The following is a 57671-nucleotide window of genomic DNA, read 5'->3' as shown; positions in this document are numbered from 1 at the left end:
GGGTGGCCGGATCTCGGCGGGGCAGCGGCAGTTGGTCGCGTTCGCACGGGCTCTGCTGGCGGACCCGGCGGTCCTGATCCTGGACGAGGCGACGAGCTCGCTGGACATTCCGGGTGAGCGTGCCGTGCAGCGGGCGATGGACACCGTCCTGCACGGGCGCACGGCGGTGGTGATCGCCCACCGTCTCTCCACGGTGGAGATCGCAGACCGGGTGCTGGTAATGGAGTCGGGCCGGGTCGTGGAGGACGGGCCGCCCGCCGAACTGATCGACGGACGGGGCAGGTTCGCCGGACTGCACCGGGCGTGGCGCGAGAGCCTGGTCTGAGGGGCGGGCGCGGGGCCGGCCTGTCCCGCTGCTTCCACGGGCCGGCCCCGGCTCACACCGGTTCCGCCGCCACGCGGATTCCGGGGACGCCGGGGAAGCGGACGAGCGCGCGCCGCGCAGCAGCCACAGGGACAGGACCGCCGCGGCCGCCATCGTCGGGGCCGCGCCCCCCGCGGCGAAGGTCAGGCCACGCGTGAACGCCTCGCGGGCGGCGGTCAGCAGGGCGTCGTCCCCCCGGACCGTGGCGAGCGCCCCTGCCAGGGTCTCGCGGGCGGCGGCGGGCGCCGCGTCCGGCATGGCGTGACCGTAGACCGCCGCGCCGATGGAACCCAGCACGGCCATGCCCAGGGCGCCACCGAGTTCCTGGCCGGATTCGAGGACGGCGGCGGCCGATCCGGCGCGCTCGGGCGGGGCCGTGCCGAGGGCGAGTTCATTGGCGAGGGTCATCGCGGAGACGAGGCCGGCCGCGTAGACGGCGCAGGCGGTGAGCATGAACCAGAAGGGAGTTGCGGTGGTGGCCCGGGTCAGGAGGGTGAAGCCCGCCGCCGAGACGAGAAGGCCGCCGCACATCACGTACGCGGGGTCGACGCGCCCGGCGAGGGCCGCCCCGAGCGGGGCGGCGACCATCACGCCCACCGACGGCACGACGCTCCACAGGGCCGCCTCGAAGGGGCTCTGGCCCAGTACCGACTGGAGGTACTGGGTGAAGAAGACCGCGAAGCCGACGGTCGCCGCCATCGCCAGGAGGTTCACCAGGACCGCTCCCCCGTACGCCCGCTGCCGTACCAGCGCGAGGTCGACCATGGGGTGGGCCAGGCGGGCCTGGCGGCGGACGAAGAGCAGTCCGAGGACGAGGCCGGCCGCAACACCGAGGAGCGGCCGTGGCGCGAGGCCGTCCTCGGCGAGCTCCTTGATTCCGTGGATGGCACGGAACGAGTCACAGTTCGAGGCGATCGCCGCGGGGGCGGGTATCCGCTGCTCAACACCCTGTTCACACAGGACGACTTCGAGCTCGACCTCGATTCCCTCTTCGAATTCGGGCTTCGGCGAACACTGGACGGCGTCGCGGTGATGATCGCCGAAACGTCCGCTTAACGAACATCGCCTTTCGGGCACCGGACGATTTCCGGCCAAGTTTTTGACGCGGTCCTGACAGCGGGCCGTCACTGCTGCCACTCTTCCCCCGGTTCTGCGCATCACCGCTCCACGCTCCACCACTCTGTTTGCTCTCCCGGACGGCCCACCCAGCCGCCGGTACCCCCCTCGCAAAAGGAGTTCGCGTGAGATCCACGCCAAGCCGTCGCGCCACAGCGACGGGCGCTCTGATCGCCGCCGCGGCCATGCTCGCCGTCGGTGTCCAGACCGGTTCCGCCACGGCGGCCGGTGACGCCGGTACCGCCGCCCCGAAGGCCCAGGCCACCGGCCAGGCCGACCCGGGCGCGCTGCCCGCCGACCTCTCTCCCGCCCAGCGCACCGCGCTGATACGCGCGGCCGACGCCTCCAAGGCGGACACCGCCAAGAGGCTCGGCCTCGGAGCCCAGGAGAAGCTGGTCGTCCGTGACGTCGTCCAGGACCGTGACGGGACGACGCACACCCGCTACGAGCGCACTTACGCCGGACTCCCCGTACTCGGCGGTGACCTGATCGTCGAGGCCACCAAGGCCGGGAAGACCGCGAGCGTCACCAAGGCCTCCCGCGAGCGGCTGGCGAACGTGGACACCGCCGCGGCCATCGCGCCGTCCGCCGCCAAGTCGCAGGCGCTGAGCGCCGCCAAGGCGGAGGGCTCGAAGGCGGCGGACGCCAACCGCGCCCCGCGCAAGGTCGTCTGGATGGCCCAGGGCAAGCCCGTCCTCGCCTACGAGACCGTCGTCGGCGGACTCCAGCACGACGGCACCCCCAACGAGCTGCACGTCGTCACCGACGCCAAGAGCGGCAAGAAGCTCTACGAGTGGCAGGGCGTCGAGACCGGCACCGGCAACACCATGTACAGCGGCCAGGTGACCCTCGGCACCGCGCCCTCGTACACGCTGACCGACACCGGCCGCGGCAACCACAAGACGTACAACCTCAACGGCGGCTCCTCCGGCACCGGAACGCTCTTCTCCGGCGCGGACGACATCTGGGGCGACGGCACGCCGCAGAACAAGGAGACGGCCGGCGCCGACGCGCACTACGGTGCCGCGCTCACCTGGGACTACTACAAGAACGTGCACGGCCGCACCGGCATCAAGGGCGACGGCGTCGGCGCGTACTCGCGGGTCCACTACGGCAACGCGTACGTCAACGCCTTCTGGCAGGACAGCTGCTTCTGCATGACGTACGGCGACGGCTCGGGCAACACCAAGCCGCTCACCTCCATCGACGTGGCCGCGCACGAGATGACGCACGGCGTCACCTCCAACACGGCGGGCCTCCAGTACAGCGGCGAGTCCGGCGGTCTCAACGAGGCCACCTCCGACATCTTCGCGGCGGCCGTCGAGTTCTACGCCAACAACGCCCAGGACAAGGGCGACTACCTCGTCGGCGAGAAGATCGACATCCGCGGCAACGGGACCCCGCTGCGCTACATGGACAAGCCCAGCAAGGACGGCTCGTCCAAGGACGCCTGGTACTCGGGCATCGGCGGTGTCGACGTCCACTACTCCTCGGGCCCGGCGAACCACTGGTTCTACCTGCTCTCCGAGGGTAGCGGCGCCAAGACCATCAACGGCGTGAACTACGACTCCCCGACCTCGGACGGTCTGCCGGTCACCGGCATCGGCCGGGACAAGGCCGCGCTGATCTGGTTCAAGGCGCTCACCACCAAGTTCGGTACGACCACGAACTACGCGGGTGCCCGCACCGGCACGGTCGACGTGGCCAAGGCCCTCTACGGCGCCACCAGCCCCGAGGTCACGGCCGTCGAGAACGCCTGGGCCGCCATCAACGTGGGTACCCGCCCCGGCGGCGACCCCGGCACCGGCAAGGTCTTCGAGAACACCGCCGACGTCTCCATCCCGGACAACGGCGCCGCGGTCACCTCGGCGGTCAGCGTCACCGGCATCACCGGCAACGCCCCCTCGACCCTCAAGGTCGACGTGGACATCGTCCACACCTGGCGCGGTGACCTGGTCGTCGACCTGGTGGCCCCGGACGGGTCGGTCTACAACCTGAAGCCCTTCAGCTCCTCCGACTCGGCGGACAACGTGCAGGCGACCTACACGGTCAACGCCTCCTCCGAGGTGGCCAACGGCTCCTGGAAGCTCCGCGTCCAGGACAAGGCCGCGCAGGACACCGGCTACATCAACAACTTCAAGCTGACCTTCCCGTAACCGGGAGACAGCGGGAGTGACACCGGCCGCCCGGAGGGACCCGTCCCTCCGGGCGGCCGCGCGTTCAGTTGGGGTTGCCCGCGTGGGTCAGCGTCTCCCAGGCGACGAAGAGGTTGTTGGAGCCGGCCGGCCGCTGCTGCTCGGTGAGCCGCCGGGTGCGGGACATCGGGTATCCCATGCGGTGGTGCAGGGCGTTGAGGCCGACCTCGGTCACCGGGCCCGGATGGTCCTTCAGAGCGCCGCCGCAGAGCCAGGACGGCACGGGCTCGCCCAGTTCGTAGGTGGCCTGGAGGCCGAGGGCGTGCCGGAGCCGGTCGGCGATCTCGGGGTAGAGGTCCTGACCCTGGATACGGCTGGTCTCGGCGATGTGGGAGATGGCGGAGAGGCCGTACCCGGTGTGGGTGAGGTCGCGGCAGGTCTCCTGGCTCAGGCCGTCGGTGAAGGTGCTCTGGCCCTGCCAGTAACGGACGATCTCGTCGCGGGTGTCGAGTCCGCTGCCGGGAGCGGTCCTGGGCAGCGATCCGTCGGAGTTCAGGTAGATGTACGCGGGGACGCGCCCGCGGAACTTCGCCACGGCCTTGTCGTAGGCCGCCCGGTCCTCCAGGAAGACCGCGATGCCGATCGCCGCCTCCGTCATGCTCAGCTCCCAGTTGCCGTTGGAGTGGGAGCCGCCCGCGACCTCGGGCAGATAGACCGTGCGGAGCATCGTCCCGAAGCGGCCGGCGTTCGGCCAGCCGCTGTAGGTGTACCTGATGATCTCGGCGGCCCTCGGCCACGAGGAACCGGCCCAGCCCGTCTGGAGCGGGGCGTTGGAGTTGGTGTGGTCCCTGATCACGGCCGACCAGGCGTCCATGATCTCGATCGCCTTCTTCGCGTACCGGCTGTCCTGGGTGACGTACCAGGCCAGGGAGAGGGTGTACGCGGCCAGAGTGTCCTCGCGCTCGTCCGTGCAGCCGTGGTTGGGGTTGGAGTACGAGCCGCACTCGACGATCGCGCGGGGCCTCGGCGTACGGCTGAGCGAGGCGTACTTGCTCGCCAGCATCTGGTCGTACGCCGCCTTCCACGGCTGTGCGCCCGCCTGCACCTTCGCCCGTACGAAGTCGAGCTGCGGGCGGCTGTTCAGGACGCCCGGATGGGTGAACACCGCCGGGGCGGCGGCCGGTTCGGGTGCGGCGACCGCCATGGGGGTGAGGGTCAGGGCTGCCGCCACGGCCAGGACCAGAGCTCTGATTCCGCTACGCATAAGGGGGTGCCCTTTCGTTCAACCACATGAACAACGGGCGACACGGTGAACGCCGCGTTGAACGTGGAAACTAAGGGCACCCCATGGACACGTCAAGACTCTGGTACGGACCAACCGGTCCGGGTCATCGCATCAGTACCCCGGCCCCCTCCCCCGTCGCCTCGGTGGGCAGCGCCACCAGGCCGAGGTCCGCGCCGGTCGCGAGCAGCGGGTGCGCCGGCAGGATCCGTACCGTGCAGCCGTAGGGGCCCGTCCGGTCCAGCGCCAGCGGTCCCTCGTACAGCCAGCGGCCGTCAATGTCGGGACCGCCCCCGGCCGGTTTCAGTGAGCAGGTCCGGGCGTCGTCGATCGCGTCCTCGGTGTCGACCCGCCCGGCCACCGCCTGGACCTCCACGTCCTCCGGCTGGAGCGGGCCCAGCGCGACGCGCACCCGCAGCGCGAGGGTGGCGCCCAGCTCGACGACTCCGCACTCCTCGCCGGCCTCCACATGGCCGACCGCGACCTGCGGCCAGGCGGCCCGTACCTTCGCCTTCCAGGCGGCGAGCTCCCGCGCCCGGTCCTGGTCGAGCGCCCGGTGGGCGAGGGCGGCCGGCGCGTACAGCCGCTCCACATACTCACGCACCATCCGTCCCGCGAGCACCTTCGGGCCGAGCGTGGCCAGCGTCCTGCGGACCATCTCGGTCCACCGCTCGGGGACGCCCGAGGCGCTCCGGTCGTAGAAGCGGGGCGCGACCCGGCCCTCGATCAGCTCGTAGAGCGCGTGCGCCTCCACGTCGTCGCGGCGGTCCTCGTCCGGGGAGCCGTCGGCGGTCGGGATGGCCCAGCCGAAGTCCGGCTCGAACCACTCGTCCCACCAGCCGTCGAGCACCGAGAGGTTGAGGCAGCCGTTGAGCGCGGCCTTCATCCCGCTCGTGCCGCAGGCCTCCAGCGGCCTCAGCGGATTGTTCAGCCAGACGTCGCAGCCGGGATAGAGCTTGCGCGCCATCGCCATGCCGTAGTCGGGCAGGAAGACGATCCGGTGGCGCACCCGCGGATCGTCCGCGAACCGCACCAGCTCCTGGACCAGGCGTTTGCCGCCGTCGTCCGCGGGATGGGCCTTGCCCGCGACGACGATCTGCACCGGACGGGTCGGGTGGAGCAGCATCTCCGTCAGCCGGTCCCGGTCGCGCAGCATCAGGGTGAGCCGCTTGTACGAGGGGACCCGGCGGGCGAAGCCGATGGTGAGGACGTCGGGGTCGAGGACCCCGTCGATCCAGCCGAGCTCGGCGGTGAGGGCGCCACGCTGCCGCCAGGAGGCGCGCAGTCTCTCACGCACCTCGGTGACCAGCTGTTCGCGCAGGGTGCGGCGCAGTGCCCAGAGGTCCTGACTGCTGGGGTCGGGGCCGAGCCGGGTCACCTCGGGGGCGACCCAGGTGGGGGCGTGCACTCCGTTGGTGACGGAGGTGATGGGGACCTCCTCGGGGTCGAACCCGGGCCACAGACCGGCGAACATCTGACGGCTCACGGCGCCGTGGAGGGTGGAGACGCCGTTGGCCCGCTGGGCCAGGCGCAGTCCCATGACGGCCATGTTGAACAGGCGCGGCTCGCCGCCCGGATAGGTCTCCATGCCGAGGCCGAGGATCCGCTCGACGTCCACGCCGGGCAGTTCGCCGCCGTCGCCGAAGTGGCGGGCGATCAGGTCGCGGTCGAACCGGTCGATGCCGGCGGGAACAGGGGTGTGAGTGGTGAACACGGTCCCGGCCCGCACCGCCTCCAGGGCCGCGTCGAAATCGACCCCCTGATCGGCGAGTTCGCGGATGCGTTCGAGCCCGAGGAAGCCGGCATGGCCCTCGTTGGTGTGGAAGACCTCGGGGTCGGGCCGCCCGGTGAGCCTGCTGTGGATGCGCACGGCCCGGACGCCGCCGATGCCCAGGAGCATCTCCTGAAGCAGCCGGTGCTCGCTGCCGCCGCCGTAGAGCCGGTCGGTGACCTCGCGCTCGCCGGGCTGGTTCTCGTCGACGTCCGAGTCGAGCATCAGCAGCGGGACACGGCCGACCTGCGCGACCCAGATGTGGGCGTGCAGCGAGCGGCCGGCGGGCAGGGCGAGGGAGACCCGCGCGGGTGTCCCGTCCGCCTCCCTCAGGAGGGTCACCGGCAGCTCGTTCGGGTCCAGGACGGGGTAGTGCTCCTGTTGCCAGCCCTCGCGGGAGAGCGACTGGCGGAAATAGCCGTGGCGGTAGAGCAGACCGACCCCGGTGAGCGGTACACCGAGGTCGCTGGCGGCCTTGAGGTGGTCCCCGGCGAGGATGCCGAGGCCGCCGGAGTACTGCGGAAGAGCGGCGGTGACGCCGAATTCGGGCGAGAAGTAGGCGATGCCGGCCGGGAGCTCGCCGAGCTGCTCCTGGTACCAGCGGGGGCGGTGCAGATAGTCGTCGAGGTCGGCGGAGGCGGCGGCCAGCTTCGCCAGGAAGTCCTGGTCCGCCGCCAGCTCTGCCAGCCGTGCGGCGGGCACGGAGCCGAGCAGCCGGACGGGATCGCCGTCGGCGGCCCGCCAGCCGTCGGGGTCGACGGAGTGGAAGAGCTCACGGGTCTCGGCATGCCAGGACCAGCGCAGATTGCGGGCCAGGTCGCTGAGTGGTCGAAGGGTGTCGGGGAGGACGGGGCGCACAGTGAATCGACGGATTGCCTTCACGTGTTCCACCTTCGCAGGGGAGGTACGGATCGGGGCGGACACACCACGCTGTGCGTCCGACCGTGTCCCCGAAGACCGTAGGGCACCCGGCCCCGCGCGACCACGGCGCACGGGGGCGGGGCGGCGCAGTCAGGAAAGCGCCCCCACCGGCACGTCGTAGGGCGAACCCTCGTTGACGGCGGCCGGGTCGAACGCGCCGGCCGCCGCGTACCGGGCGGCGATCTCCTCCAGTTCCCGCCGCGGAATCACCTCGTGGATGTCGGTGAACCCCTTCGGTGCCCGCTGATGCGCCAGATTGATGACGACCTCGGGGCCGAGCCGCCGGTTTGCGCGCTGGAGCGCGGTCATGGCGGGCCTGCGGTCCGCCTCGTACGCCGCGAGGGCCGCCGCCGGGTCGCGGTGCACGGCCAGGGCGTGGGCGAGGGCGCGGCCGTCGACGATGGACTGGGTGGCGCCGTTGGAGCCGATGGGATACATGGCGTGGGCCGCGTCACCGATCAGGGTCGCACGGCCGTGGGTCCAGCGGTCGAGGGGTTCACGGTCGACCATCGGGTACTCGAACGCTCCGTCGGCTGCCCTCAGGGTGTCGGGGACGCTGACGCCGCCGAACTCCCAGCCCTCGTAGTGGTGCAGGAACCGCTCCACCGGCACCGGCCGGTTCCAGTCGCCCCGCGAGAGCCGGGCGAGCCGCGACGCGTCGTCCACCGATTCCGACGGCATCGCCAGGGCCCAGTTGACCAGCACCTCCCCGTGGGCGCCGGCCGGCTCCGTCATCGGGTAGACGACGGCCTTCTGGCGGTCGTCCCCCGCGATGATCATGGCTGAGCCGGCGCTGCCGGCCGACATCCGGGAGGTGCCGCGCCACACCAGCATGCCGTTCCACGGCGGGGCGCCCTCGCCGGGGTTGAGGGCGGCGCGGACCGCCGAGCGGATGCCGTCGGCCCCGATCAGGAGGTCCGGTTCGAGAGAGGCGCGGCCGCGCAGCTCGCCGTCGCGGTGCTCCAGCTGGATGCGGGGGCGGCCGTCGGGGAGTATCTCCAGGCCGATGACCCGGACGCCGGTGACCAGGGCGCCGGGGCCGAGCCGTTCGCGTACGGCATCGGCCAGGACCTCCTGGAGACGGCCGCGGTGGATCGAGAGCTGGGGCCAGCGGTAGCCGGCGCCGAGCCCGCGCGGTTCACCGGTGATGAGCGCGCCGGAGCGGTGGTAGTAGCGCAGCTCGCGGGTGCGCACGGCGCGGCTCTCCAGACGGGGGAGCACACCGAGTGCGTCCAGTTCGCGGACGGCGTTGGGCATGATGTTGAGCCCGGCGCCGACCGGCTGGATCTCTCGGGCCGCCTCGACGACGGTGACGCGGTCGAAGCCCGCGGTGTGGAGGGCGAGCGCGGCGGTGAGCCCGGCGATGCCGCCGCCCGCGATGACGATGTGCCCGGGCCGGTGTGCGGCATGGGGGGGCATGGTCTCCTCCTCAGGCGGCCGTGGGGCCGGCGCCGGACCGGGGCGTGGAGCGGCGCACCAGCGTCTCGTTGTCCCGGGTCAGGTCGAGTATCGAACGCAGCAGGACCACGGGGGCGCCGCCGCTGCCCTCGTCGTAGAGGCGTATGTCGTCGCTGTAGGCCTTGCGGGCGATGCCGATGTGACGGGCCCGGAAGGTCTTGAGGATGCGCAGCACCCGGGCCAGCGACGCGGCGGAAGCGGCCAGTTGCGGGGGCAGCCGGTGGACGGTCTCCCAGCTGATCGCGGCGGAGAGCTTGGAGACGGCGGAGGTTCCGCCCGCGTGCCGGGCGTGGAAGGCGCGCCAGCTCGGCAGGCTGTACTGGACCGATTCGGCGAGGAACGCGTCGTAGGCCGGGTTGGAGCGGTCGGACTGCCACAGCGTCAGATCGACGAGCCAGAGCGGCACCTGCGCGGCGGCCGGGCCGAGGTAGTCGCGCCCCGCGACGTCTATCTCCTCGAAGTAGGAGCGCAGGGTCTGCGCGAAGTACACCGGGGAGACATGGGCGACGGTGAAGTCGATCGAGTCGACCATCGAGTGGACGTGGTGGGCGGTGCGGTCCAGGGCGAGGGCGAAGCCCGGGTCGTACGGTTCCAGCCTGGCGAGCTCACCGCAGGTGTCGAGGGCGGCGACCAGACCGGGGAAGACCATCCGGACCGCCTCCTGGAGGTCGGCCTCCATGGGGTGGCCGGTGTACATCCGCTGGCGCCGGCCGGGCGGGTTCCAGGTGGTGTAGTGGTGCACGGTGTCGCGGGGCACCATGTCGGTGCGGCGGGCCAGTTCCTCCAGGACCGGCAGGACTTCGGGGACGGCGGCGACAGGCTGGGTGCCGTGCCGTTTGAGCGAGCCGAGCAGCATGCCGAGGTCGCGCATGGCGGCGAGCGCGTCGACGACGCTCCACTCGGCGACACGGTCGAGGTCGGGCACGAGCGCGCGCAGGGCGACGGTGAGCGCCGCGACGTCGGCGTCACGGTTCATCCCGGGCAGCGCGGCGAGCAGGGCGTCGGCGCCGAGCGGGTCGGCCGCGCGGATCTCGGCGATGCGGTAGCGCGGGTCGCCGTGTGTATCGAGACCGGGCGCGACAAGGTCGTACAGGGTCAAAGGAATGTCCCCCTCGGGCGAGGTTGGGCAGCGGGTGGATGCGGTCCGCTCAGCGGTTACCGCGGGTCGCCCACCCGGTCCGGGCGCGGTGGCGCCGTCGCGGGCCGGGGCAGGCGAAGCCGTACGGAGAGTAGGGCGGCCGCCCCGGCGAAGGCGGCGCCGACCAGCAGCGCCGTCCTGTAGCCGGTGGTCTCGGCGACCGCTCCGGCGGTCTCGGTACGGGAGGTGGCTACGGCCACCAGAACGGCCAGGCCGAGCACCGAGCCGAACTGCTGGCTGGTGTTGACGAGTCCGGAGGCGAGTCCGGTCTCCTCGGCGGTGGCTTCCGCCGTGGCGGCCACATTGGTGGTGACCATGACCAACGGCAGGGCGGCGCCCAGCACGAGGCTGGGTGCGAGGACTGTGGTGAAGAAGGTGCCGTCGGCGCGGAGGGCGAGGGCCAGCCAGAGGGTGCCGGCGAAGAGCAGCCCGAAACCGAGGGTCATGGTCCGGGTGAGACCGAGCCGGTGGATGATCCGGCCCGTCTGGGGCGCGACGGCGACGACGACCAGGGACAGCGGAAGCAGGCCGAGGCCGCCGGCCAGCGGGGAGTGGCCGAGCACGCTCTGCAGATAGAGGCTGACCAGGAAGAACATCGGGAACAGCGCCATCTGGGCGAGCGCGCTGAGGACATTGGCCAGGCGCAGCGCGGGCCGCTTGAGGACCTCGGGCGGCACCAGGGGCCGGGCGGTCCTGGTCTCCACCACGGCGAAGACGGCGAGCAGGACGAGTCCGGCGGCGCCCGTGGCGAGCGTCCGGGTGCCGGTCCAGCCGGACTCGCCCGCGCCGACCAGGGCGTAGGCGACCGACCCGAGGCCCGCGGTGGCGGTGAGCGCCCCGGCGAGGTCGAAGCCGGGCTCCGTGGAGCGCGTCCCCCCGTCGAGTACGCGCAGCGCCAGGGCGGCGAGGAGCAGCCCGACCAGCACATTGAGCCAGAAGGTGGAACGCCAGCCGAGGACGTCGGTGAGGATGCCGCCGAGGACGGTGCCGACGACACCGCCGAGTCCGCCCATGGCGGCGAACGCGCCGAGTGCCTTGTGCCGGGCGGGGCCGTCGGGGAAGAGCCTCAGCAGCAGCGCGAAGGCGGCGGCGCCGGCCAGTGCCGCTCCGACGCCCTGTACGGCGCGGGCGGCGACCAGCACACCGGCGCCGGTCGCGAGGCCGCCGGCGGCGGACGCGGCGCCGAGCAGCGTGAGTCCGGCGACGAACAGCCGCCGGTGGCCCAGCAGATCGGCGGTGCGCCCGCCGAGGAGCAGCAGCCCGCCGAAGGTGATCAGGTAGGCGTTGGCCACCCAGGACAGTCCCGCCGAACCCGAGCCGAGGTCGTCGCCGATCGAGGGCAGCGCGACATTGATGATCGCGGTGTCCATGATCAGCAAAAGCTGGGTGGAGGCGAGCAGCCCGAGGGCCGCGCGCGGGGAGACCGTGGTCACCGGCCCGGCCCCAGGCTGTAACCGTCGAGGCACGCCTGGGCGAGGCTCTCGCAGTGCGCGCCCTCCCCCTCCCAGGCCTGCTGCATCAGATAGATGTGCGGGGCTCCGTGGTAGAAGCGCTCGTACTGCTCGTGGCGGCCCGCGAACTCCGAACCGAGCGCGTCCCAGGCCAGCTTGAGGAGCTTGACGCGGTTCTCGGCCGGGGTCCCGGGCGAGCGGATGTACTTCCTGATCAGCGGGCCGAGCTCGGGGTGGAGCAGGTCGTCGCCGGACGCGGGCAGCTGGATGACGCCGCCGCCGGCCAGGAGCTTGATCTCCTGGACGGCCTGCGGGTAGATCTCGCCGGCCATGATGCGCTGGGCGAAGGAGATGTCCTTGCCGGGCATGACGCCGCCGTGTCCGCCGTCGACCTGCCGGCAGGACGCCTCGGCCGCCAGGACGAAGGCCTTGGCCTGGGCGACCTTGCCGAGGAGACGGCCGATGGCCTGGGTGACGGGCGGCAGTTGGTAGGTGTTGTTCGCCTTGGTCAGCAGGATCGCTATGCCGGTGAGGAATTCGAGCTTGGTCCAGAAGCGGGTGGCCGCCTGGTGCACGAAGTTCAGATAGGCGGGCGTCTGCCACCACATCCGGAAGGACACGTCGACATTGCGGTAGGCGAGGACGTTCTCCCAGGGGACGAAGACGTCGTCGCAGACGAGCAGCGCGTCGTTCTCGTCGAAACGCGAGGAGAGCGGGTTGTCGAAGACGCTGCGGGCCTGCGCCTCGTACGACGTCCGGGAGATGAGCTTCAGCCCCGGGGTGTCGATCGGCAGCGAGAAGCAGACCGCGTGCTCGATGTCCTGCGGGGCGAGCGGTTCGATGGTGCCGACGATCACCTCGTTGCCGAAGACGGCGGCGGTGCCGATCATCTTGGCGCCGCGCACCACGATCCCGCCGTCCTTCTCGGCGACCACCCGGACGATCAGATCGTCCTCCTCCTGCTCGGAGGCCGATTTGGTCCGGTCGATCTGCGGGTTGGTGATGGTGAACGTCGGGTACAGATCGCCCTCGGCGAGCCGCCGGTGGTAGGCGAGGGCGTTGCCGGCGCCGTCGAACGCGTCGGTGGTGAAGACCTGGGGCACCGCGGCGAAGCCGGCCGCCGCGCCCGCCATGTAGTCGGGGGTGCGTCCCAGGAAGCCGAAACTGGCCTCCGCCCACACCTTGTAGGCGGCCCTGCGGGAGACCAGGTCCTGGTACGAGCGCGGAACGGCGAACGCGCGGTGGACCCCTCCCTGGGTCAGCACCGGTGTGTGCTCGGAGTCGTGCGCCAGGTCGTACAGATGGGCGATCGACGCGGCGGTGTTGCGGAACGCGGGGTGCCGTGTGACGTCCTTGATCCGCTCCCCGTCGAGCCATACCTCCCGCCCGTCGCGCAGCGACTCCAGATAATCCCGACCGGACCTCGTCACCAGTTCTCCTCATCCGTACGGCCACGCCCCGAGCCGAGCCTCTCCTCCCGTACCCACCTGCGGCAATGAACGTCCGTCCACTGGTCCTTAAGAACCGGCCAGTCCAGGTCAAGACGGCGCGCCGGGGCATATTCCGTTTCGCCGGATCAGGCTGCGCTGGCGACGCTCGTGCGGTACTCGCCCGGTGTCTTGCCGAACCATTTGCGGAACGCGAGATGGAAACCGACCGAGCTCTGGTAGCCGACGCGCTGCGGCACCGCCGACTGGGGCAGCGAGGTCTCCCCCAGCAGCCGCGCCGCCTCCTGCATCCGGCGGCCGGTCAGATGGCGGGCCGGCGCCTCGCCGACGAGTTCCCGGAAAGCGGCGGTGAAGGCGGAGCGGGACATCCCGACCTCCTTGGCGAGCGAGTCGATGGTCCACGGCTCGGCGAACCGGGTCGCGATCATCACCAGCGCCCGGCTGATCCCCGGGTGCCGCAGGACGGGCAGCGAGGCCGGGTTGTCGGTGAACTCCCGCAGCAGCGGCCGCAGGGCGAGCACCAGCGCCATCTCGAAGGCGCGCAGCGTGATGAGCCGGTCCCCGGGCCCGATCGGCCGGTCCGGCGACGCCAGCAGGCGCAGTGTGTCGCGCAGCAGCGGCTCACGGTCGACCTGGGAGCCGTCCAGGACGAGCGCCCAGGGCAGCGCCTGGTAGAGACCTGTGGCGGCGCTGGCGTCGTAGTGCAGGCCGGCGCAGAGCAGCCGGCTCTGCGGGCCGGTGCCCTCGATCCGGATCTCGCCGGAGGTGCCGGGCTGACGCTCCGGCAGCACGGCCTTCAGGGGTACGCCCTGGCGGTCGGGGCGGTCGGAAAGCCGGTGCGCGGTGCCGGTGGGAAAGACGATCAGGTCGCCGGCCCGCAGTTCGAGCGGGGTCTGCTCCTCTCCTGTGATCCAGCAGCCGCCCTCGACGATGTAGTGGAGGACGGCGCAGCTCTGTTCGGCGTCTCCCTCGATGGCCCAGGGGGCGCTGACGTGCCAACGGCTGTCGAAGACTCCGGTGAGTCGGAGCGGCTTCAGCAGCTCACTGAGGAGGTCGTCGCTTTCGGTACCCACGGTGTCCATGGACGATCCTTCAACTTCCGCCCCGGTTTGTTAATTGATCGGCCAAAGCCGCCGCCGCCAATCTGAGAAAGCCGTTGACGGCAGCAGTCACACCCTATCGAAGGGCACTTCAGACACATGTCCGATCACATTCCGATGCGCGTGGCGGTCGTGGGAGCGACCGGTTTCCAGGGCGGGGCCGTGGCCCGTCTGCTGGCCGAGCGGCACCACCGGATCCGTACGCTGACCCGGCGGCCGGACGGTGACCGGCCGCCGCTGCCGGGCGTCTCCTTCGTCGCGGGTGACCTGACCGACGCGGCGGACGTCCGGCGGCTCTTCGAGGGCGCGACGCACGCCATGGTGACGATGCCGCTGGTGTACGACCCCGAGCGGGTGCGCCGGTACGCCCGGAACATCGCGCGGGCGGCGGCCGACGCGGGGATCCTGCGGCTCGTGTACAACGCCAACACCCGGATCCCGCAGGAGCGGACCCGGATCACCGCGTTCGAGACGCGGCGGATCGCCGAGGAGGTCCTCCGGGAGAGCGGCGTTCCGCTCGTGGTGGTGCGGCCGCCGGTCTACCTGGACAACCTCTTCAGCCCGTGGAACGGTCCCGCCCTGGTCAACGAGGGCGTCCTCGCCTATCCGCTGCCGGCGAGCGCCCCGACGGCCTGGCTCTCCCACCGCGACCTGGCGGAGGCGGTGTACGCGGCGCTGACGGGTGACGGTCTCGACGGCCGTACGTTCGACATCGGAGGCGCGCGCTCCCTGACCGGGACGGACCTCGCGGAGGCGTTCTCCCGGGGGCTGGGCCGGGAGGTGCGGTATCTCCCGCTGGCACCGGAGGCGTTCGAAAAGGGGCTGGCCCAACTGCTCGGCGCGGAGGCCGCGGCCGGCGTCGCGGGGATCTACCACTACATGGCGACGGGCGCGGACCCGCTGCTGCTGGCGGGTGACGACGGCGTCTCGGCGGGCGTCCTGTCGGTGCGGCCCGCGCCCGTGGAGGAATGGGTGACGCGGCAGCCGTGGCAGGTGTGGGGCAGCGACACGGAGGAGAGGGACGCGCAACCGCAAGGCTGAATTCGGTCCACCGTCGTCCGGCCCCGCCACACTCAAGCGGGGCCGGACTTTTGTTCGGAGCGATTTCCGGACGCCCCGCCGAAAACCCGCCGCCCGCGGTCCGATCGTCTTGTGCGCTCCCCTACGCCCTAGTAGTTAACACAGCACCGGATTGCCCACCCGAAAACTGTGGGAAGGCTCACCCGGTACGCACACCCGAGTGCACGCCGTAGACCCGCTATCCGAGTGAACGCGGACAGGAGCGGCCATGCCCGCAGCCCGCCATACGTCGACGGAGCAGCTACAAAGAGCGCACCCGCACCCCTTTGAGCAACCCCAGGTGATGCCGTGAAGTCGCTGATTGGTCGCATTCCCGTGCTCGACGTCCGCCCCCTGGTGGACTGCGGGCGAAGGCCCGCCAAGGCGGTGGCCGGAGAAACGTTCCAGGTCACCGCCACCGTTTTCCGTGAGGGCCATGACGCGGTCGCCGCCAATGTCGTCCTGTGCGATCCCTCGGGCCGCCCCGGGCCCTGGACACCCATGCGGGAACTGGCCCCCGGCACCGACCGCTGGGGTGCCGACGTCACCCCGGACGCCCCCGGCCACTGGACGTACACGGTCGAGGCCTGGAGCGATCCGGTGGCCACTTGGCGCCATCACGCCGGGATCAAGATCCCGGCCGGGATCGACTCCGAGCTGGTGCTCGCCGAGGGCGCCGAACTCCATGAGCGCGCCGCCGCGGGGGTCCCGAAGAAGGACGGCCGCGAGGCCGTCCTGGCCGCCGTGGACGCGCTGCGCGACGAGCGGCGGCCGGCCGCCGCGAGGCTCGCGGCCGCCCTCGCGCCGCAGGTCACCGAGGCCCTGACGCGTCATCCGCTGCGCGAACTGGTCAGTTCGAGCCCTTCTCTGCCGCTGCTCGTGGAACGGGAGCGGGCGCTGTTCGGTTCCTGGTACGAGTTCTTCCCCCGCTCCGAGGGCGCCCGGCTGCGCAAGCGGGGCGGCCCGGTCTCGGGGACTTTCCGTACGGCCGCCGAGCGGTTGCCGGCCATTGCCGCGATGGGCTTCGACGTCGTCTATCTCCCACCCATTCACCCCATTGGCACCACCCACCGCAAGGGACCCAACAATTCACTGAAGCCCGGACGGCATGATGTCGGCGTGCCGTGGGCCATCGGCTCGCCCGAGGGCGGCCACGACGCGATCCACCCGGCCCTCGGCACCATCGAGGACTTCGACGCCTTCGTGGCCAGGGCCCGCGAACTGCGGCTGGAGATCGCCCTGGACTTCGCGCTCCAGTGCTCGCCCGATCACCCGTGGGTGGAGAAGCACCCGGAGTGGTTCCACCATCGCGCCGACGGCAGCATCGCCTACGCCGAGAATCCACCGAAGAAGTACCAGGACATCTATCCGATCGCCTTCGACAAGGATCTGGCCGGAATCGTTCATGAGACCGTACGCATTCTGCGGTACTGGATGGACCACGGGGTACGCATCTTCCGTGTGGACAATCCCCACACGAAACCGGTCGTCTTCTGGGAGAAGGTGCTCGGGGAGATCAACCGGACCGACCCCGACGTGATTTTCCTGGCCGAGGCATTCACCCGGCCGGCGATGATGCATACCCTCGGCGCGGTCGGGTTCCAGCAGTCGTACACCTACTTCACCTGGCGCACCACCAAGCACGAGCTGACCGAGTACCTCACCGAACTGTCCGGGGACGCCGCCGCCTACATGCGGCCCAACTTCTTCGTGAACACGCCCGACATCCTGCACGCCTACCTCCAGCACGGCGGCCGGCCCGCCTTCGAGGTGCGGTCGGTGCTCGCCGCGACCCTCTCCCCGACCTGGGGCGTGTACGCGGGCTTCGAGCTCTGTGAGAACACCCCTGTGCGGGAGGGCAGCGAGGAGTACCTGAACTCGGAGAAGTACGAACTGCGCCCGCGGGACTGGGAGTCCGCCGAGCGCGAGGGCCGCACGATCACGCCGCTGATCACCGCGCTCAACCGGATCAGGCGCCGCCACCCCGCCCTGCGGACCCTGCGGACCCTCCGTTTCCACCACGTGGACAACGACGCGGTGATCGCCTACAGCAAGCGGTCGGGTTCGAACACCGTTCTGGTGGTCGTCAACCTCGACCCGCACCACACCCAGGAGGCCACGGTCTCGTTGGACATGCCGGAACTCGGCCTGGAAGGACTTCAGGGGCACGAGACCGTTCCGGTGCGCGACGAGCTCACCGGCGAGACCTATCACTGGGGCAGGGCCAACTATGTGCGCCTGGAGCCGGGCGTCACGCCCGCGCACATCCTCGTCATCCGGGGGTCCGGAAGCCGTGCGGCGGAAGCCGCGGACGTCGCGGCACCGGACGAGTACAGCGCCCTGCGACCGTCCCCGCCGATCGGAGGGTCACCCACATCATGATCGTCAACGAACCCGTCCCCGACACTTTCGAGGACACCCCCGCCAAGGACCGCGACCCGGACTGGTTCAAACGAGCCGTCTTCTACGAGGTCCTGGTCCGGTCCTTCCAGGACAGTAATGGCGACGGGGTGGGCGACCTCAAGGGCATCACCGCCAAGCTGGACTATCTCCAGTGGCTGGGCGTGGACTGCCTCTGGCTGCCGCCGTTCTTCAAGTCCCCTCTGCGAGACGGCGGTTACGACGTCTCCGACTACACCGCCGTGCTGCCCGAGTTCGGCGATCTCGCCGACTTCGTGGAGTTCGTGGACGCGGCGCACCAGCGCGGTATGCGGGTGATCATCGACTTCGTGATGAACCACACCAGCGACCAGCACCCGTGGTTCCAGGAGTCCCGGGCCAACCCGGACGGGCCCTACGGCGACTACTACGTCTGGGCCGACGACGACAAGCAGTACGCGGACGCCCGGATCATCTTCGTCGACACGGAGACGTCCAACTGGACCTTCGACCCGATCCGCAAGCAGTACTTCTGGCACCGGTTCTTCTCGCACCAGCCCGACCTGAACTACGAGAACCCGGCGGTCCAGGAGGAGATCCTCTCCGCGCTGCGCTTCTGGCTGGACCTGGGCATCGACGGCTTCCGGCTGGACGCGGTGCCGTACCTCTACCAGGAGGAGGGGACGAACTGCGAGAACCTCCCCGCCGCGCACGCCTTCCTGAAGCGGGTCCGCAAGGAGATCGACGCCCACTACCCGGACACCGTGCTGCTGGCCGAGGCGAACCAGTGGCCGGAGGACGTGGTCGACTACTTCGGCGACTTCGCCTCCGGCGGCGACGAGTGCCACATGGCGTTCCACTTCCCGGTGATGCCACGGATCTTCATGGCCGTCCGGCGTGAATCCCGCTACCCGGTCTCGGAGATCCTGGCGAAGACCCCGGAGATTCCGGCCAACTGTCAGTGGGGCATCTTCCTGCGCAACCACGACGAGCTGACGCTCGAGATGGTCACGGACGAAGAACGCGACTACATGTACGCGGAGTACGCCAAGGACCCGAGGATGCGGGCCAACATCGGCATCCGGCGGCGACTCGCCTCGCTGCTCGACAACGACCGCAACCAGATGGAGCTGTTCACCGCCCTCCTGCTGTCGCTGCCCGGCTCGCCGGTGCTCTACTACGGCGACGAGATCGGCATGGGCGACAACATCTGGCTCGGTGACCGGGACGCGGTACGGACGCCGATGCAGTGGACACCCGACCGGAACGCGGGCTTCTCCTCGTGCGATCCGGGCCGGCTGTACCTGCCGACCATCATGGACCCGGTCTACGGCTACCAGGTCACCAATGTCGAGGCGTCGATGGCCTCCCCGTCGTCGCTGCTGCACTGGTCCCGGCAGATGATCCAGATCCGCAAGCAGAACAAGGCCTTCGGTCTGGGCTCGTACACGGAACTCCCGTCGTCGAATCCGGCCGTGCTCGCGTTCCTCCGGGAGTACGGCGACGACCTGGTGCTGTGCGTGAACAACTTCTCGCGGTTCGCGCAGCCGACCGAACTGGATCTGCGGGCCTTCAACGGACTGCACCCGGTGGAACTGCTCGGCGGAGTGCGGTTTCCCGCCATCGGCGAGTGGCCCTATCTGCTGACCCTTGCCGGTCACGGCTTCTACTGGTTCCGTCTCCGCCGGGAGACAAAGCCGAGTTGACCATGAATGCCCGGGGTGGGGCGGTTTCCACCGCCTCTCCCTGGGCAGGGTCACCAGCACACCGCATCTGGTCCATACGGACCGTCTTGTCGGGCCCATACGGACCTTCCCCGCCCGACACGTCCCGCACAGCCGGACAGTCAAGCCGCAATCCGGGACACTCTGCGCATTCCGAGCTGCGCCCGGGGAAAGGACGCGACGCCATGCCGGAGACCGCTTCCACCACCCGGGCCCCGGCCGCCCTCCTCCCGTCACTCGCGCCGCTGCTGCATGAATGGCTGCCCCGGCAGCGCTGGTTCGCGGGCAAGGGGCGGCCGGTGAACGGCTTCTCCCTCGTCTCGGCCACCGAGCTGCTGCCAGTGGACGGCGCGGGGCCGGGGCTGCTGCATCTGCTCGTCCGGGTCCAGCAGCCGGGGCCGCCCTCGCGAGCCGGGGCCGACTGCTACCAACTCCTCCTGGGCGTACGCACCGCGCTGCCGCCCAGGCTGGCGCCCGCGTTGATCGGCCGGGTCCACGAGGGCCCGCTGAGCGGCCGCACGATCTACGAAGGGCTGCGCGACCCGCGCCTCGCCGCGCTGCTCCTGGAGCGGCTGCGCACACCGGGCGCACTCGGACCGCTGCGGTTCGCCCGCACCACCGAGCTCCCCGAGGGACTCACGCCACGGGTGCTGGACGCGGAGCAGTCCAACACCTCGCTGGTGTACGGCGATGCGTTCATCCTCAAGATCTTCCGCCGGGTGGGGCCGGGCGCCAACCCCGACCTCGAACTGCCGCTCGCGCTGGCCCGCGCGGGCTGCGGCCGGGTGCCGGCGCCCGTCGCCTGGTTCGAGGCTGCAGAGGGGCCCGAGCCGACCACCCTGGGTGTGCTCCAGCCGTATCTGCAAGATTCCCGGGACGGATGGCGGCTCGCTCTCGACGCGCTCACCGCCGGGCGGGAATTCACCGCGGAGGCGCACGCGCTGGGGCGGGCCACCGCCGAGGTGCACACCGCGCTGGCCGAGGCGCTGCCCACCGAAAGTCTCACCGAGGCCGGCACCGAGCAGCTGGTGGCGGCGATGGGCGAGCGTCTGGACGCGGCCGCGCAGGCCGTGCCCGCGCTCACGCCGTACGTCCCCGGACTGCGGGCGGTGTTCGCCGCGGTCACCGCCAAGTCCGGGCCCGGGTTCGTCCAGCGGGTGCACGGCGATCTGCACCTCGGCCAGACCCTGTGCGCCACCGACGGCAGCTGGTCCGTCATCGACTTCGAGGGCGAACCGGCCAAGCCTGTGGCCGAGCGGCGCCGGCCCCACCCGCCGGTCCGCGACGTCGCCGGAATGCTGCGTTCCTTCGACTACGCGGCCCGCACGCACCACCCGTGGAACCCCGAGTGGGCGGCGCGCTGCCGGGAGGCCTACTGCGCCGGATACGCCGAGGCGTCCGGCACCGACCCCCGGGACGAACCGGCGCTGCTGCGCGCCTACGAGACCGACAAGGCGGTGTACGAGGTCGTGTACGAGGCACGGCACCGCCCCGACTGGCTGCCGGTGCCGATGGCGGCGATCCACCGCCTCGCCGGCCGCTCCTGAGACCGCCGCGCGCTCCGCGCATCCCCCTCTCTCCGATCACCTCTCCAAGGAGGCCATCCCCCGTGACCGCCCGCCACCCGTCCCGCGAACCTGCCCGCCAGGTGTCGGACGAGCAGCCCTCCGCGCCCGTCCTGCCGCCTCCCGCGACGTCGCCGGAACCTGCACCGGCACCGGAACCGGAACCGGCCAAGAGGAAGCGAGCCGCCAAGGCGCCGGCCAAGACGTCGGCCAAGGCCCCGGCGAAGGCGCCCGCTCCCCGGAAGGGAGGTGGGCGGGGCGCCCGGCTCGCGCCACCCATCGAGTTCGGGGACCGGGCGCGGCTGCTCGCCGGTGAGCACTACGACCCGCACGCCGTGCTGGGCGCGCACTCGGTGCGCGGCGGGGTGGTGTTCCGGACGCTGCGGCCGTACGCCAAGGCGGTCACGGTGGTGGGCAAGGGGCTGCGGGCCGAGCTGTTCGACGAGGGCGACGGGTTCTTCGCCGCGCTGCTTCCGCTGCGCAAGGTCCCCCAGTACACGCTGCTGGTGCGTTACGAAAAGGACGAGATCGAGGTCGGCGACCCGTACCGCTTCCTGCCCGCGCTCGGGGAGCTCGATCTGCATCTGATCGGCGAGGGCCGGCACGAGGAGCTGTGGACGGCGCTGGGCGCACGGCCGATGGCCCACGAGGGTGTGAGCGGGACCCGGTTCACCGTCTGGGCGCCCAACGCGCGCGGCGTGCGGGTCAGCGGCGACTTCAACTGCTGGGACGGCACCTCGCTGCCGATGCGGTCGCTGGGCGCGACCGGGGTGTGGGAGCTGTTCGTGCCGGGCGTGGGCGACGGCGCGCTCTACAAGTACGACATCACCCGGCCGGACGGCTCGCACACGCTGCGCGCCGACCCGATGGCCCGGCGCGCCGAGGTGCCGCCGGCCACCGCGTCGATCGTCACGGACTCGCACCACGAGTGGGAGGACGGCCAGTGGATGGCACGCCGCGGCGCGCGTCCCCACCACGAGTCGCCGATCTCCGTCTACGAGGTGCATCTGCCGTCGTGGCGCCCGGGCCAGACCTACCGCCAGCTGGCGCAGCAGCTTCCCTCGTACGTACGGGACCTGGGCTTCACCCATGTCGAGCTGATGCCGATCACCGAGCACCCGTTCGGCGGCTCGTGGGGTTACCAGGTCACCGGCTTCTACGCGCCGACGTCCCGGATGGGCACCCCGGACGACTTCAAGTACCTCATCGACGCGCTGCACAGGGCCGGTATCGGGGTCCTGATGGACTGGGTGCCGGCGCACTTCCCGCGTGACGACTGGGCGCTCGCGGAGTTCGACGGACGCCCGCTGTACGAGCACTCGGATCCGCAGCGGGCCGCGCACCCGGACTGGGGCACCCTCGAATTCGACTACGGCCGCAAGGAGGTCCGGAACTTCCTCGTCGCCAACGCGGTGTACTGGTGCGAGGAGTTCCACATCGACGGCCTGCGGGTGGACGCGGTCGCCTCGATGCTCTACCTCGACTACTCGCGCGAGGAGGGCGATTGGTCGCCGAACGAGCACGGCGGCCGGGAGAACCTGGACGCGGTCGCCTTCCTCCAGGAGATGAACGCCACGGTCTACCGTCGCTGCCCGGGGGTCGTCACGATCGCCGAGGAGTCCACGGCCTGGGACGGCGTGACCCGCCCCACCGACCAGGTCGGTTCCGGTGGCTTCGGCGGGCTCGGCTTCGGCATGAAGTGGAACATGGGCTGGATGCACGACTCGCTCGGCTATGTCTCCAAGGAGCCGGTGCACCGCAAGTACCACCACCACGAGATGACCTTCTCGATGGTGTACGCGTACAGCGAGAACTACGTTCTGCCGATCTCGCACGACGAGGTCGTGCACGGCAAGCGGTCGCTGGTGTCCAAGATGCCCGGTGACTGGTGGCAGCAGCGCGCCAACCACCGTGCGTACCTGGGCTTCATGTGGGCGCATCCCGGCAAGCAACTCCTCTTCATGGGACAGGAGTTCGCCCAGGGGGCGGAGTGGTCGGAGGGTCACGGCCCGGACTGGTGGCTGCTCGACCCGTCGTACGCGGCGGAGGCGGACCACCGGGGCGTGCGGGACCTGGTGCGCGACCTGAACACCGTGTACACGAAGACCCCCGCGCTCTGGCAGCGGGACACCGTCCCCGAGGGGTTCGCCTGGGTGGCCGGTGACGCCGTGGAGGACAACGTCTTCGCCTTCCTCCGCTTCGACATGGAGGGGGCTCCCCTGCTGGCGGTGAGCAACTTCTCGCCGGTGGTGCGCCACCACTACCGTCTGGGCGTGCCGGACGGAGTGGAGGCCTGGTCGGAGGTGCTCAACACGGACGCGGCCCGCTACGGCGGCGGCGACGTGGTGTCCCCGGACCCGCTGAAGGCGGAGTCGGTGGCCTCGCACGGGCGGTCGTCGAGCATCGAGCTGACGCTGCCGCCGCTGGCGACGGTGTGGCTGCGGCCGGCGTGACGGTTTCCTGACATGAGTGGCCCCGCGCACCGGCCGGTGCGCGGGGCCACTCTCCGTCATCACTGCCGCGCTAGCGGGCGGCGGCTTCGGCCGGGGCGACGCGGACGATTCCGAGGTGCTGGGTGGCCCGGGTCAGTGCCACATAGAGGTCGTTGACGGGCATCCGGTCCGGTTCGACGACGAGCACGGTGTCGAATTCCAGGCCCTTGGCCTCACGCGGGTCGAGCAGTACGACGGGCCGGGAGAGGTCCAACGGCCCGTCGGACGCCAGGTCCGCGAGCCCGGCGTGCAGATCGCGCGGGGCGATCACGGCGAGCCGGCCCTCCTTCGGTGCCTCCTCGAGGGCGAGTGCCGGTACCTCGCCGAGCGGGAGGGTCCGCTCCCACGGCCGGGCGCCCGTCGAGCGGATGGAACGCGGCGGCTCGAACCCCGGATCATGGGCGCGGCGCCGCTCGGCGGCGTACTCCATGATCTCCGCGGGCGTGCGGTAGTTGACGCCGAGCCGGGTGAGTTCCCAGCGGTCCTCGACGTACGGGCGGAGGATCTGCTCCCACGAGCCGCACCCCGCCTCGTCCCCGGTCTGGGCCGGATCGCCGACCAGGGTCATCGAACGGGTGGGGATGCGGCGCATCAGCAGCCGCCACGCCATCGGCGACAACTCCTGCGCCTCGTCGACGATGATGTGCCCAAAGGCCCAGGTCCGGTCCGCGGCGGCGCGCTCGGCGGCGGTGCGGTGGTCGCTCTCCTCATGACGGTCGGCGAACCGTTCGGCGTCGATGACGTCGTGCGCGGCGAGAACCTCCGAGGCGTCCTTGTCGAGCTCCTCCTTGTCCTCGAACTCGTAGGTGCGGGAGGCGTACGACACGTCGAGGACGCCCTGGGCGTAGGCGATCCGCTGCTGGCGTTCGGCCTCCTGGGCGGCGCGGACGGCGGAGTCGTCCTCGCCGAGGAGCTCGGCGGCCTCGTCCAGCAGGGGAACGTCCGAGACGGTCCACGGGCCGCCGGTGCGGCGGATGGCCGCGGCGTCCTCGTCCGGCAGATGGGACGGTTCCTCGAGGAAGTCGGCGACGAAGTCCTCGGGGGTCAGCGCCGGCCACAGCGAGTCGATCGCCGCGTGCACCTCGGCGCTGGCGGCGACGCCCTTGGCGAGCTGGGCGATGTCGTCGGGACCGAGGAAGTTGGGGCCGCCGTAGGGGTCGGCGCCGATCCGGTCGGACAGCTGCTCGGCCAGTGCGTCGATGATCCGGAAGGCGAAGTACGGGCGGGCGAGATTGTGCGGGAGCCCCGTCTCGCGCGCCTTGTGCCGGGCCTCCAGGGCCATGTCCCAGTCCAGGACCAGATCACCGTCGTCGTGCGGGATCACCAGCGGGGAGCCCCGCTCGGGCACCTGCTGCCGGTCACGTACGGCGTCGGCGAGGGTCGACGCCATGTCCGCGCGGCCCTTGACGGCGGCGGCGCGGGGGCTGTCGGTGGCGGTGGCGTGCACGCCGGGGAACAGTTCGCCGACCGTGGAGAGGAGCACCCCGGTCTCGCCGAGCGAGGGCAGCACCTCGCCGATGTAGCCGAGGAAAGCGGGGTTGGGCCCGACGACGAGGACGGCACGGCGGGCCAGCAGCTCGCGCTGCGCGTACAGCAGATAGGCGGCGCGGTGCAGGGCGACGGCGGTCTTCCCCGTTCCCGGTCCGCCCTCGACGACCAGGACACCCTGGTGCGGGGCGCGGATGACGCGGTCCTGCTCGGCCTGGATGGTGCGCACGATGTCGCCCATGCGACCGGTCCGGGCGGTGCTCAGCGCGGCGAGCAGGACCTCGTCCGCGTCCCGGGACTCGTATCCGGTGCGGGTCGTGTCGTCGAGGTCCATGATCTCGTCGTGCAGCGCGGTGACGGTGCGGCCCTGGGTGGTGATGTGGCGCCTTCTGCGCAGCCCCATCGGCTCGAATCCGGTGGCGAGGTAGAAAGGCCGCGCGACGGGCGCACGCCAGTCGATGAGCAGGGGTGTCCGCTCGGCGTCGTCCCGCCGGATTCCAATTCGGCCGATGTGATGGGTGACGCCGTCTCGACGGTCGATGCGCCCGAAACAGAGTCCGGAATCGTTGGTGTTCAGCGCGGCGAGCGTGGCGGAGTGCTCGATGACGGCGACATCCCGCTCCACGCGGGCCTGAAGACCGTTCCCGACCTGCTGGATCGACGTCCGGACGGCGGATTCGGCCTCGTCCCTGAGCGCGTCGAGACGCGCGTGGACGAGGGAGACGAATTGCTGTTCCCGCCGCAATTCCTCGCTTGACAATTCAGCTCCTGACGCGATACAGTGCCATTAGTTGATTCCGCCCTGCGCCTTTGTGCGCGCATAGATGGAAACAACTAATATACGCAGAGAAATACCCCGACCGTCAATTCGGATCCGGGGATTTTTTATGCGCACGGCCCTGGGCGCGGCCCCGTGGGGCCGCGCCACGCCCGGTCAGGCCCGGTCGGCGAGCACGTCCTCCAGCTCCTGGAGCAGCCGCCGCTTGGGGCGGGCGCCGACCATGGACTTCACGGGCTCGCCCGTGCGGAAGACCATGAGCGTCGGCATCGACAGCACGCCGTAGCGCGCCATGATCTCCGGGTTGGTGTCGACGTCGAGCTGCACCACCTTCAGCCGGTCCCGCTCCTCGTGCGCGACCGCGCTGAGGACCGGGGCGAGCTGACGGCACGGTCCGCACCAGTCCGCGGTGAATTCCACCAGGACCGGGAGGTCCGCGCCCAGCACCTCCGCGTCGAAGTCCGCGTCCGTCACCGCGTCGACGCCCTTTGTTCGGATCATCCGTTCACCCTCCGAGTTCACACTTGGGTTCGGGGCCGGCGGGCAGCTCCGCCTCGGCCCTGAGGAGTTCCGCGCCGACCTGCGCGCGCACCGCCTGCAGCTGGTCGATGAGCCCGTCCAGCTCGGCGAGCTTGCGCCGGTACACCGCGAGCGAGGCGGGGCACGCGTCCCCGGCCGGGTGGCCGGCGCGCAGACACTCGACGAACGGCCGGGTCTCCTCCAGCTCGAACCCGAAGTCCTGCAGGGTCCGGATCTGCTGGAGCAGCCGCAGGTCGTCCTCGTCGTACGTGCGGTAGCCGTTGACCGTCCGCCGGGCGGGCAGGAGACCACGGGACTCGTAGTACCGCAGAGTCCGCGTGGTGGTTCCGGCCCGCTCGGCAAGCTCGCCGATTCGCATGTCCCCGACCGTAATCCTTGACGTCGGGGTCAAGGCAACGCTCCGAGCGCCGGAGGGGGCCCCGCACTCACCGCAGCAGCGGGATCACCTGCTCCTCCTCATGGGCGAAATGGGTCTCCAGCTCGGCCTGGAGCCGGTCGAACTCCGCCCGGAGCGCCGACGGTTCCACCTCGTCCAGTGGCGACAGCAGCGCCTGGAGCTCGTCCAGGATGCGGGCGACCGTGCGGTGCTCCCGTCGCAGCCGCTCGAAGACATCCGCCTTGTGGGGGTGGGTACGGGCCAGATACGGGAAGAGGCCCGCGTCCTCGCCCCCGTGGTGGACCGCCATCGCCGAGCAGAACGTCAGGCAGTGCCTGCGCAGTTCGACGGTGAGACCCTCGGCGCCGGGGCCGCCCCGGGCGCCGATGCCCGCGCGCAGCTCCGCGAGTTCGCCGCGCAGCCAGTCGTGGATCCCGACCAGCTCGTCGGCGAGCGCGTCGAGCCGGTCCGGCGGGGTGTAGTCGCTCTCCGGGATCCGGTAGAGCGCGACCACCGGGATGGTCCGGGCGGTCGCCCGCTGGTAGTCCGCGTAACCGGGCGCCTCGGCCACCACCCGCGCGAACAGCTCGTCGCGCTCCGCGCCGCTCGCGGCGACGGCGGTGGCCTGCCAGGTGTCGGTGCCGGTCTCCACGGTGACCCGCGGGTTCACCAGGATGTTGCGGTACCAGTCGGGGTCACGGTCGGAGCCGCCGGCCGAACCGACGACAAGCAGCCGGTCGCCGTCCTCGACGAAGCCGAGCGGAACGGTGTGCGCCCCGCCCGACCGGGCGCCGGTGGTGGTAAGAAGAAGAAGCACCCATCCCTCGAAGGGGCCGCCGAGTACGCCGGCGTTGGTGCGGAATTCCGTGATGACGTGGGTATTGAAGTCGACGTTTCCGTCGGAGTTGAGAGGCAAGAGCCGTCCCTACTGCCCTCGAGCCTCCATGCCTCCGCTTTCGAGCGCGGACCGGCACGCGACGCGAGCCCGGACATGGAAACCGGGGACGGGACCGGCTGTCAAGACCCGTTCCTCACGACCTCGACGATGCTCGCCCAGTCGTCGGCGGCGTGCCCTCGGGCGATCGCCCGGTCGGCGACGGACTTCACGGCCTCCAGGTGGGACACGTCCAGACCGCGCTCCCGGGAGGCGTGGAGGATGTGCGCGACACCCTCCGCCATCATCCCCAGATTCGCCGCGTGGCCGGGGTACTCGCCCGCGTCGACGGCCTCGGCCCAGCCCTGTGCGAGGGGCGGCAGGATGTCCACGATGGTCTGCATGTACGGGACGAGCGCGCTCGCCGGCACCTTGTCGGCGGCGCCCAGCGCGAAGGCGTGGATGAGCCCGGTGATGGAGCCGTAGAAGAAGTCCAGCAGGGACAGGTCGTAGAGCGCGGCCAGCCCGTGGTCCTCGCCGACGAACGCGGCCCGGCCGCCGAGTGCCTTGAGGGTGGACTCGTACGCCTCGAAGGAGGCGCGCGAACCCGCGTAGAAGAGCAGCGCCTCCGGGGTGCCGACGGCCGGGGTCGGCACCATGACGGCACCGTCCAGATAGCCGATGGAGTGGGCGGCGGCCCAGGCGGCGGCGGTGCGTGCCCGCTCGGGCGTGTCCGAGGTGAGGTTCACCAGGACACGGCCCGCGAGGGCGTCGACCAGCGGGTCGACGATGGCCTGGGAGGCCGTGTAATCGACGACGCAGACGACGACGACCTCGCTCGCGCGGACGGCCGCCTCGGCGTCGGCGGCGAGGACCGCGCCCCGGGCGACGAGGTCGTCGGCCCTGCCCGGCGAACGGTTCCAGACGGTGGTGGGGTGGCCGGCCGCGAGGAAGGCTCCGGCGAGGGCGCTGCCCATGGCGCCGAGACCGAGGACGGTCACGGGGGCCTTGGCTTCCATGGTGGATTCCGTGGTGAGTTGTGTGGTGGATCGTGTGGTGGACATGGCCGCCATGCTTCTTCGACGCACCGTCACGCCACAAGTACCGACTAAAAAGTCAGGTACTCACCAGGAGGTAACCATCCAGGTCAGCGCGGTGCCGGCAGCAGGGGCTTCCGCTCGACGGGGGACGACAGCACGATCGAGGTGGTCGTCCGGCCGAGGGCGGAGGTCTGTTCCAGGATCTCTTCGAGGTGGAGGGTGTCGGTCACGGCGACCTTGAGGATCCAGCAGTCCTCCCCCACCACGTGGTGGGCCTCGGTGACCTCGGGACGGCCGGTCAGTTCCAGCGTCCGGGGGTGCTTGAGCGTGTAACCGCCGTGCGGATCGACGCGGATGAAGGCCTGGATGCCGTAACCGAGCCGGGCCGGGGAGACATGCGCGCCGTAGCCGGTGATGGCTCCGCACGCCTCCAGACGGCGGACGCGCTCGGTGACGGCCGCGGGGCTCAGCCGGACCCGCCGGCCCAGCTCGCTCAGTTTGATGCGGCCGTCGCTCTGGACGAGCTCCAGGATCTGCCGGTCGACGGGGTCGAAAGCGGGCGCCGATGTTTCTTCGGTGGCGGCGCGCAGATGCCGTGGTTCTTTTGGCGTGACGTCCGTGACTCCCATGTTTCCCCCTTCAGAACGCGGTGCGTCACCGTAACACTTGTCCTACCGCGAGAGGGAGTTGGGGAAATGGGCAGGGCATTGGACATCTGCGTCATCGGCGGAAGCCGTTATTTCGGAAAGCGGTTGATCAACCTTCTGCTGAAGTCCGGGCATTCGGTCACCGTCATCAACCGGGGTTCTTCGGCGCCGCCGGAGGGGGTGACGCGTCTGGTCGCCGACCGCGACGACGAGGCGGCCCTGGAGGCCGCGCTCGGTGCGCGCACCTTCGACGCCGTCATCGACCAGGTCTGCTACACCCCCGTGCAGGCGGAGATCGCGCGCCGGGTCTTCGGTCCGCGCGCCCGGCGCTATGTGATGACGTCCACGGTCGAGGTGTACGAGTACGAGGACTCCGCGTCGCCGGTGCGGGAGGAGGCGGTCGATCCCCGCGGGGTTCCGGTGGACACCGGCCTGCCGTGGGACGACGCCGCCTTCCTCGACGCGCACTACGGAGAGGGGAAGCGGCAGGCGGAGGCCGTCTTCGCGGCGGACCCGGTGTTCCCTTACGTGGCCGTGCGGGTGGCTCATGTGCTGGGCGGCGAGGACGACTTCACCGGACGGGTCGGCCATTACGCGCGGCGTGTCCGCGAGGCCGAGCCGATCGCGGTCCCGGTCGTGAACCACCCCGCCACCTATGTGTACGTCGAGGAGATCGCGGAATTCCTCGCATGGGCGGCGGAACAGGAATTCACCGGGCCGGTGAACGCGCATTCCCACGGCCCGCTGACGACGGCCGACATCTGCGCGGTGATCGAGGAACTCGTCGGCGGACGGACCGTGTTCCGGCAGGTGGAGGTGGGAGACGTCTCCCCCTTCTCCTTCGCCCGCTCGTACGCAATGGACAACTCCCGCGCCACGGCACTCGGATTCGCCTTCCGGCACTCCTCCGAGTGGCTGCGCGAGGCGATCGCGCAGACCGTCGCCCTTCCCGGAGAGGCCCGCTGATGCGCTCACGGACGATCGGCGGCGTACAGGTCGGCGCGGTGGGGCTCGGCACCATGCCGCTGTCGATCGAGGGCCGTCCGGACACCGCCCGGGCCCTCGCCACCGTGCACGCGGCCCTGGACGCGGGCGTGACCCTGCTCGACACGGCCGACTCGTACCACCCTCCGGGCGGCGAGCCGGGTGCCGGGGAGCTGCTGGTGGCCAGGGCGCTCGCGACGTACGGCGGTGGTACGGACGCGGTGCTGGTCGCCACCAAGGGCGGGCGCGGGCGGACGGACGACGGCGGCTGGAGCGTGAACGGCCACCCCCGTCATCTGCGGCGGGCCGCGGAGGCTTCCCTCTCGCGCCTGGGTGTCGAGGCGATCGGGCTCTACCAGCTCCACAAGCCGGACCCGGACGTGCCGTACGCCGACTCGCTGGGGGCGGTCCGCGACCTCCTGGACGCCGGTACGGTCCGGCTCGCCGGGATATCCAACGCGGATGTGACGCAGATCCGGCTGGCCAGGGAGATCCTCGGCGACCGGCTGGTCTCCGTGCAGAACCGCTACTCACCCGCAGTCCGGACGGGCGAGGCGCAGCTGCGGCTGTGCGAGGAGCTGGGGCTGGCGTTCCTGCCGTGGAGTCCGCTCGGCGGAATCTCGCGCAGCTCGCTGGACGGCGCGTCGGGCCAGGACGCGGACCCGGCGTTCGCCGGGTTCCACGCGGTGGCGCGGGAGCGGGGAGTGAGTCCGCAGCGGGTGGCGCTGGCGTGGCTGCTGGCCCGGTCACCGGCGGTGATCCCGATCCCGGGGGCGAGCAGGCCGCAGACCGTACGGGATTCGGCGGCGGCCGCCGATCTGGCGCTGGACGAGCGGGAGTTGGCGCTGCTGGAGTTCGAGGAGCCGACGCCTTCGTGAGCCCGGGCCGGCATCGGGGACGTACACCTTCCTGAGTCCTGGCCGGCATCGGGGACGTACGCCCTGATCTGACCGGCCGACCGGCCGGCCCGCCGGCGTGCGGACGCTGTCCGTCCGTACGCCGGCGGGCCGGCACGCGCCGCGGGAAGCCTCAGACCACCGCGGGGGTCTTCTCGTCGCCCCGCTGCTCCGGCACGTCCGCCGGGACCTCGGCGTGATCGTCGACCAGGGTCTTCTCGTCGAACGGCACACGGCCGGCGAGGACTTCGGCGGCCCGTTCCTTGTCGATCTCCTTCGTCCAGGTGCCGACCAGCACGGTCGCGACCGCGTTGCCCGCGAAGTTGGTCAGGGCGCGGGCCTCGCTCATGAAGCGGTCGATGCCGACGATCAGACCGACGCCGTCGACCAGTTCGGGCCGGTGCGACTGGAGGCCGCCCGCGAGGGTGGCCAGGCCCGCGCCGGTGACGCCCGCAGCGCCCTTGGAGGCGATGATCATGAAGACCAGGAGCGAGATCTGCTCGCCGACCGACAGCGGGTTGCCCATGGCCTCGGCGACGAAGAGCGAGGCCATCGTCAGGTAGATCGCCGTGCCGTCGAGGTTGAAGGAGTAGCCGGTCGGGACGGTGATGCCGACGACGGGCTTGCTCACCCCGAGGTGCTCCATCTTCGCGATCAGCCGCGGCAGCGCCGACTCCGACGACGAGGTGGAGAGGATCAGCAGGAACTCCCGGCCCAGGTACTTCAGCAGCGTGAAGATATTGATGCCGGCGACCAGCCGCAGCAGGGTGCCGAGCACCAGGAAGACGAAGAGGGCGCAGGTCGTATAGAAGCCGATCATGATGACCGCGAGGGACTTGAGGGCGTCGACGCCCGTCTCTCCGACCACGGCGGCGATGGCTCCGAAGGCGCCCACGGGGGCAGCCCACATGATCATGGCGAGGATGCGGAAGACCAGGCGCTGGATGTGGCCGATGCCGCGCAGGACGGGCTCGCCGGCCTTGCCCATGGCCTGCAGCGCGAAGCCGGCGAGCAGCGCGACCAGCAGCGTCTGGAGGACCTCACCCTCGGTGAAGGCGGACACCAGGGTCTTGGGGATGATGCCGAGGAGGAAGTCCGCGGTGCTCTCACCGCCGCCCGCGGCCTGCTTCTCGCCCGCGGCCGCCACCTCCTTGGTGAGGTGCAGCCCGGAGCCCGGGTCCAGCAGGTTGCCGACGAGCAGGCCGATGGCGAGGGCGACGGAGGACATGACCATGAAGTAGCCGAGGGCGAGGCCGCCGACCGCGCCCACCTTCGCGGCCTTGCGGACCGAGCCGACCCCCAGCACGATCGTGCAGAAGATGATCGGCGAGATCATCATCTTGATCAGATTCACGAAGCCGGTGCCGAGCGGTTTGAGCTCGACGGCGACACCGGGGGCGGCGAAGCCGACGGCGATGCCGAGTACGACGGCACCGATGACTGCCAGATACAGATAGTGGGTACGGTCCCGTCGTGCGGCCACGGGGTCCTCCTCGTCCAGATGGGTGTCCCCGTCCCGGGGGATGCGGCGACTATCCATCACCCTGTGAGCCCGGTCACCCTTGCGTGCGTTTCGTTCATCGATCCGCCGACACGATTGAGTCACGCGATTCCGCCATGCAATTCCGGCCAGGCAGACTGAGTGCATGCGCATACCCCGCCCCCGGCCCCGAAGCCTCGCCGGGCAGCTCTTCGCGATGCAGGTCGTGCTGGTGGCCGCGATCGTGGCCGGGTGCGCGGTCTTCGCATATGTGACGGACCGCTCGCAGGCCGAGGAGACCGCGCGCCGGCAGTCCACGGCGACCGCGACGGCCGTCGCCGCCTCCCCGTCGGTGGTGGAGGCGGCCCGCTCCCCGCACCCGACCACGCTGCTCCAGCCGTACGCCGAGGCGCTGCGCAAGGAAGCGGGCGTCACCTTCGTGGTGATCATGGCCCCGGACGGGACGCGCTGGACGCACCCCGAGCCGGCCCAGATCGGCCGGACCTATCTCGGGCACATCGAGCCCGCCGTACAGGGCCGGACCTTCTCCGAGACCCACCTGGGGGTACTCGGCCCCTCCGTCCGCACGGTCGCGCCGGTCGTCGACGACGGCAAGGTCGTCGCCCTGGTCAGCGCGGGCATCACCATCGAGCGGATCAGCGCGCAGATGCGGGAGCAGGTGACCGCGCTCCTGGTGATGGCGGGCGCGGCGCTGGCGCTCGGCGGCGCGGGGACGTACGTCATCAACGCGCGGCTGCGGCGGCACACCCACGGCATGAACGCCGCCGAGCTGAGCCGGATGCACGACTACCACGAGGCCGCGCTGCACGCGGTGCGCGAGGGTCTGGTGATGCTGGACGGACAGCGCCGGATCGCCCTGATCAATGACGGCGCGCGGGAGCTGCTCGGCCTGGACGCCGACGCGGTGGGGGCGCCGGTCGCCGAGCTGGGGCTCCCGAAGTCGCTGACCGGGGCCCTGTTGTCGAGTGAACCCCGGGTCGACGAGCTGCACCTGACGGCCGACCGGGTGCTGGTGGTGTCCACCCGTCCGGTGGTCGGCGGGGAGCGGCGCGGTACGGTCGTGACGCTCCGGGACCACACCGAACTGCAGTCGCTCTCCGGTGAGTTGGACTCCGAGCGGGGCTTCACGCAGGCGCTGCGCTCACAGGCTCACGAGGCGGCGAACCGGTTGCACACCGTCGTCTCGCTGATCGAGCTGGGCCGCTCCCAGGAGGCGGTCGACTTCGCGACGGCCGAACTGGAGCTGGCCCAGGCCCTGACCGACCGGGTCGTCGACGCGGTCGGTGAGCCGGTCCTCGCGGCCCTGCTGCTGGGCAAGGCGGCCCAGGCCAATGAGCGGGGCGTCGAACTGGTCCTCACCGCGGACAGCCGCATCGACGACGGCCTGCTTCCGCCGGCGCTCCCGGCCCGCGACCTCGTGACCATCCTGGGCAACCTGATCGACAACGCCGTCGAGGCGGCGACGGACGACGAGGAGCGGCCGGCCGACGGCGGGGAACGGGACGAGGAGCGGCCGGCCGACGGCGGGGAACGGAGTGACCCGGCGACACCGCCGGGGACGGGCGCCGGCCCGGGGAGGCCGCGCGTCACGGTCACCGCACGCGCCGACGAGGACGAGCTGCTGCTGCGGGTGGGCGACAGCGGGCCCGGAGTGCGGTGCGAGGACAGGGCCGTCGTGTTCGAGCGCGGCTGGTCGACCCGGGGCACCGGGCGGGGGCTCGGCCTGGCCCTCGTACAGCAGGCGGCGCACCGGGCGCGCGGAGCGGTCGAGCTTGCCCAAGGGCCGGAGGGCGGCGCCGAGTTCACCGTACGACTGCCGCTGCGACGCGCGGAGGTCCCGGCATGATCAAGGTTCTGGTGGTCGAGGACGACCCGGTCGCGGCCGACGCGCACGCGCTGTACGCGGGACGCGTCCCGGGCTTCACCGTCGTCGCGGTGGCGCACTCCCGCGCGGCCGCGGTACGCGCCCTGGACCGTATGCCCGTCGATCTGATCCTGTTGGACCTGTACCTGCCCGACGGGCACGGCCTTCAGCTGCTCCGCGCGCTGCGCGCCGCCGGTCACGCGGCGGACGTCATCGCCGTCACATCCGCGCGGGACCTGGGCATCGTCCGTGAGGGCGTGTCCCTGGGGGTCGTCCAGTACGTCCTGAAGCCCTTCACATTCGCGACGTTGCGCGACCGGCTGACCCGCTACGCCGAGTTCCGCGCCTCCGCGGGTGAGGCGTCCGGCCAGGAGGAGGTGGACCGGGCGCTCGCCACGCTGCGCACCCCGCAGCCCGCCGCGCTGCCCAAGGGCCTCAGCGCGCCCACTCTGGCGGCGGTGACGCGGACGCTGCGCGAGTCGCCGGGCGGGCTCACCGCGAGCGAGGCCGGGACCGCCGTCGGCATTTCCCGGATCACCGCACGCCGCTATCTGGAGCACCTGGTCACCGACGGCCGGGCGGCGCGCAGTCCTCAGTACGGCCAGGTCGGACGCCCGGAGCTGCAGTACCGCTGGACCGCCTCCGCCCGCTGAAAAACAAGATCCGCACGCCCTCTTCCGTGTTACCAGCCAGTTCGATACGGTGGGCCGAGCCACGCCTGCGTCCGGCCCCAGGCTTCCAGAGAGGGTCTCTCAGAGGTTCCTACGAGTTATGGCGTTGGGTGAACGCACCGTAGCCAATTGTGACCGGATGCTTCTACCGTGTCGGCGTGCAACCCTCCCCTCCCTTCAACGCCCCAGCAGCACGTCGGCTGCGCGAAGCCCTCGGCATGGCCCCCGGCCATGTCGCCTACGGACTGCGCGCCCAGTACGGCCTGCCGATATCCCCCGACACCGTCATCGCCTGGGAACGCGGGCACCTCGCCCCCAGCTCCCAGGAGCTCACCGCGCTCGCCGGAGTGCTCTGGTGCGCCCCGGCCGAGCTGCTCGCCGCCGCCACGACGCTCCGCGAACACCGGATGGCGCGCGGCCTGGCCCTCGACGACCTGGCCCGCCGGGTCGGGCTGGACGTGAACGCCTACCGGCGGATGGAGGAGTCCGGCCGCTGGCGCGGCAATGAGCGCCAGACCACCGCCCTCGCCGAGGTCCTCGTCCTGTCGCCCCGCGCCCTCGTCTCGGCCACCGGCCGCGACGACGAGCTGGCCGAACTGCTGCAGAGCGCGTCGACGACCCGCTGGCAGGCGTATGTGAAGCCGGTCGGCAAGCTCCTGCCGATACCCAGGCACGTGCTCGAGCGGGTCCTCCAGCAGCTGCACACCGAGTACCACTCCCGGATGGCGGCCACCAGCAGCTGGGGCGCCTCCGGCGGCAGCGGCGACTCCGGGCGGGAGTTCCTTGACCGGATCGTCCCGCACTTCTGGGAACTGACGGGCGACTGAGCCACCCGCCCGGCCCGTCCGCCCGACCGCTCCCTCATCCCTCCCGCGCACCCCTCGCGCACCCTCCGTGCGGCGCCTTCGCGCGCTACGCGGCCGGCTTCTTCGCCGGATCGGCGGCCTTCGGGTCGAAGCTGAACAGCTGTCCCGCTCCGTCCTTCGCGCACGGCGCCTGTTCCAGCCGCGCCCACTGCGCCTTCAGGTCGCCGCCCACCACCGCCACACACAGCCCGGTGTGCGTGGGCCTGAGCCGGTAACCCCTCACCGGCGTACCGAGGGGCTCGATGCGGAACGCCTCCGCGTCACCCCGCTGACCGCACTCGCTGTCCTGCAGCGGACCGCCCGGCAACCGGGCCTCCGCCGGAATCCCCGAGCAGCCCGGGCCGAACTCCGGATGGTGCGACACGATCCGCCACCGGCCGCCGTCGAGCCGTTCGAGGGCGTACTGCGGCACGACCGCTCCCTCGCAGCGCACCTGGTAGACCTGCCCCTCCCTCGATCTCGGGCGTTCGTTCAGGCACAGGCCGGAGTGGACCGCGCGGATCGCCACGAAACCGGACGCCGGCGCGACGGGCGGCCGGGGGCGCCCGCGGTCCCTCCGCCACCCGCGCCGCCGCCCTTGGCGGGGGGCTCCTCGCGGACGTACGCGACCACGCTCACCACGGCGATGACCAGCGCCGCGACGGCGATCAGGGCGACCAGCAGGCGCGGCGTGCCGGACCGGCCGCGACCGGAACGGGGCCCGGGCGCCGGGGTCGTCGGCCGGTGTGGGACGGCGCCCGCTTCACCGGCACCTTCGCTCCCGGGGCCTTCCGTACCGGCCTCCCCGGCGCCCGGCGTCCCTTCCGCCCACTCGGCCCCGCTCCTGTCCGGGCCCGCCGTCCCGCCCTCGGCCGGGCCCCCGGCGGGCTCCCCGGCCGCCTCCTTGGCGTATGCCGCCTCGAAGCGACCCCGTACGGCCAGCTCCTTGCGGACCACCAGCCAGCTCTCCAGCGCCTCCGGCCCCGCGCCGCACGCCCGCACGAAGGCGGTCAGCAGCTCCTCGCGGGGGACCGTCGTACGGGACAGCATGTTCGCCACGGTCGAGCGGGGCAGTACCTCCCCGACCGCCTCCGCACGCGCGGACAGCTCGCGGTAGGTCAGCCCGGACCGGTCCTTGAGAGCGGCCAGCAGCGCGATGAACTCGGCGGGGCTCCGCGCCTCCCGTGGATCGGGAGTTCTCTCCCCCTCGGCCATGCGTGCCTCTCCCCCATTCCCCCGCCCGGGTGCCGAACCGCCTCCGGACAGAGTTGGGACATGTCCGGGACATGCCTAAGCCTTGATGATCCGCCGTCCCAACTCAAGAGTGGAATCCGGCAATTCCGGTGGGGCCGGGATGCCGCGGGGGACACGAACGGCCCTGATCGTCCACGGGGGAGACGATCAGGGCCGCTCGACGGGTGACTCGGCGAGGTGTGTCCCGGACAGCGCCCGGACGCAACTCACCCGGGCGGGCGTGGCGTCAGAAGACCGACTCGGCCTCGAACACGCGGTTCTCGGGGACCGTCTTGAGGCGGGTCACGGCCTCACGCAGCGGCACCATGGTGACCTCCGAGCCCCGCAGCGAGGTCATCCTCCCGTACTCGCCCCGGTGCACCGCCTCCACGGCGTGCCAGCCGAACCGGGTCGCGAGCACCCGGTCGTACGCGGTCGGCGTGCCGCCGCGCTGGACGTGCCCCAGGATGACCGGCCGCGCCTCTTTACCCATGCGCCGCTCCAGCTCGACGGCCAGCCGGTTGCCGATGCCCAGGAAGCGCTCGTGGCCGTACTGGTCGATCTCGCCCTTCTGGTACTCCATGGAGCCCTCGGCCGGGTGCGCGCCCTCGGCGACGCAGATGACCGCGAACTTCTTGCCGCGCGCGAAGCGTTCCTCGACCATCTTCACCAGGTCGTCCACCTGGAAGGGGCGTTCGGGCAGGCAGATCCCGTGGGCGCCGCCGGCCATGCCGGACTCCAGGGCGATCCAGCCCGCGTGCCGGCCCATGACCTCGACGACCATGACCCGCTGGTGGGACTCGGCCGTGGTCTTGAGCCGGTCGATGGCCTCGGTGGCCACCATGACGGCGGTGTCGAAGCCGAACGTGCGGTCCGTGGAGGAGATGTCGTTGTCGATGGTCTTCGGCACGCCGACGACGGGCATACCGGCGTCGGACAGCAGCCGGGCGGCGGTCAGTGTGCCCTCGCCGCCGATGGGGATGAGGGCGTCGATGCCGTAGCGCTTCTGCAACTCCGCGCAGTTCTCGGCCGCTTCGCTCAGCCGGGCGCGCTCCATGCGGGCCGATCCCAGGATGGTGCCGCCGCGGGCCAGGATGCCGCTGACGGCGTTGAGGTCGAGGTGGCGGTAGTGCCCGTCGAGGAGACCCTTGAATCCGTCCTCGAAGCCGATGACTTCGTCTCCGTACCCGGTGAGCGCGCGGTGGACGACCGACCGGATCACAGCGTTCAGACCGGGACAGTCGCCGCCTGCGGTGAGAACTCCGATGCGCATCGTGCCGTGTCTCCTGCTCCGTAGTGGTACATGTGAGCTTTACCGATTCTCCCACTTCGAGGGCTCGGTCCGCCTCCGGGGCACCGTGAGTGCCCCACGGGCGCTTTATCCATGCCCAGAGGTATTGTCAAGAGGGCAATGCCACCCTATCGGGGATTTCCCACCGCACTCGCTTGACAGGAGACGACGGCGTGACGCGCAGCGTGTACGTGACCGGGATCGACCGCGGAGACGGCCGGCAGGTCGTGGAGCTGGGGGTCATGGAGCTCCTGACCCGCCAGGTGGACCGGGTGGGCGTGTTCCGGCCGCTTGTGCACGACGGGCCGGACCGGCTCTTCGAACTGCTGCGGACGCGCTACCGCCTCTCCCAGGATCCGTCCTCGGTGTACGGCATGGACTACTACGAGGCGTCGGCGCTCCAGGCCGAGCGGGGTACCGACGAGCTGGTGTCCCGGCTCGTCGAGCGCTTCCACCGGGTGGCGCGGGACTACGAGGTCGTGCTCGTCCTCGGCACCGACTACGCCGGCACCCAGCTCCCCGACGAGCTGGCGCTCAACGCCCGGCTGGCCAACGAGTTCGGCGCCTCGGTGATCCCGGTCGTCGGCGGCAGGAAGCAGGAGGCCGAGGCCGTCCGGGCCGAGGCGCGCAACGCCTTCCGGGCGTACGAAGGGCTCGGCTGCGACGTTCTCGCGATGGTGGTGAACCGGGTCGCCGCGGCGGACCGCGAGGCCATCGCCGACCGGCTGACCGCCCGCCTCCCGGTCCCCTGCTACGTCCTGCCCGACGAGCCGGCCCTGGCGGCGCCCACGGTCGCCCAGATCACCCACGCCCTGGGGGGCACGGTGGTGCTCGGCGACGACGCGGGGCTCGCACGGGACGCCCTGGATTTCGTCTTCGGCGGTGCGATGCTGCCGAACTTCCTCAACGCGCTGACCCCCGGGTGCCTGGTCGTCACCCCCGGCGACCGGGCCGACCTGGTGGTGGGCGCGCTCGCCGCGCACTCCGCCGGGACGCCGCCGATAGCGGGTGTCCTGCTCACCCTGAACGAGCGGCCGAGTGAGGAGATCCTCACCCTGGCGGCCAGGCTGGCGCCCGGCACCCCGGTGATCTCGGTCGCCGGCAACAGTTTTCCCACCGCCGCCGAACTCTTCGGCCTCGAAGGCAAGTTGAGCGCGGCGACACCCCGCAAGGCGGAGACCGCGCTCGGTCTCTTCGAGCGGCACGTGACCACCGCCGATCTGCTGAAGCGGATCTCGGTGGCGCGCAGTGGCCGGGTCACGCCGATGATGTTCGAACACGACCTGCTGGAGCAGGCGCGGGCCGACCGGCGCCGGGTGGTTCTTCCGGAGGGCACCGAGGAGCGGGTGCTGCGGGCGGCCGACGTTCTGGTGCGGCGCGACGTCTGCGACCTGACACTGCTCGGTGACGTCGAGATCATCCGCAAGAAGGCCGCCGATCTCGGGATCGATCTGAGCGCCACGCAGCTGATCGACCCGCAGACCTCCGAGCTGCGCCCGCGCTTCGCCGAGCAGTACGCGCGGCTGCGCGCCCACAAGGGCGTGACCGTGGAGCTGGCGTACGACGTGGTGGCGGACGTGAACTACTTCGGCACGCTCATGGTCGAGGAGGGCCTGGCCGACGGCATGGTCTCCGGCTCGGTGCACTCCACGGCCGCCACGATCCGCCCGGCCTTCGAGATCATCAAGACGAAGCCGGACGCGGGGATCGTCTCCTCGGTCTTCTTCATGTGCCTCGCCGACAAGGTGCTGGTCTACGGCGACTGCGCGGTCAACCCGGACCCGAACGCCGAGCAGCTCGCCGACATCGCCGTCCAGTCGGCCGCGACGGCCGCCCGGTTCGGGGTGGAGCCGCGGATCGCGATGCTCTCGTACTCCACCGGCACCTCGGGCTCCGGCGCGGACGTGGACAAGGTGCGGGAGGCGACGAAGCTGGTCCGTGAGTCGCGCCCGGATCTGAGCATCGAGGGCCCCATCCAGTACGACGCGGCCGTCGAGCCGTCCGTCGCCGCGACGAAGCTGCCGGACTCGGAGGTGGCGGGCCAGGCGAGCGTGCTGATCTTCCCGGACCTCAACACCGGCAACAACACCTACAAGGCCGTGCAGCGTTCGGCCGGCGCCGTCGCGGTCGGTCCGGTGCTGCAGGGTCTGCGCAAGCCCGTGAACGACCTCTCGCGCGGCGCGCTGGTCAGCGACATCGTCAACACGGTCGCCATCACGGCGATCCAGTCCCAGGGTCAGGAGATCTCCGCATGACGGCCACGCAGGCCAGGACGGCCACGCGCGTCCTCGTTCTCAACTCCGGCTCGTCGTCGGTGAAGTACCAACTGCTCGACATGCGGGACAGCTCGCGGCTGGCCGTGGGCCTGGTCGAGCGGATCGGCGAGGAGACGTCCCGGCTGGTCCACACCCCGCTGAGCACGGGGGCCGACCGGCGTGAGCGTACGGGCCCGATCGCCGACCACGCGGCGGCGCTGAAGGCCGTCGCCGAGGAGCTGGCGCGCGACGGAATGGGCCTGGACTCCTCGGACTTGGCCGCGATCGGCCACCGAGTGGTGCACGGCGGGCTGAAGTTCAGCGCGCCGACGGTGATCACCGAGGAGGTCATGGCGGAGATCGAGCGGCTGGTCCCGGTCGCGCCCCTGCACAACCCGGCGAACATCACCGGCATCCGGACCGCGCAGGCGCTGCGCCCCGATCTGCCCCAAGTGGCGGTGTTCGACACCGCGTTCCACACGACCATGCCGGAGTACGCCGCCCGGTACGCGATCGACGTGGAGACCGCGGACGCGCACCGCATCCGGCGCTACGGCTTCCACGGCACCTCGCACGCCTATGTGTCGCGGCAGACGGCGAAGCTGCTCGGGAAGGCGCCGGAGGACGTCAATGTGATCGTGCTGCACCTGGGCAACGGCGCGTCGGCGTCGGCGGTCGCGGGTGGTCGCTGTGTCGACACCTCGATGGGGCTGACGCCGCTGGAGGGTCTGGTGATGGGCACCCGCTCCGGTGACATCGACGCGGCCGTGACCTTCCACCTCATGCGGGTCGCCGGGATGAGCGCGGACGACATCGACGCACTGCTGAACAAGAAGAGCGGCCTGGTGGGGCTCTGCGGCGACAACGACATGCGGGAGATCCGCCGGCGGATCGACGAGGGCGACGAGCGGGCCCGGCTCGCGTTCGACATCTACGTCCACCGGCTGAAGAAGTACATCGGCGCGTACTACGCGGTACTCGGCCGGGTGGACGCGGTGGCGTTCACGGCGGGTGTCGGGGAGAACGCCGCCCCGGTGCGGGAAGCTGCGGTCACGGGCCTGGAGGAGCTGGGCCTGGCGGTGGACGCGGAACTCAATGGCGTACGTTCCGACGAGCCACGGCTCATCTCGCCGGAATACGCGCGAGTGGCGGTGGCAGTAGTGCCGACGGACGAGGAGCTCGAAATCGCGCGTCAGACGTTCGATCTTGTGAACGCCTGAGCGGGCCCCCGCCCATTTGTACTTTCCACCAGACGGAATATTCCGCAGGGAAACAAACCGATAGGATCCGCCTTATGCGCCGTTCCAAAATCGTCTGCACACTGGGCCCCGCCGTCGACTCCTACGAGCAGCTGAAAGCGCTCATCGAGGCCGGTATGAACGTGGCCCGCTTCAACTTCAGCCACGGGACCCACGCCGACCACGAGGAGCGGTACCACCGCGTCCGACAGGCCTCGCAGGACACCGGCCGCGCCGTGGGCGTGCTCGCCGACCTCCAGGGCCCGAAGATCCGCCTGGAGACCTTCGCCGAGGGACCGGTCGAACTGGTCCGGGGCGACGAGTTCACCATCACCACCGAGGACGTCCCCGGTGACAAGTCCATCTGCGGCACCACGTACAAGGGGCTGCCCGGAGACGTCTCCAAGGGCGACCAGATCCTGATCAACGACGGCAACGTCGAGCTGCGCGTCATCGAGGTCGACGGCACCCGGGTCAAGACCATCGTCGTCGAGGGCGGCGTGATCTCGGACCACAAGGGCATCAACCTGCCCGGCGCCGCGGTCAACGTCCCGGCCCTGTCCGAGAAGGACGTCGACGACCTGCGCTTCGCGCTCCGGATGGGCTGCGACATGGTCGCGCTCTCCTTCGTGCGGGACGCCAACGACGTCAAGGACGTCCACAAGGTGATGGACGAGGAGGGCCGCCGGGTCCCCGTCATCGCCAAGGTCGAGAAGCCGCAGGCCGTCGACAACATGGTGGACGTCGTGGCGGCCTTCGACGCGGTGATGGTCGCCCGCGGCGACCTGGCGGTCGAATACCCGCTGGAGAAGGTCCCGATGGTGCAGAAGCGCCTCGTGGAGCTCTGTCGCCGCAACGCCAAGCCGGTCATCGTCGCCACCCAGATGATGGAGTCGATGATCACCAACTCGCGCCCCACGCGCGCCGAGGCCTCCGACGTGGCCAACGCGATCCTGGACGGCGCGGACGCGGTCATGCTGTCGGCGGAGTCCTCCGTCGGCGCGTACCCGATCGAGACCGTGAAGACGATGTCGAAGATCGTCACCGCGGCCGAGGAGGAGCTCCTCTCCAAGGGTCTGCAGCCGCTCGTGCCGGGCAAGAAGCCGCGTACGCAGGGCGGCTCGGTCGCCCGCGCGGCCTGCGAGATCGCGGACTTCCTGGGCGCCAAGTCGCTGGTCGCCTTCACCCAGTCCGGCGACACTGCCCGCCGTCTCTCCCGCTACCGCGTGGCCCAGCCCATCCTGGCCTTCACCACCGACGAGGGCACCCGCAACCAGCTCGCCCTGAGCTGGGGCGTCGAGTCCTTCGTCGTCCCGTACGTGGACAACACCGATGCGATGGTCGACCTGGTCGACGCGGAGCTGCTGAAGCTCCAGCGGTACAACGCGGGTGACACCATGATCATCACCGCCGGTTCGCCCCCCGGCGTCCCCGGCACCACGAACATGGTCCGAGTCCACCACCTGGGCGGCGAGGCCGCCGCCGAGTAGTCACGGCGCCGACCGCGAGAAAAGCGGTGAGCCCCCGTCCGGTGCGGACGGGGGCTCACCGCTTTTCGCGGCTCCCGGAAAAGTCTGGGGTGGATCAGCTGGGCTCGATCGTGTTCCGCAGGCCCGGCACCTTGAGCGTGCCGCCGAACTGGCCGGCCTGCTTGACGTGCACCTTGGTGAAGAAGGCGAAGGGAACATTCAGCGGGGGCGGGGTCTCCGGGCTGAACGTGATCGGAATGAGGCCGAAGAGGTTGCCCTTCAGCTCCTCCGTGTACATCGTCACCGTGCCGTTGGTGATCGTGGACGTCGAGCCCGCGTTGGACCTGACGTGGCCGGTCAGACCCTCGGAGTGCACCGTGAGCTGGTGCAGGTCCTTGATCTCGACCTCGCTCGCGGTGAACTTCAGCACCTTCTTGATCTTGCCGCTGCCGGTCTTCACCTCGACGATGCCGTGGTAGTCGAGGCCCTTGAGCGTGAGCTTGCTGCTCTCCAGCAGCCACGGCTCGTCCGGGAGCAGCGGGATGCCCGGCTCCATCTTCGCGTCCGCGAGTGCCTGGGGATCGGGCGTCGGGCAGGGGAAGGGCTGCTTGGCGCCCTCGGGTATGTCCTCGTCCTTCTTGGGGTCGAGGCCCTTGGCCTTCTCCGGCAGCTCTTCGACCGTGGCGCCGGCCTTGTCGGCGGCGTCCTTGATCGCGTCCTTGGTCCTGTCGGTGACCTCGCCGGTCTTCGTGCCGCCCGCCTCCGCGGACGGCTCGGTGCTCGGCTCGGCGCTCGGCTCGGTGCTCGGCTGCGTCGAGGGCTTGGTGGACGGGGCGTCCGGCGCGCTCGGGGCAGTGGTCGACGGGGTGGCCGTCGGCTGCTCGTCGGGGCCGTCGAAGATGTCCTTGATCTTGTCGCCGAGACCCAGCGGGTCGAGCGGATTGACCGTCTTCGTCGGGGTCGGGGCCGGGGCGGGCGCCTGGGCGGCCGTGTCCTTCGGCAGGGTCTGCGTGCCGCTGGTGCTCGCGGAGGGGCTGGCGCCGGGAGTCGGCGTCTTGCCGTCCGCCGTGTCCGTCTCGTCCTTGGACCCGTCGTCCTTGCCCGCCGACTCGCTCGCGCTCGGCTTCGCCGACGGCTCGGTGGACTCCTCCGGGCTCTTCGACGCGGTGGGCTTCTCCGACTCCGACGGCTCGTCGGAGCGCGTCACGCACGGGCCGGGCGCGAAGGGGATGTCCTTCTCGTCGGCGAGTGCGAGCTTCGGGGTCAGGCCAAGACCGATGAAGACGGCGGTCGGCATCGCCGCCAGGGCCATCGCCTTGCCGGCGGGGGCCTGGATCTTGCTCAGCAGCGACTTCCGGGGGGCCGCGTGCCGCGGCCCGCTTCTTGCCAGAGTGGCGTCGCCCCCAGCCGTCGCCGACTGTGTTTCGTCACCCCGCACTGTTCCTCCCGCCGTTGGCGTCGAACGCCGTTTCATGGGCGCTCGCGTTCGAGTACGACTCCTCGCCGGCACGCTGCTCGGGGAGGACAGAGGCGCCGTCGGTGCCCGAAGGCCCCGCGGTCCCGTCGTGCTGCGCCTGCTCGGCCCGCACCGCGTCGCTCTCCTCCACCGGCACTCCCGGGGCCCACGCCGCGGAGAGCGCGCCGCCGACCAGCGAGAGGAGGAAGCCGATGAGGAAGCCGCCGATGTTGGCCACCGGAAGGGACACCAGGGCCAGCACGATGGCGGCGACGCCCGCGAAGACCCGGACGGCGGCCTGGAACCACATCGTCAGACCGAGGGTGACGAGCAGGACGCCGATGATCAGCGATCCTGCGCCCGCCGTGGTGGACATGGCGATCGTCATGTTGCCCAGCCGCATGTCGGCGTAGGGCAGGTAGGCGATCGGTACGCCGCCCAGCATGGTGAACAGCCCGCCCCAGAACGGCCGGTTGCCACGCCACGCCCGGAAACGCAGCCACCAGTAGGGGAATCCGTGGGAACCAGTGGACTCGGCGCTCATGGAAAACAGCTCCCTGGAAGCGGTGTTGCTGAGAAAGGTGGTGAAAAGTAATGAAGGGGACCGGAACGGGCGGGGCCACTACCGCGGCCCACGCCCGTCGGGAGCTTCTTACTCGGAGAAGCACTCCTTGGTGCCCTTGTGCAGCTTCAGGCTCAGGTTGGGGAGCTTGAAGGTGCCGGCGGTGGTCGCCCAGGCCTTCTGCTCCACGCCCGTGAGCTTGGCCGACTTGGCGCGCTGCGAGAAGCCGTACGGGTTGGCCTGGGTGCCCGGCTGAATGCCCGGGTCCTTCAGCGAGCCCGCGGCCACACCGATGTCGATGTTGCCGAACTCGGCGTCGGCCTTCAGCGACGAGACATCGAGGTAGATGTCCTTCGCGTAGACCGGCTTGTTCTCCTCGGTGCCGGCCCGCAGCTCCAGGCTGACGTTGCCGATGAACGGCACGTCGGGCGTGACGACCGACTGGCACATGTTGGTGATCCAGGCCTCGCTGAAGCCCGAAACGGCGACCGGCTCGGCGAACGGCTTGCCCTTGAGGTCCTTGCCGCTGGCGACGCTTCCGTACTGGACGAAGTCGTTGCCCTTGAGGCTGTCAGCCTTAACCTTGAACTCTTGGCCGGAGATGCTGAACGACGCGGCGAGCGCGCCCTGCGCCAGGCCGACACCGATCGCGGCCGTAGCGACCACGCTCGGCACCATGACAACGGCGAACCGCTTCCATCTGGTACCGCCACGAACCTGGGACTTCATGAGAATTCCTCCTTCTCGGACGTACATCTCCGGATGGGCCCAGGGCCCGTCCTGGGATGGGAGAAGTGCTACGTCCTCGGGAAGGAGAGCGCCGTACTCCAGGCGCGAGGTGCGTCCGAATCACCGGCGATCACCCCCGAGCGACAACCACTGGCTGTGCTTCACGCGTCCACACAGCCTGTTTGGACAGGCCCTGCCGGATCAGCAGGAACCCCCCTGTCCACAGCCGGCGACACTGTCGCCGACTCGCTCGGTGGGGACCCTCGCCGCTCACCCGGCAGGATGCCGGGCTGGTGCGGTGGAGGACCGAGCGTCGCCGATCGTGGTCCATTCCGAGCCGGGGCACAAGGGGGTTCGTTACTGACTAGTAACGGGTGGATAACCACGCCACGACGGGGTGATGTCGACCGGCCACACAGGGTGCCACCCGGGTGCACGACATAGAGGAAGATTGCCGGTGAAAACCGGACAGAAATACGGGTTTGATTTACTACGAGTAACAGCGGCCGCGATTACCAAGTTTTGGTAAAACGCGGCCGCGTTTTGTCACTGGGTCGCCAAATCGGTGGCGTACGGGGTGTTCAGGGGGTCAGAACAGCACCCGCGCCAACGCCGACCGGGCGGCGGTCACCCGGGAGTCGTCGGAGCCGATGACCTCGAAGAGTTCGAGCAGGCGCAGACGCGCCCTGTCCCGGTCCTCACCCGCGGTGCGCCGCACGACGTCGATCAGCCGTCCGAAGGCGTCCTCGACGTGTCCGCCCACCAGGTCCAGGTCGGCCGCGGCGATCTGGGCCGCCGGGTCCGCCGGGTTCTCCGCGGCGTCCTTGCGCACCTGCGCCGGGTCCAGGTCCCGCACCCGGGCGAGCAGCTCGGCCTGGGCGAGGCCGAGCTTGGCCTCCAGGTTGCCCGGGTCGTCACCGAGGACGTTCTTGTACGCCTGGATCGCGCCGCCGAGGTCGCCGGCGTCCAGCGCCTGGACGGCCGCTTCGAGCAGCGCGTCGTACGGGCCGACGGGCACGGGGGCGGGGGCGGACGGGTCGGCCTGCGGGTCGACCACGATGCCGGTGAGTCCGAAGCGCTCCTCGCCGACCTGGATCAGCTGGTCCAGGGTCTGACGGATCTGGGCCTCCGGGGCCGCGCCCTGGAAGAGCGGCAGCGCCTGGCCGGCGACCACCGCGAAGACGGCCGGAATCCCCTGGATCCCGAACTGCTGCATCAACATCTGGTTTGCGTCGACGTCGATCTTGGCGAGCACGAAACGGCCGTTGTACTCGACGGCGAGGCGCTCGAGAAGGGGGCTCAGCTGCTTGCACGGCTCGCACCACTCGGCCCAGAAGTCGAGGACGACCGGCACCTCGGTGGAGCGCTGGAGCACCTCGCGCTCGAAGCCCGCCTCGTCGACATCGATCACCAGGGCGGAGGGAGCCACGGCCGCGGTGCCGCCGCCCTGACGGGCCGCTTCGGCGCGCGCCTGCTCCGCCTTGGCCTTGGCCTCTCCGGCCGCCTTCACCGCGGCGAGGTCGACGACGCCGCTCATGGACATGTTCCTAGGCTGCATGAGTACATCCTCCCCCTTCCGCGCGCGTAACCGGTAAGCCTCTTGCCACTCTTCGCTGTGGCGCCGGGTCCCCACCTGGCGCCTGTGGTTGTCGCTGGGGCCGCTCAAGCCTTTCGCTACGAGTCGTAGCGTAACTGGATCTTCTCGGGGCGGTGGGACAACCGGCGGGTGAACTGGCTCACACGGCGAGGACGCTGGCGCATTACCTACTCGCCGGTATGGTCGCCGTCATGTGTAGCCGCACCACTTCCCGCAGCCGTACCGGGCGCCCCCGCAGTGTCGAGGCCGATGCCGCGATCCTCGAGGCGACCCGTGACGCGCTGGTGGAACTGGGCTGGTCGAAGCTGACCATGGGCGATGTGGCGACCCGCGCCAAGGTCGCCAAGACGACGCTCTACCGGCGGTGGGCGAGCAAGAACGAGCTGGTCGTGGACGCGGTCGCGGTGCTCTTCGACGAATTGGAACTGCCCGATCTCGGCAGTCTCCAGGCCGACATCGAGAACGTGGTGCTGCAGTTCGCGGCGCTGCTGGAACGGCCCGAGACCAAGACGGCTCTGATGGCGGTGGTGGCGGAGTCCACGCGCGACGAGCCACTGCGGATGCGGATCCGGACGTCCATCGTGGACCGGCAGAAGAGGCTGGTTCTGGAGGGTCGCCAGCGCGCCCAGGAGCGGGGCGAGCTGCCCGCGGACCGGGACCCGCGCGCGATGGAGGGCACCGACGACCTGATCTTCGACGTGATCGCCGGGGCCGTGGTGCACCGGGCGCTGGTGAGCGCCGAACCCGTGGACGAGGAGTGGGTCCGGCGCTTCACCGCGCTGCTGATCGGCGGCCTGGGGGCGGCGGCCGGCGGCTGAGCGCCCCGGACCCGCGCCGCCCCGCGCCGCCGCTGCTAGAAGCCGGGCGGCTCGGTGTACGTGCCCCACTCGTCGCGCAGGGCGTCGCAGATCTCCCCGAGCGTGGCCTCGGCGCGGACGGCCTCCAGCATCGGCGCGATCATGTTCGAGCCGTCCCGGGCCGCCGCCAGCATCGCGTCCAGGGCGCCGCGCACGGCGGCGTCGTCACGGCCGGCCTTGCGGTCGGCCAGGACCCGCACCTGCTCGCGCTCCACCTCGTGGCTGACCCGCAGGATCTCCAGGTCGCCGGTGACCGAGCCGTGGTGGACGTTGACGCCGACGACCCGCTTGTCGCCCTTCTCCAGGGACTTCTGGTACTGGAAGGCCGACTCGGCGATCTCGCCGGTGAACCAGCCGTCCTCGATCCCGCGCAGGATGCCCGAGGTGATCGGTCCGATCGGGTGCCGGCCGTCGGGGTGCGCCCGGGTGCCCCGCTCCTTGATCTGGTCGAAGATCTTCTCGGCGTCGGCCTCGATGCGGTCGGTGAGCTGCTCGATGAACCACGAACCGCCCAGCGGGTCGGCCACGTTGGCGACGCCGGTCTCCTCCATCAGCACCTGCTGGGTGCGCAGGGCGATCTCGGCGGCCTGCTCGCTCGGCAGCGCGAGGGTCTCGTCCAGGGCGTTGGTGTGCAGCGAGTTGGTGCCGCCGAGCACCGCGGCGAGCGCCTCGACGGCCGTCCGTACGACGTTGTTGTACGGCTGCTGGGCGGTGAGGGAGACACCGGCGGTCTGGGTGTGGAAGCGCAGCCACTGCGCCTTGTCGGTCTTCGCGCCGTACACCTCCTTCATCCAGCGGGCCCAGATCCGGCGTGCCGCGCGGAACTTGGCGATCTCCTCGAAGAAGTCGAGGTGCGCGTCGAAGAAGAACGACAGGCCGGGCGCGAAGACGTCCACGTCCAGGCCCCGGGAGAGGCCCAGTTCGACGTAGCCGAAACCGTCGGCGAGCGTGTACGCAAGCTCCTGCGCGGCCGTCGCGCCGGCCTCGCGGATGTGGTAGCCGGAGACCGAGAGGGGCTTGTACGCGGGGATGCCCTGCGCGCAGTGCTCCATCAGGTCGCCGATCAGGCGCAGATGGGGCTCGGGCTGGAAGAGCCATTCCTTCTGCGCGATGTACTCCTTGAAGATGTCGGTCTGGAGCGTGCCGTTGAGGACCGCCGGGTCCACGCCCTGGCGCTCGGCGGCGACCAGGTACATGCAGAAGACGGGCACGGCGGGCCCGCTGATCGTCATGGAGGTGGTGACGTCACCCAGCGGGATGTCCTTGAACAGGACCTCCATGTCGGCGGCGGAGTCGATGGCGACACCGCAGTGGCCGACCTCGCCGAGCGAACGCGGGTCGTCGGAGTCGCGGCCCATCAGGGTCGGCATGTCGAAGGCGACGGAGAGCCCGCCGCCGCCGGCCGCCAGGATCATCTTGTAGCGCTCGTTGGTCTGCTCGGCGTTGCCGAAGCCGGCGAACTGCCGGATGGTCCAGGTCCGGCCGCGGTAGCCGGTGGCGTGCAGTCCCCGGGTGAAGGGGTACTCCCCCGGCCAGCCGATCCGCTCGAAGCCCTCGTAGGTGTCGCCCGGCCGGGGGCCGTAGACGGGCTCGACCGGGTCCCCGGAGAGCGTGGTGAAGTCCGCGTCGCGCTTGCGGGCTTTGTCGTACCGGGCCTGCCAGCGAAGGCGGCCTTCCTCAATCGCGTCAGCGTCCATGCCTTCAAATTTACTAGGACGTCCTAGTAAATGTCGATGGCCAACCGCCGTACGCATCCGTACGGCGGATCCGCCGGGCCGGTCCTAGGCCTTGAGGGGCGCCGGGGCCCCGTCGGTGATCAGCGGCTCGACCTCGCGGGCGACCTTGCGCTCGACGAAGAACGCGGCCGTAGGGATGGTCCCGGAGACCAGCACCCAGAGCAGCTTGCCGAACGGCCACTTCGCCTTGGAGCCCAGGTCGAAGGCGAAGATCAGGTAGATGATGTAGAGCACGCCGTGGATCTGGGAGACCACGAAGGTGAGGTCCTCACCCTTGCCGAAGCCGTACTTGAAGACCATGCAGGTGCAGAGCACCAGCAGCATGACGGCGGTCACCAGGGCCATGACCCGGTAGCGGGTCAGCACGCTCTTTTTCATGGCATCGAGCGTAACGGCACGTTCCGGGCGATCTTCGCGCGGGTCAGGACTCCTCGAAGTCGCGGGCGGCCACCCGCAGGGGCCGCAGCATCGCGAAGATCTCGGCGCACTCCTCGGCGTCGTACGCCCCGAGCCCGAAGTCCATCTCCATCAGATCGCGGGTCGCCGCCTCGACCACCTCGCGGCCCTTCTCCGTGATGGAGGCGAGGGTGCCGCGGCCGTCGTTGGGGTTGGGCCGCTTGTCGACGAGACCGGACTTCACCAGCCGGTCCACCGTGTTCGTCACCGACGTCGGGTGGACCATCAGCCGCTCGCCGATCTTGGACATCGGCAGCTCGCCGGCCTTGGAGAAGGTGAGCAGCACCAGCGCCTCGTAGCGCGCGAAGGTCAGTCCGTACGGCTTCACCACGGCGTCGACCTCGGCGAGCAGGATCTGGTGCGCCCGCATGATCGAGGTGATCGCGGCCATCGACGGCACCGGGCCCCAGCGGTTCTGCCAGAGTTCGTCGGCACGGGCGATGGGGTCGAAGGGAAGACTGAGCGGTTTCGGCACGGCACGACCTTACCGACTGGTCACATGGTGGTCAGCCCTGTCTCGCTCTTCGGTCCCACGGGCGTGCGGGCCGGCCCTGGACGCCTGGTGGGCGGCGGTCCAGGTGTCGCAGACCGGCCTCGACCGGCCGTTGTGCCACGATGACCCAGCCTGTCCGCATTCGTCCGAGGGGGCTGGATGTCCGGCCGCAGATCCTTCTCCGTCCTCACCGCTCTGGCCCTCGCCTCCGCGATGCTGGCGGGCTGCGCCTCCGGCGGCTCGGGGGAACCGGGTGCGAGCCCCTCGGGGCCGCCGGGCGCCCGGACCGCGGCCGCCACCCCCACCGCCGGTTCCCCGTTCTGGGTCGATCCCGACAGCGACGCGGCCCGGCAGGTGCGGACGTACGAGGCGCAGGGCCGGGCCAAGGACGCCGAGGTCCTCAGGCGCATCTCCGAGCGGCCGGTCGCCGAATGGCCGGACAGCCACGATCCGGTCCCGGGGATCACGAAGGCCGTCGACGGCGCCACCACCGGCCGGCGCACGGTCGTCCTCGTCGCGTACAACATCCCGCACCGCGACTGCGGCCTGTACTCCGCCGGCGGCGCGCACGACGGGCAGGCCTACCGCGACTGGATCGACGCCTTCGCCGGCGCCATCGGCGGGGCTCCCGCCATCGTGGTCCTGGAGCCCGACGCCCTGCCCCACCTCGTGGACGGCTGCACGCCCGCCCAGCACCACGACGAGCGCTACCGGCTGCTCTCCGAGGCCGTCGACCGATTGAAGCGGCAGCCGCGCACCAAGGTGTACCTCGACGCCGGAAACCCGGCGTGGATCAAGAGCCCGGACAAGATCGCCGAGCCGCTGCGGCGGGCCGGGATCGCCCACGCCGACGGTTTCGCGCTCAACGTCTCCAACTTCCAGACCAATGACGCCGTGCGTCGCTTCGGCGCCGAACTGTCCGCACTGCTGGACGGCGCGCACTTCACCGTGGACACCAGTCGCAACGGCCACGGCCCGCTGCCGGGCGACCGGGAGGAGGCCTGGTGCAACCCGCCCGGCCGGGCCCTCGGCGTCCCGCCGACCGACCGGACCGGCGACCCCCTGGTCGACGCCTACCTCTGGATCAAGCGCCCCGGCGAGTCGGACGGCCCCTGCCGGGGCGGCCCGGCCGCCGGCACCTGGTGGCCGGACTACGCCCTGGGTCTGGCCCGTCGCGCCAAGAGCTGATCAGCCGACCTCGACCCACTTCGCCTCGGACGGGGTGCCGTCCGCGTCGGTGACGAAGAGCATGTACCAGCCGGGCGGCACCAGCGTCCTGTCCAGCGGGGCCGTCACCGTGACGGAGTCCTTGCCCTTCGTCAGACCCAGCTCGATCGAGCGCTGCTCGACGTCCGTGGTGTGGGTGACCGCGCTCGGCCGCATCAGCCGGGCCTTGGTGATCCGGTCCGCGTGCGCCGTACGGAAGGTGGCCCGGCCGTTCTGGTCGAGCTCCTGCGGCCCCTCGCCCAGCACCGGCCGCCTCGCCCCGTTCCGGTGCAGAGCGGGCGGGGTGAAGATCTCCACGCGCTGCTCGAACGTCCCGAGCTTGGTGTTGTCCACGTCGTCGAAGAGCGGGTCGGAGCCGAAGGTCGCCACCCGCCCGTCGGGGAGCAGCAGCGCCTCCGAGTGGTAGTCGCGGCCCACGGTCGGCTCGGCGGCCTCCCTGAACGCGTTGGTCCTCGGGTCGTAGAACTGTGCCTTGAGGATGTCGCTGCCGCTGCGGCCGCGGTACTGCGCGGACCCGCCGGTGGTGAACACCGAGTCGTCCGGCATGAGCACGCTGCTCAGATAGCGCGTGCCCTGCGGGAGCGCGGGCCCTTCGGCGAAGGAGGGGCTCTCCTTGCCGAGGTCGATGATCGCGGTGCGGGCGGTCGCCTTCTCGGACTCGCCGACCCCGCCGCCGCCGAGGACCATCAGCTTCTGGGCCTGCGCCGGCGGCAGCATCACGGAGGCCGAGGTCTCCAGCTGGTCGGGGTCGGCGAGTCCGCCGACGGGGGTGAAGACGTTCCTCCTCAGGTCCCACAGGCCCGGGACCCTGCCCTTGGTGGCCGGGCCGTAGCCGGCGTTGGAGCCGGTGTAGAAGAGCTTGCCGCCCTTGGTGAGGAACAGCGCCGGATAGGTGGGGAAGTAGTGGAAGGGTCCCTCGGACCACTCCTTGGTCCTCGGGTCGTAGATCTCGTTGTCCCCGGGGACGACGTCACCCACGTCGTTGAGGCCCGAGACCGCCAGGACCCTGCCGTCCTGCAGGGTGACGAGGGTGGGGTACCAGCGGGCGTCCTTCATCGGGGCGACCGGGAGGTACCTCTCGGCCTTCGGGTCGAATTCGTACGCGGCCCTGATGCCCTGGAAGTCCTGCTTCTCGGTGGTGATCCGCTGGGCGATCCCGTACACGTTGTCCGCGTCCTCGCCCTTGAGACCGACGACCTCGTACTGCGCGGCCTCGGTGGTCAGGGCGCGGGCGCCCTCCTCCACCGCCTCGACGAAGACCCGCCTCTCGGCCGCCGTGACCCTGGTCCGCCAGGGCTTCATCTGGCCGCTCCTGAAGTACGAGATCTCGAAGTCGCGCGTGGCCCTGGGGACCGTGACGTCGGACGTGGAGACGTACTCGACACCGGACGGCGACCGGAAGACCGTGCCCTTCCTGAGCGTGACCGCCTTGTCCGGGCTCTCGTTCTTGACCCGCATACCGCCGCCGGCCCGCTTGACCTCGCCGTCCAGGACTTCATAGCGGGCGGTTCCGCCGGCCACCAGCAGCCGCCCGTCGGGCAGTTGGGCGTGCCCGGCGCAGAAGAAGTCCTCGGGTGTCGGGATCTTCTTGAAGGTGTTCTTCCGCGGATCCCACAGGATGGTCTCGAAGGTGCCGGAGTCGAACTTCTTCTGGTCGTTGCCGGAGCCGGCGATCAGCAGCACCTTGCCGGTGTGGAGCAGGGCCGCGTGGATGGCGTTGACGCGGTACTCGTCCGGCACGTCCAGGGGGGCCCACGAGCCGTACTTCGCCTTGTAGGCGGGCTGGGCGATCTTGTACGCGTGGTACTGCTCCTCGGCGAAGGTGACGACGGCGGGGGCGTTGAGCGCGGCGAGGAGAAGCACCGCTCCACTGCCGAGAAGCGTCTTCCTGACCTTCTTCGACGACCGGTCGGCCATGGTTCAGCTCCCTCCTGTCGTTCCCCTCGTCGTGGCGAGCGCCGGCTCCGGCTCCTCGCCCGGTGCGAGGTCGAGCCCGGCCGGGCGGGTCCGCTCCCGCCGCTCCACGGCGACCGTCCAGCTCCACACGGCGACCGGGGCGAGGGCGATGACCAGGGCGAGTACGGCCCAGGTGCGCATCGCCGCGTGGGTGTGGCCGAAGTGCACGGAGGCGGCGAGCGAGCCGGCCAGGACCACGGCCCAGTACAGATGGATCCGGAAGGTCGCCGCCCGGTCGGGGCTGGCCTCCCCGCCCTTGGGAGTGACGACGAAGCGGCCGCGGGTGCGCAGCACCGCCGAGGCGAGCGACTTGAGGTAGATGGGGGCGCAGAGGGCGGACATCGCCATGCCGGCGAGGCCGCCGGAGCCCTCCGGCTCGTGGGGCGAGACGTTGTGGCGGCGGTTCCAGAGGTAGAGCCCGATCTGGAGGGCGGCGGCGTCGCTGTAGAGCATCAGCCAGACCGAGGACGAACCCTGGGTTCCGGAGGCGCCGAGCCAGAGGAACAGGACGCAGCTGAGGACGCCGAGGAGCCAGTTGACGGCCGTCATCGGGTAGTAGACGAGCATCAGCGTGTAGTTGAGCAGCCGGCCGGACGGCATCCGGAAAGGGGCCTTCCAGTACTGCTTGAGGAGGGTTTCGTACGTCCCCCGGGACCACCGCAGCTGCTGGGTGAAGAAGTCGGTCCAGGAGGCCGGCCCCTCGCCCACCGCGAGGACGTCGGGGGTGTAGACGGAGCGCCAGAAGTGCCCGGTCCTCGGGTTCTTGTGGCGGTGCAGTTCGAAACCGGTCGCCATGTCCTCGGTGACCGAGTCGCGCAGGCCGCCGATCTGCTTGACGGCGGAGATCCGGACGATGTTGTTGGTGCCGACGAACATGGGCGCGTGGTAGCGGTTTCCGGCCCGCTGGATCAGGGCGTGGAAGAGGAACTGCTGGGACTCCGCGGCCTTGGTGACCGGCGAGGTGTAGTTGCCGTAGACCTGTGGGCCGACGACGAAGGCGATGTCGGGATCGCGGAAGAAGCCGAGCATCCGCTCCAGGAAGTTCGGCAGCGGCACATGGTCGGTGTCGACGGAGGCGAAGACGTCGTAGTCGTCCCCGTGCATGGCGATCCAGGCGTTGTAGTTGCCGTGCTTGGTGCGCGCCTTGTGGACGCCCTTCTCGCGGTTCCACGCGGGGACACCACTGCGGGAGAAGTGCCGTACGCCCAGCTCCCGGCAGAGGGCCCTGGCCTGTTCGTCGTCGCCCTCGTCGAGGAGCCAGATGTCGAGCGGCCCGTCGTGCCTGAGGCGCGTGGCGCCTTCCAGGGTGGCGCGGACCATGGAGAGCGGTTCCTTGCCGGGGACGTACGTGGTGAGGAACGCGACGCGGGTCCCGGCCTGCGGGACGACGGGTATCGGATCACGGGCGGCCATCGTGGCGTGGGCGATGGAGGCGACGTTGACCAGCATGAAGAGGCAGATCAGGCCGATGGACACGAGCATCACGGTGTCGAACCCGATCAGCCACCGGTCGCCGCCCTCGCGGACGGTCCAGTGGGTGGGCCAGACCAGGTACACGAGCAGCACGCCCGAGAGCACCGGCGCCAGGGTCATCAGCAGGACGGCGCGTATTCGGTGCGGTTCGCGCGAGAGCAGACTGCGGTAGCGCACGGTGTAGGCGGTCCGCCCCGGCTCGGTGAGCGGACCGGCCAGACGACTGTAGGTGTCGTAGTCGTAGCCATCCGGCCCCACGGTGCCTCCAGCTGTCGAGCGAGGTCGATACACCCCACGGAAAGGGAGTGGGGACCGTGTCGCGACCGGTGTCGTCCGAGCGGGCGTTTTTTGTCCGTTGGGCCGATGCGGTGACGGCCGGTACGCCCGATCCGGTGAACGCCCCTTTCGGGGAACGGCGAAGCCCCCGGCCGGGTGGGCCGGGGGCTTTCGCGGGAAAGGGTGCGTTCAGGCCGAGAGGTGCCGCTCCACCGTCTCGACCTTGCTGGTCAGCCCGTCGGTGACGCCGGGCCTGACGTCCGCCTTGAGGACCAGCGAGACGCGCGGCGCCCGGGCCTCGACCGCCGCGACGGCGCGCTTGACGACGTCCATGACCTCGTCCCAGTCGCCCTCGATCGAGGTGAACATCGCGTCGGTGCGGTTCGGCAGCCCGGACTCGCGGACGATCCGGACGGCGTCGGCCACGTACTCGCCGACCTCCTCGCCGACGCCGAGCGGGGTGACGGAGAAGGCGACGATCATGCGTTCACCGTGCCCTCGCGGCGGGCGCGGGAGGCGATGACCGCGTCCTCGGCGGCGCGCTTGAGCCTGCGCTCGGCGAAGAAGCCGCCGAAGGGCAGGACGGAGAGGACGAAGTAGAGGGCGGCGGTGGAGAGCTGCCACTTCGTACGGTTCCAGGCGTCCAGCCAGAAGAGCACGTAGAGGATGAAGAGGATGCCGTGGACGGCGCCCATCACCGGGACCGCGTTGAAGTCCGTGGTGCGCTTGAGCACCGAGCAGACCAGCAGCAGCAGGAACGACACGGCCTCGGGGGCCGAGACGAGCCGGAGTCGGTGGAGGGAGGAGGCGGTCTTGATGTCCACGGTTCACCTTCGGGGGGAGGGGCCGGTGATCTTGTGAATGGAAGCACAAGCGTTCGTCCATTGTGGCAGCCGTCTTTGCCGGAGCTTTATGAGGGTCGGGTCGGGGGTCGGATCGTCCCGGGGTCTCTGTTCGCGCCCGCTTCCCGCCCAGTAACGTCACCCCGTGGCAACGTTTCGACTCCAAGGCAGCAAAGTGCTCGCCGTCGACATGACCGGCGACGCCGTCAAGGCGAAGAACGGCTCGATGGTCGCGTACGACGGCCGGATGGCCTTCAAGAAGATGTCCGGCGGCGGTGAGGGGATCCGCGGCATGGTCACCCGCCGGCTCACCGGCGAGCAGATGACCGTGATGGAGGTGACCGGCCAGGGCACGTGCTACTTCGCCGACCGTGCGTCCGAGATCAATCTGGTGTCCCTGCGCGGCGACAAGCTGTACGTCGAGGCGAGCAATCTGCTCTGCACCGACGCCGGCCTGCGCACCGGCACCAGCTTCACCGGGCTGCGCGGTGGTGCGACCGGGAACGGTCTGTTCACCACCACCGTCGAGGGCAGCGGGCAGGCGGCGATCATGTCGGACGGACCCGCCGTGGTGCTCCGGGTGACCCCGCAGTACCCGCTCTCGGTCGACCCCGGCGC

46 protein-coding genes and 1 pseudogene (2 of these 47 cut by a window edge) are annotated in these 57671 nt (G+C 70.7%); 18 read left to right on the top strand and 29 right to left on the bottom strand.

Features of this window, described 5'->3' with window-relative positions:
- On the top strand, nucleotides 1–325 hold the final stretch of the coding sequence (locus ACZ5VC_RS08750) for an ABC transporter ATP-binding protein (protein ID WP_469119363.1). The gene continues 1592 nt to the left of window position 1, outside the view; only the last 325 of its 1917 coding nucleotides appear in the window; its start codon lies beyond the left edge, outside the window; it ends in the stop codon at nucleotides 323–325.
- A gap of 366 nt (nucleotides 326–691) precedes the next feature.
- On the opposite strand, the pseudogene ACZ5VC_RS08745 reads toward ACZ5VC_RS08750, so the two are convergent.
- A pseudogene (locus ACZ5VC_RS08745) lies at nucleotides 692–1063 on the bottom strand (MFS transporter); the annotation flags it as partial.
- 542 nt (nucleotides 1064–1605) lie between these two features.
- On the opposite strand from ACZ5VC_RS08745, the gene ACZ5VC_RS08740 reads away from it, so the two are divergent.
- Nucleotides 1606–3636, top strand: coding sequence for a M4 family metallopeptidase (locus ACZ5VC_RS08740; RefSeq protein ID WP_469119362.1), 2031 nt, complete (start codon nucleotides 1606–1608; stop codon nucleotides 3634–3636).
- A gap of 64 nt (nucleotides 3637–3700) precedes the next feature.
- On the opposite strand, the gene ACZ5VC_RS08735 is transcribed toward ACZ5VC_RS08740, so the two are convergent.
- The 7 genes from ACZ5VC_RS08735 to ACZ5VC_RS08705 form a co-directional block, all read right to left on the bottom strand.
- Nucleotides 3701–4879, bottom strand: coding sequence for an alginate lyase family protein (locus ACZ5VC_RS08735; protein WP_469119361.1), 1179 nt, complete (start codon nucleotides 4877–4879; stop codon nucleotides 3701–3703).
- A 124-nt stretch (nucleotides 4880–5003) separates the two neighbouring features.
- Nucleotides 5004–7550, bottom strand: a complete 2547-nt coding sequence (gene glgP, locus ACZ5VC_RS08730; RefSeq protein ID WP_469119360.1) for an alpha-glucan family phosphorylase — start codon at nucleotides 7548–7550, stop codon at nucleotides 5004–5006.
- A 129-nt stretch (nucleotides 7551–7679) separates the two neighbouring features.
- Entirely contained in the window at nucleotides 7680–9008 is a 1329-nt protein-coding gene (locus ACZ5VC_RS08725) for an FAD-dependent monooxygenase (protein WP_469119359.1), read from the bottom strand.
- 10 nt (nucleotides 9009–9018) lie between these two features.
- Complete coding sequence (locus ACZ5VC_RS08720) at nucleotides 9019–10146, bottom strand: monodechloroaminopyrrolnitrin synthase PrnB family protein (protein ID WP_469119358.1); 1128 nt, start codon at nucleotides 10144–10146, stop codon at nucleotides 9019–9021.
- A gap of 56 nt (nucleotides 10147–10202) precedes the next feature.
- On the bottom strand, nucleotides 10203–11618 hold the full coding sequence (locus ACZ5VC_RS08715) for an MFS transporter (RefSeq protein ID WP_469119357.1): 1416 nt from the start codon (nucleotides 11616–11618) through the stop codon (nucleotides 10203–10205).
- Nucleotides 11615–13066, bottom strand: a complete 1452-nt coding sequence (locus ACZ5VC_RS08710) for a 4-hydroxyphenylacetate 3-hydroxylase family protein (RefSeq protein ID WP_469119356.1) — start codon at nucleotides 13064–13066, stop codon at nucleotides 11615–11617. The genes ACZ5VC_RS08715 and ACZ5VC_RS08710 overlap by 4 nt, the downstream gene beginning before the upstream one ends.
- Before the next feature lie 146 nt (nucleotides 13067–13212).
- On the bottom strand, nucleotides 13213–14166 hold the full coding sequence (locus ACZ5VC_RS08705) for an AraC family transcriptional regulator (protein WP_469119355.1): 954 nt from the start codon (nucleotides 14164–14166) through the stop codon (nucleotides 13213–13215).
- 117 nt (nucleotides 14167–14283) lie between these two features.
- Here ACZ5VC_RS08705 and ACZ5VC_RS08700 point away from each other — a divergent pair, with 117 nt between their 5' ends.
- The 5 genes from ACZ5VC_RS08700 (at nucleotide 14284) to glgB (ending at nucleotide 23364) form a co-directional block, all read left to right on the top strand.
- The gene (locus ACZ5VC_RS08700) at nucleotides 14284–15225 is read left to right on the top strand and encodes an SDR family oxidoreductase (protein WP_469119354.1); all 942 of its coding nucleotides are present in this window, start codon (nucleotides 14284–14286) and stop codon (nucleotides 15223–15225) included.
- 336 nt (nucleotides 15226–15561) lie between these two features.
- Entirely contained in the window at nucleotides 15562–17625 is a 2064-nt protein-coding gene (locus tag ACZ5VC_RS08695; RefSeq protein WP_469119594.1) for an alpha-1,4-glucan--maltose-1-phosphate maltosyltransferase, read from the top strand.
- Nucleotides 17622–19328: a maltose alpha-D-glucosyltransferase gene (gene treS, locus ACZ5VC_RS08690; protein WP_469119353.1), complete on the top strand. Its 1707-nt coding sequence runs from the start codon at nucleotides 17622–17624 to the stop codon at nucleotides 19326–19328. Before ACZ5VC_RS08695 ends, treS begins: the two co-directional genes overlap by 4 nt.
- Nucleotides 19329–19531: 203 nt before the next feature.
- Nucleotides 19532–20893, top strand: a complete 1362-nt coding sequence (locus ACZ5VC_RS08685; protein WP_469119352.1) for a maltokinase N-terminal cap-like domain-containing protein — start codon at nucleotides 19532–19534, stop codon at nucleotides 20891–20893.
- Between the two features lie 62 nt (nucleotides 20894–20955).
- The gene (gene glgB, locus ACZ5VC_RS08680) at nucleotides 20956–23364 is read left to right on the top strand and encodes a 1,4-alpha-glucan branching enzyme (protein ID WP_469119351.1); all 2409 of its coding nucleotides are present in this window, start codon (nucleotides 20956–20958) and stop codon (nucleotides 23362–23364) included.
- Nucleotides 23365–23434: 70 nt separating this feature from the next.
- Here glgB and ACZ5VC_RS08675 read toward each other — a convergent pair whose 3' ends face one another.
- From ACZ5VC_RS08675 to ACZ5VC_RS08650, 6 genes are all read right to left on the bottom strand, one after another.
- A complete protein-coding gene (locus tag ACZ5VC_RS08675; protein WP_469119350.1) occupies nucleotides 23435–25651 on the bottom strand; it encodes a HelD family protein in 2217 nt (738 codons plus the stop codon).
- A gap of 174 nt (nucleotides 25652–25825) precedes the next feature.
- Nucleotides 25826–26170: a thioredoxin gene (trxA, locus tag ACZ5VC_RS08670; protein WP_469119349.1), complete on the bottom strand. Its 345-nt coding sequence runs from the start codon at nucleotides 26168–26170 to the stop codon at nucleotides 25826–25828.
- A 4-nt stretch (nucleotides 26171–26174) separates the two neighbouring features.
- On the bottom strand, nucleotides 26175–26567 hold the full coding sequence (locus tag ACZ5VC_RS08665; RefSeq protein ID WP_468706889.1) for a MerR family transcriptional regulator: 393 nt from the start codon (nucleotides 26565–26567) through the stop codon (nucleotides 26175–26177).
- Between the two features lie 67 nt (nucleotides 26568–26634).
- The gene (locus ACZ5VC_RS08660; protein WP_469119348.1) at nucleotides 26635–27501 is read right to left on the bottom strand and encodes a nitroreductase/quinone reductase family protein; all 867 of its coding nucleotides are present in this window, start codon (nucleotides 27499–27501) and stop codon (nucleotides 26635–26637) included.
- A gap of 101 nt (nucleotides 27502–27602) precedes the next feature.
- Nucleotides 27603–28523 carry an NAD(P)-dependent oxidoreductase gene (locus tag ACZ5VC_RS08655; protein WP_469119347.1) on the bottom strand — a complete coding sequence of 307 codons (921 nt, stop codon included), beginning with the start codon at nucleotides 28521–28523 and terminating at the stop codon, nucleotides 27603–27605.
- Nucleotides 28524–28606: 83 nt separating this feature from the next.
- Nucleotides 28607–29128 (bottom strand): Lrp/AsnC family transcriptional regulator, encoded by a 522-nt coding sequence (locus tag ACZ5VC_RS08650; RefSeq protein ID WP_469119346.1) that lies wholly within the window; start codon nucleotides 29126–29128, stop codon nucleotides 28607–28609.
- Nucleotides 29129–29194: 66 nt separating this feature from the next.
- On the opposite strand from ACZ5VC_RS08650, the gene ACZ5VC_RS08645 reads away from it, so the two are divergent.
- Together ACZ5VC_RS08645 and ACZ5VC_RS08640 are read left to right on the top strand one after the other, a co-directional pair.
- Complete coding sequence (locus tag ACZ5VC_RS08645; protein ID WP_469119345.1) at nucleotides 29195–30112, top strand: NAD-dependent epimerase/dehydratase family protein; 918 nt, start codon at nucleotides 29195–29197, stop codon at nucleotides 30110–30112.
- Nucleotides 30112–31008 (top strand): aldo/keto reductase, encoded by an 897-nt coding sequence (locus ACZ5VC_RS08640; protein WP_469119344.1) that lies wholly within the window; start codon nucleotides 30112–30114, stop codon nucleotides 31006–31008. The genes ACZ5VC_RS08645 and ACZ5VC_RS08640 overlap by 1 nt, the downstream gene beginning before the upstream one ends.
- Nucleotides 31009–31159: 151 nt before the next feature.
- Here ACZ5VC_RS08640 and ACZ5VC_RS08635 read toward each other — a convergent pair whose 3' ends face one another.
- Nucleotides 31160–32566: a cation:dicarboxylate symporter family transporter gene (locus ACZ5VC_RS08635; protein WP_469119343.1), complete on the bottom strand. Its 1407-nt coding sequence runs from the start codon at nucleotides 32564–32566 to the stop codon at nucleotides 31160–31162.
- 106 nt (nucleotides 32567–32672) lie between these two features.
- On the opposite strand from ACZ5VC_RS08635, the gene ACZ5VC_RS08630 reads away from it, so the two are divergent.
- From ACZ5VC_RS08630 to ACZ5VC_RS08620, 3 genes are all read left to right on the top strand, one after another.
- Nucleotides 32673–34373: a sensor histidine kinase gene (locus ACZ5VC_RS08630; RefSeq protein WP_469119342.1), complete on the top strand. Its 1701-nt coding sequence runs from the start codon at nucleotides 32673–32675 to the stop codon at nucleotides 34371–34373.
- Nucleotides 34370–35044, top strand: a complete 675-nt coding sequence (locus ACZ5VC_RS08625) for a response regulator (protein WP_468706905.1) — start codon at nucleotides 34370–34372, stop codon at nucleotides 35042–35044. The genes ACZ5VC_RS08630 and ACZ5VC_RS08625 overlap by 4 nt, the downstream gene beginning before the upstream one ends.
- Before the next feature lie 236 nt (nucleotides 35045–35280).
- Complete coding sequence (locus tag ACZ5VC_RS08620; RefSeq protein ID WP_469119593.1) at nucleotides 35281–35889, top strand: helix-turn-helix domain-containing protein; 609 nt, start codon at nucleotides 35281–35283, stop codon at nucleotides 35887–35889.
- Nucleotides 35890–35974: 85 nt separating this feature from the next.
- On the opposite strand, the gene ACZ5VC_RS08615 is transcribed toward ACZ5VC_RS08620, so the two are convergent.
- The 3 genes from ACZ5VC_RS08615 to ACZ5VC_RS08605 form a co-directional block, all read right to left on the bottom strand.
- Nucleotides 35975–36340: an RICIN domain-containing protein gene (locus ACZ5VC_RS08615; protein ID WP_469119341.1), complete on the bottom strand. Its 366-nt coding sequence runs from the start codon at nucleotides 36338–36340 to the stop codon at nucleotides 35975–35977.
- A 59-nt stretch (nucleotides 36341–36399) separates the two neighbouring features.
- Nucleotides 36400–37122 (bottom strand): helix-turn-helix domain-containing protein, encoded by a 723-nt coding sequence (locus ACZ5VC_RS08610; RefSeq protein WP_469119340.1) that lies wholly within the window; start codon nucleotides 37120–37122, stop codon nucleotides 36400–36402.
- Nucleotides 37123–37387: 265 nt separating this feature from the next.
- A complete protein-coding gene (locus ACZ5VC_RS08605; RefSeq protein WP_469119339.1) occupies nucleotides 37388–38413 on the bottom strand; it encodes an ATP-dependent 6-phosphofructokinase in 1026 nt (341 codons plus the stop codon).
- 191 nt (nucleotides 38414–38604) lie between these two features.
- Between ACZ5VC_RS08605 and pta the strand changes: the two genes are divergently transcribed.
- From pta to pyk, 3 genes are all read left to right on the top strand, one after another.
- Complete coding sequence (gene pta, locus ACZ5VC_RS08600) at nucleotides 38605–40686, top strand: phosphate acetyltransferase (RefSeq protein ID WP_469119338.1); 2082 nt, start codon at nucleotides 38605–38607, stop codon at nucleotides 40684–40686.
- Nucleotides 40683–41906, top strand: coding sequence for an acetate kinase (locus ACZ5VC_RS08595; RefSeq protein ID WP_469119337.1), 1224 nt, complete (start codon nucleotides 40683–40685; stop codon nucleotides 41904–41906). Before pta ends, ACZ5VC_RS08595 begins: the two co-directional genes overlap by 4 nt.
- A 74-nt stretch (nucleotides 41907–41980) precedes the next feature.
- Nucleotides 41981–43414: a pyruvate kinase gene (gene pyk, locus ACZ5VC_RS08590; RefSeq protein WP_469119336.1), complete on the top strand. Its 1434-nt coding sequence runs from the start codon at nucleotides 41981–41983 to the stop codon at nucleotides 43412–43414.
- Nucleotides 43415–43508: 94 nt separating this feature from the next.
- Here pyk and ACZ5VC_RS08585 read toward each other — a convergent pair whose 3' ends face one another.
- The 4 genes from ACZ5VC_RS08585 to ACZ5VC_RS08570 all read right to left on the bottom strand — a co-directional run bounded on the left by ACZ5VC_RS08585 (nucleotide 43509) and on the right by ACZ5VC_RS08570 (nucleotide 47698).
- Nucleotides 43509–44831 (bottom strand): hypothetical protein, encoded by a 1323-nt coding sequence (locus ACZ5VC_RS08585; RefSeq protein WP_469119335.1) that lies wholly within the window; start codon nucleotides 44829–44831, stop codon nucleotides 43509–43511.
- Complete coding sequence (locus ACZ5VC_RS08580; RefSeq protein WP_469119334.1) at nucleotides 44821–45393, bottom strand: DUF6114 domain-containing protein; 573 nt, start codon at nucleotides 45391–45393, stop codon at nucleotides 44821–44823. The genes ACZ5VC_RS08585 and ACZ5VC_RS08580 overlap by 11 nt, the downstream gene beginning before the upstream one ends.
- A gap of 108 nt (nucleotides 45394–45501) precedes the next feature.
- Nucleotides 45502–46140: a DUF6230 family protein gene (locus tag ACZ5VC_RS08575; RefSeq protein WP_468706921.1), complete on the bottom strand. Its 639-nt coding sequence runs from the start codon at nucleotides 46138–46140 to the stop codon at nucleotides 45502–45504.
- A gap of 589 nt (nucleotides 46141–46729) precedes the next feature.
- The gene (locus tag ACZ5VC_RS08570) at nucleotides 46730–47698 is read right to left on the bottom strand and encodes a tetratricopeptide repeat protein (RefSeq protein ID WP_469119333.1); all 969 of its coding nucleotides are present in this window, start codon (nucleotides 47696–47698) and stop codon (nucleotides 46730–46732) included.
- 230 nt (nucleotides 47699–47928) lie between these two features.
- On the opposite strand from ACZ5VC_RS08570, the gene ACZ5VC_RS08565 reads away from it, so the two are divergent.
- Nucleotides 47929–48555 (top strand): TetR/AcrR family transcriptional regulator, encoded by a 627-nt coding sequence (locus ACZ5VC_RS08565; protein WP_469119332.1) that lies wholly within the window; start codon nucleotides 47929–47931, stop codon nucleotides 48553–48555.
- A 35-nt stretch (nucleotides 48556–48590) separates the two neighbouring features.
- Here ACZ5VC_RS08565 and ACZ5VC_RS08560 read toward each other — a convergent pair whose 3' ends face one another.
- The 3 genes from ACZ5VC_RS08560 to ACZ5VC_RS08550 form a co-directional block, all read right to left on the bottom strand.
- Nucleotides 48591–50291: an acyl-CoA mutase large subunit family protein gene (locus ACZ5VC_RS08560; RefSeq protein WP_469119331.1), complete on the bottom strand. Its 1701-nt coding sequence runs from the start codon at nucleotides 50289–50291 to the stop codon at nucleotides 48591–48593.
- A gap of 84 nt (nucleotides 50292–50375) precedes the next feature.
- A complete protein-coding gene (locus ACZ5VC_RS08555; protein WP_469119330.1) occupies nucleotides 50376–50708 on the bottom strand; it encodes a DUF3817 domain-containing protein in 333 nt (110 codons plus the stop codon).
- A gap of 43 nt (nucleotides 50709–50751) precedes the next feature.
- Entirely contained in the window at nucleotides 50752–51261 is a 510-nt protein-coding gene (locus tag ACZ5VC_RS08550) for a MarR family winged helix-turn-helix transcriptional regulator (protein ID WP_469119329.1), read from the bottom strand.
- 177 nt (nucleotides 51262–51438) lie between these two features.
- Here ACZ5VC_RS08550 and ACZ5VC_RS08545 point away from each other — a divergent pair, with 177 nt between their 5' ends.
- Nucleotides 51439–52467 (top strand): glycoside hydrolase family 6 protein, encoded by a 1029-nt coding sequence (locus ACZ5VC_RS08545; RefSeq protein ID WP_469119328.1) that lies wholly within the window; start codon nucleotides 51439–51441, stop codon nucleotides 52465–52467.
- On the opposite strand, the gene glxA is transcribed toward ACZ5VC_RS08545, so the two are convergent.
- The 4 genes from glxA to ACZ5VC_RS08525 all read right to left on the bottom strand — a co-directional run bounded on the left by glxA (nucleotide 52468) and on the right by ACZ5VC_RS08525 (nucleotide 57035).
- Complete coding sequence (gene glxA / locus ACZ5VC_RS08540) at nucleotides 52468–54423, bottom strand: radical copper oxidase GlxA (protein ID WP_469119327.1); 1956 nt, start codon at nucleotides 54421–54423, stop codon at nucleotides 52468–52470.
- Between the two features lie 3 nt (nucleotides 54424–54426).
- Nucleotides 54427–56193 (bottom strand): glycosyltransferase family 2 protein, encoded by a 1767-nt coding sequence (locus ACZ5VC_RS08535; protein WP_469119326.1) that lies wholly within the window; start codon nucleotides 56191–56193, stop codon nucleotides 54427–54429.
- Between the two features lie 207 nt (nucleotides 56194–56400).
- Nucleotides 56401–56694, bottom strand: a complete 294-nt coding sequence (locus ACZ5VC_RS08530; RefSeq protein ID WP_469119325.1) for an MTH1187 family thiamine-binding protein — start codon at nucleotides 56692–56694, stop codon at nucleotides 56401–56403.
- Nucleotides 56691–57035 (bottom strand): DUF3817 domain-containing protein, encoded by a 345-nt coding sequence (locus ACZ5VC_RS08525; protein WP_469119324.1) that lies wholly within the window; start codon nucleotides 57033–57035, stop codon nucleotides 56691–56693. Before ACZ5VC_RS08525 ends, ACZ5VC_RS08530 begins: the two co-directional genes overlap by 4 nt.
- Before the next feature lie 163 nt (nucleotides 57036–57198).
- On the opposite strand from ACZ5VC_RS08525, the gene ACZ5VC_RS08520 reads away from it, so the two are divergent.
- Nucleotides 57199–57671, top strand: the 5' portion of a protein-coding gene (locus ACZ5VC_RS08520) for an AIM24 family protein (protein ID WP_469119323.1). The gene runs 166 nt beyond the window's last position; 473 of the gene's 639 nt are visible here — the first part of the coding sequence; it begins with the start codon at nucleotides 57199–57201; its stop codon lies off the right edge, out of view.

It is taken from the genome of Streptomyces sp. NPDC033174, assembly GCF_055577795.1.
This window is presented reverse-complemented; position numbering and strand designations above follow the sequence as displayed.

Bases quoted from the DNA above. Each gene is read 5' to 3' on its own strand.
- ACZ5VC_RS08735 (WP_469119361.1), bottom strand. From the start codon at position 4,879: ATGCGTAGCGGAATCAGAGCTCTGGTCCTGGCCGTGGCGGCAGCCCTG.
- ACZ5VC_RS08725 (WP_469119359.1), bottom strand. From the start codon at position 9,008: ATGCCCCCCCATGCCGCACACCGGCCCGGGCACATCGTCATCGCGGGC.
- ACZ5VC_RS08705 (WP_469119355.1), bottom strand. From the start codon at position 14,166: ATGGACACCGTGGGTACCGAAAGCGACGACCTCCTCAGTGAGCTGCTG.
- ACZ5VC_RS08700 (WP_469119354.1), top strand. From the start codon at position 14,284: ATGTCCGATCACATTCCGATGCGCGTGGCGGTCGTGGGAGCGACCGGT.
- treS (WP_469119353.1), top strand. From the start codon at position 17,622: ATGATCGTCAACGAACCCGTCCCCGACACTTTCGAGGACACCCCCGCC.
- ACZ5VC_RS08685 (WP_469119352.1), top strand. From the start codon at position 19,532: ATGCCGGAGACCGCTTCCACCACCCGGGCCCCGGCCGCCCTCCTCCCG.
- trxA (WP_469119349.1), bottom strand. From the start codon at position 26,170: ATGATCCGAACAAAGGGCGTCGACGCGGTGACGGACGCGGACTTCGAC.
- ACZ5VC_RS08665 (WP_468706889.1), bottom strand. From the start codon at position 26,567: ATGCGAATCGGCGAGCTTGCCGAGCGGGCCGGAACCACCACGCGGACT.
- ACZ5VC_RS08655 (WP_469119347.1), bottom strand. From the start codon at position 28,523: ATGTCCACCACACGATCCACCACACAACTCACCACGGAATCCACCATG.
- ACZ5VC_RS08650 (WP_469119346.1), bottom strand. From the start codon at position 29,128: ATGGGAGTCACGGACGTCACGCCAAAAGAACCACGGCATCTGCGCGCC.
- ACZ5VC_RS08645 (WP_469119345.1), top strand. From the start codon at position 29,195: ATGGGCAGGGCATTGGACATCTGCGTCATCGGCGGAAGCCGTTATTTC.
- ACZ5VC_RS08640 (WP_469119344.1), top strand. From the start codon at position 30,112: ATGCGCTCACGGACGATCGGCGGCGTACAGGTCGGCGCGGTGGGGCTC.
- ACZ5VC_RS08635 (WP_469119343.1), bottom strand. From the start codon at position 32,566: ATGGATAGTCGCCGCATCCCCCGGGACGGGGACACCCATCTGGACGAG.
- ACZ5VC_RS08630 (WP_469119342.1), top strand. From the start codon at position 32,673: ATGCGCATACCCCGCCCCCGGCCCCGAAGCCTCGCCGGGCAGCTCTTC.
- ACZ5VC_RS08625 (WP_468706905.1), top strand. From the start codon at position 34,370: ATGATCAAGGTTCTGGTGGTCGAGGACGACCCGGTCGCGGCCGACGCG.
- ACZ5VC_RS08620 (WP_469119593.1), top strand. From the start codon at position 35,281: ATGGCCCCCGGCCATGTCGCCTACGGACTGCGCGCCCAGTACGGCCTG.
- ACZ5VC_RS08610 (WP_469119340.1), bottom strand. From the start codon at position 37,122: ATGGCCGAGGGGGAGAGAACTCCCGATCCACGGGAGGCGCGGAGCCCC.
- ACZ5VC_RS08605 (WP_469119339.1), bottom strand. From the start codon at position 38,413: ATGCGCATCGGAGTTCTCACCGCAGGCGGCGACTGTCCCGGTCTGAAC.
- ACZ5VC_RS08595 (WP_469119337.1), top strand. From the start codon at position 40,683: ATGACGGCCACGCAGGCCAGGACGGCCACGCGCGTCCTCGTTCTCAAC.
- pyk (WP_469119336.1), top strand. From the start codon at position 41,981: ATGCGCCGTTCCAAAATCGTCTGCACACTGGGCCCCGCCGTCGACTCC.
- ACZ5VC_RS08580 (WP_469119334.1), bottom strand. From the start codon at position 45,393: ATGAGCGCCGAGTCCACTGGTTCCCACGGATTCCCCTACTGGTGGCTG.
- ACZ5VC_RS08575 (WP_468706921.1), bottom strand. From the start codon at position 46,140: ATGAAGTCCCAGGTTCGTGGCGGTACCAGATGGAAGCGGTTCGCCGTT.
- ACZ5VC_RS08570 (WP_469119333.1), bottom strand. From the start codon at position 47,698: ATGCAGCCTAGGAACATGTCCATGAGCGGCGTCGTCGACCTCGCCGCG.
- ACZ5VC_RS08565 (WP_469119332.1), top strand. From the start codon at position 47,929: ATGTGTAGCCGCACCACTTCCCGCAGCCGTACCGGGCGCCCCCGCAGT.
- ACZ5VC_RS08560 (WP_469119331.1), bottom strand. From the start codon at position 50,291: ATGGACGCTGACGCGATTGAGGAAGGCCGCCTTCGCTGGCAGGCCCGG.
- ACZ5VC_RS08555 (WP_469119330.1), bottom strand. From the start codon at position 50,708: ATGAAAAAGAGCGTGCTGACCCGCTACCGGGTCATGGCCCTGGTGACC.
- ACZ5VC_RS08545 (WP_469119328.1), top strand. From the start codon at position 51,439: ATGTCCGGCCGCAGATCCTTCTCCGTCCTCACCGCTCTGGCCCTCGCC.
- glxA (WP_469119327.1), bottom strand. From the start codon at position 54,423: ATGGCCGACCGGTCGTCGAAGAAGGTCAGGAAGACGCTTCTCGGCAGT.
- ACZ5VC_RS08530 (WP_469119325.1), bottom strand. From the start codon at position 56,694: ATGATCGTCGCCTTCTCCGTCACCCCGCTCGGCGTCGGCGAGGAGGTC.